The following is a 42,203-nucleotide window of genomic DNA, read 5'->3' as shown; positions in this document are numbered from 1 at the left end:
ACCCTCCCGGTGTCCGCGATCAGTTTGGAATGCTGTCCGCCATCAGCGTGGAACGGTGTCCGCCATCACGGCGGAATGCTGTCCGCCATCAGAGCGGAACGGTGTCCGCGATCGCGTGGAATACGCAGGAAGATCATGCGCGAGTGGCTGAGCACCATGACGAAGGCCATCAGCGGGCGCCGTGCGCGGCCGATCTGCAGATGGCCGAGGTGAGCCCAATCGACCTGCGCCTGCTCACCCGGCAGCGTTCGCAGGCGCAGGTAGGCCTCGGCCACGGGACGTGGGCGCAGCCCGGCGACGAGGGCTCGGAAGTGCGAGGTGCTGCCCACGTAGCCGCGCTCGCTGACCATGGCGTGCAGGCGCGCCGCGGTGAGCGTGGGGAACTTGGTCAGCGTGGACAGGAGGAAGGGCCGGTACGCATCGATGCGGCTGGGACGCAGCGCAGAGGTGTGCACCGGCGCGCAGTTGCCCGCGAGCACGCGGCGCACGACGTCGCGGTGCACATGCAGTTGCCGGGCGATGGTGCCCACGCGCCACTTCTCCACGGCATGCAGTCGCAGGATCTGTGCGACCAGGTCAGGGGCTACGGTCATGGCGCCACCCTGAACGCACTGGGCGCGGACCACGACGAAGGCAGTCCTGGCGCACCCAGGCGAGCTGCGGCCTGCCGCAGCGTCGGCACAGCCAGGGCGTGGTGGCGTTGGTCGTCGCGGCGTTCGGGACGGCGTTCGGGATGATGGCCGCCGTGTCCGCAGGCACCGGCGCCGAGGTGGTGGTGTGTGTCCATACGGCCAGTGGAGCCGTAACCACCTCGGGCGGGCAACCCTGGTGCGTCACGTTCTGCTGGAGGCCACCACCACCATCGCCACCATCATTGCGCTCACGGCACCGCTCGCGCCAGCGCCGCGACCGCTCGGCGTGGGCAAGCCGGCCGCGCCGAGACCGTTGGTATCGGCTCGCGCTCTCGCGCCGGGCTGCGTCGCGCGCCAGCCGCCGGCACTGCCGGCCACAATAGCGGTTGCCACGATCGCAGTGGCTGCACAGCACGACCTGCACGCGGCAACGCGCGCACAGGAACAGCCGCCCAGGAGCATCCATACACACCCCGGTCTCGAACCGAAGTCGCAGTGCTGGACGGATGCGTCCCAGCGGTGCCACACTGAGGCGGCACCACCTTCATCGGCACGGTGTAGGGCGCGGTACGGTTGTCAGGCTTCCCGGCGAGATTGGCCGTTGCCGCGCCCACCTTCTTCGGCATGAGCGCTGTTGTATCCCGAGCGCCGCCTCGTACCGCGCGGGTGCACCGCCGAAGTCAGAACCTCCCCCTTGATCCGCGACGACCGCGTTGGCATTGCGCCCACGCCATCGGCTGCGCCTGCCCGGCCGCCCTGCAGGGCGGCCGGGCAGGCGCAATCCCTCCAACTCATCGGTCGATCAGCTCCAGATCAAATCCGACACCTCACCAGCGAATAAGCGCGGTTCCTGACCAGCGTTCACACGCCGGTTCACGGGGTGAACGTCGGCACGATGTGCGTTACGAAAACGCACTTCCGAACAGCCTGTTTTTGCAGGATCGGATGCGCAGTTGCGTATTCCACGCGATCCCGGACACCGTTCCGCTGTGATGGCGGACAGCATTCCGCCGTGATGGCGGACACCGTTCCACGCTGATGGCGGACATCGAGGGGCCAGCGTGGGGTTGAGCAAGCACCTCTTCCAACCTCGCGGCGACCCATGCCCACCGAGTTGAGCCGTCATGCACGAAGTCGAGGTCACAGTCCTCGAAGAACTCGGTGAGGTAGCTACTCGACCGGTAGCGAAAGTAGGAGACCTCGTTCGGCTCGGCATCACCGCAGATGATGTGAGCGAGGGCTCGAAGGTTCCTGTTCTTCCACTTCATGCCGGTTTGACCTATCTGGTTGCCGGCAAGGTGGGAACGGCCACGACAGCATCGGGAGCAGCGCTTCTCGCGACGCCCAAACCTTCCCAACAGATCGTTGGCGGAAGCGGTGAGATTCGAACTCACGGAGGGGGATTAGCCCTCGGTGCTTTTCAAGAGCACTGCCTTAAACCGCTCGGCCACGCTTCCAACTTGTCCGCTTCCTCGTTGGGTTGCGGAAACGATTCCCGCAACTTGCGGAAATCGCTCGAAAAAATCATTCTAAATCAATGCCCTAGCAGGCAGTGCAACGGCTTTCAAGACCGTTGGATTAAACCACTCTCCCACGCCTCCCAGGCGCCGCATTCTAAGGGCGACGGGCTCAGCGTCCGGGCGTCTGCGCTTGCTCGCAGTCGATCTGGATGATTTCGCGCCGCGGGCCGTCGATGCGCGCGGCGCTCAGGCGGCCGCCCCAGACGCAGCCGGTGTCCAGCCCCAACAGCGTCGGGCGGTCGAGCAGGCCAAGCGTGGACCAGTGGCCGAAGGCGATGGGTGTGTCGGCCGTGCGCCGGTTGGGCGCGTCGAACCAGGGCAGGTAGCCCTTGGGCGCAGCACCGGCGCCGTCCTTGGTCTTGAAGTCCATCTCGCCGTCGGGCGTGCAGAAGCGCAGCCGGGTCAGCGCGTTCACGGTGAAGCGCAGGCGCGGCGTGCCGGTCAGCTCGGGCGACCAGCGGGCCGGTTCGTTGCCGTACATGGTGTGCAGGAAGTCGGGCAGGGCGGGGCCGCGCAGCACGTCCTCGACCTCGGCAGCCAGAGCCAGCGTGTCGTCCCGGCTCCAGGCCGGGATGACGCCGGCGTGCACCATCAGCCAGCCGGCGTCGTAGACGGCCATGCGTTGGTGGCGCAGCCAGTGCAGCAGTGCCGCGCGGTCGGGGGCGTCGAGCAGCGCGGTCAGCGTGTCGCTGCGGTGGGGCGGGCGCACGCCGTGGGCTACGGCCAGCAGGTGCAGGTCGTGGTTGCCCAGCAGGCAGGTGGCCGCGCCGTCCAGTGCCTGCAGCTTGCGCAGCGTGGCCAGCGAGGCCGGGCCGCGGTTGACGAGATCGCCCAGCAGCCACAGGCGGTCGCGCGACGGCGAGAAGTCGATGCGGGCCAGCAGGCGCTCGAAGGCGTCGCAGCAGCCCTGGAGGTCGCCGATCAGGTAGTTCATGGGGCGGCATGCTACGCGGGCCGCCGGGCGCGGCCGGCGCGGCTCCGGGAATGCGCGGTGGGCGCTGTCACGGCCATCTGCTAGTCTCCCAGCCTTGATTTTTGCCCTGCGCCAGCCCTGGCTTTCGATGTCTGGCGCCTTCAATGGATACTGCACTCGTTCTCTTCCTGATCCTGCTCAACGGCCTGTTCGCCATGTCGGAGATGGCGCTGACCGCCAGCCGCAAGGCCAGGCTCCAAGTGATGGTGGAAAGCGGTGAGGGCGGGGCGCAGGCCGCGATGGACCTGCATGACAACCCCACCAAGTTCCTGTCGACCGTGCAGATCGGCATCACCGGCATCGGTGTGTTGAATGGCATCGTGGGCGATGCGGCGTTCTCCGGCCCGTTGTCGCTGTGGCTGACCGAGACCTTCCGGCTGAACCCGGAAGCGACGCAGATCGCCGCGACGGCGCTGGTCGTCGTCATCATCACACTGCTGACCATCGTGTTCGGCGAGCTGGTGCCCAAGCGTGTCGGCCAGATCTATCCGGAGACGGTGGCACGCCTGGTCGCGCCGCCGATGAACATGATCTCGACGGCCACGCGGCCGCTGGTGAAGCTGCTGAGCTTCACGACCGAGGCGACGCTGGGCCTGCTGGGCCTGCGCAACAAGGGCCAGCGCGGTGTGACGGAAGAGGAGATCGCCGCCAGCCTGGAGGAGGGCCTTGACGCCGGCGTCATCGAGGAGCACGAGCACCAGATGGTGCGCAACGTGTTCCGGCTGGACGAGCGCCAGATCGGCTCCATGATGATTCCGCGCGCCGAGATCGCTTGGCTGGAGGTCGACGCGACGCCGGCCGAGGTGCTGGCCGTGCTGCGCGAGCATGGCTTCAGCCGCTATCCCGTGTGCCGGGGCGGCCTCAGCGAGGTGCTGGGCATTGCCCACGCGCCGACGCTGCTGGCGCGTGCACTGGAAGGCCAGGCGCTGGACCTGGCCACCGGGCTGGAGGCGCCGCTGTATGTGCCCGAGACGCTGTCGGGCATGGAGCTGCTGGAACATTTCCGCGTCTCGGACGCGCCGCTGGTCTTCGTCGTCGATGAGTACGGCGAGGTGCAGGGCGTAATCGCCGTGCGCGACGTGCTGGAAGCCATCGCCGGGGAGTTCAATGCTCCCAGCGATGGCGACGCCTGGGCGGTGCAGCGCGAGGATGGGAGCTGGCTGATCGACGGCCTGATCCCGGTCCCCGAGCTGAAGGACCGCCTGGTGCTGAAGGAACTGCCCGAGGAGGACCGTGGGCGCTACAACACCCTGGCCGGCATGATCATGCTGCTGCTGGGGCGCTTGCCGCGCACGACCGATGTGGTGGAGTGGGACGCGTGGAGATTCGAGGTCGTGGACCTCGACGGCAAACGTGTAGACAAGGTGCTGGTCAGCCGACTGGCTGTGGAAACTGAAGAAAGAAGCTCATGAGCAACCCCCCGATGTATGGCGAACTGGCGCCGCTGGACCGTGAGGCCCACAAGAACCTGAAGCTGGACACGGCCAAGCCCGTCGTCAGCCGCGTGGCCGACCAGAACTCGGTCTTCCTGGCCGCCGTGGAGTTCGGTGATGCCTGCAAGGAGTTCCCCATCGTCTTCGTGCGCGCGGGTGAGCCCGGCGCCGACGGCAAGCCGCCCGTGGCCCCGCTGGCTGTGCTGGGCCTGAAGGCCGGCTCCAACCTGTTCGTCGACGGCGACAAGTGGAACGCCAACTACGTGCCGGCTTATGTGCGCCGCTACCCGTTCGCGATGGCCCGCCTGGACGGCAACGCCAACAACCTGGCCGTCTGCTTCGACAGCAAGTGGGAAGGCTTCGGTGAGACCACCGGCGAGGCGCTGTTCAACAACGGCGAGCCCACCGAGTTCCTGCTGAACGCCCGCAGCTTCCTCGAGAACTTCGAGCAGGAAGCCGAGCGCACCCGCCTGATCTGCAACCTGCTGGTCGAGATGGACCTGCTGCAGGACATGCGCTTCGAGGCCACGCTGCCCAACGGCGAGAAACTGGATGTCGAAGGCTTCCTGGCGCTGGACGAGAAGAAGTACAGCGAGCTGCCGGACGACAAGGTGCTGCAACTGCACCGCAACGGCCTGATCGGCCTGATCGAGCTGCACCGCCTGTCCATGGGCAACATGAACCGTCTGGCGGCCCGCTACGCGGCCTGAGCGCGCCGGCGCACGAGGTGAGGCGGGTTTCCGCCCACTGTCGAGGCCACGCTTGCGTGGCCTTTTTCGTGCCCTCGCCGCCTCTGCAGCGCGATGCATCCCACATTCGCACCCCCCAAGTTCTAGGGGAAATCACATGTTTCCATGTGTGAGGTGCTGGGAAAAGTCACGTTTCCGTCCCTAGACTCCAACGCTCCGCCTTCGGGCGACCTTTCCTGGATGCCGTTGATGATTTCCCTTTTTCAAGAAAGCCGGCGTGCGCCTCTCAACCCCTTCGGCGGCCCGCCCCTGGAGTTGAACAGCGACTTCGGCTCTTTAGACGGCGAAGCCCTGGGTCTGGTCGAGCGTCGCTACGGCGACCGTGGGCTGGCGGTCAGCCGGGAGCGCTTCAGCAGCCGCAACGAGGATGGTGACGTCGTCTGCACGGCGCGGGACGGCGACAAGATCGTCGGCACGCTGAGCGTGCGCTTCGATGGCGTGGGCGGTCTCAAGGCCGACCTGCTGTTCGCCGAGGAGCTGGCCGAGTGGCGGGCCGCCGGCATCAAGCTCTGCGAGTTCGGCGCGCTGGCGGTGGACAAGCATTCGCACGACCCCAAGCGCTTGCTGGCGCAGGTCTTCCACCTGGGCTACCTGCACGCCCACCGGCGCGCGCGTTTCGAGCGCCTCATCATCGAGGTGAACCCGCGCCATGTGGCGTTCTACCGCCGTTGGCTGGGCTTCATGCCCTACACCTCGGCGCGCCACAACCCGCGCGTGGACGCGCCGGCCGTGTTGATGAGCATGGAGCTGTCCCATGCGCGCGAGCAAATCTCGCTGCTGGGCGGCCAACCCGAGAAGATGGCCACCTCTCGCAGCCTCTACCCGTTGTTCTGGGACGCGGCCACCGAGGCCGCGATGCTGGCCAAGATCAGCTGAGCCTTCGCTGCCCGTTCAGGCCGCGCCGCCCAGGCGGCGTGACAGCCCGGCAGCCGCTTCTCGCAAGGCCTGCACGGGTGCGCCGTCCAGCGTGGTGTCGAAGCCGGGGCTGGCGCCGATGGCGGTCAGCGTCAGCACCAGACGCCCTGAGGCCTCGAACACCGGCGCGGCCGCCGCGCTGACGCCTGCCACCACGCTGTCGCGCGACGTGGCACAACCCTGGGCCCGGATCTCGGCCAGCGACTCGGCCGCCGGCAGTGGCTGGCGCAGGGCTGCGGCCTCTGCCGCGCGCCAGGCGGCGAACAGCCGGCCCGACGCCGTGCCCCCCACGCTCATCACCGTGCCGTGACGCATGCTGATGTGCACCGGCGTCGGCCCCTCTGCCACCCGCACGATGGTGGGCCCCTGCGTGCCCCACACCGCGATGGCCACCGTGTGGCCCAGCCGCAGCGCCAGCTCCTCGATGACCGGCGTGGCCAGCCGCACCGGGTCGTACTGCTGCAGGCTGATCAGGCCCAGCTGCATGGCCAGCGGGCCCAGGCCATAGAGCCCGGCCCGGCCACTGCCGCCGTCCTGTTCCACCAGGCCCAGCTTGATGAAACTCACCAGATAGGGGTGGGCCTTGGCCGGCGTCATGCCAGCCTCGCGCGCCAGGTCCTTCAGCGCCATGGGCCGGCCGTGGTGGGCCAGAGCCAGCAGCAACTGGCCGCCAACCTCGATGCTCTGAATGCCGCGCGGGCTCTTGCTGTCATCCATGTGGAAAATTCTATATTGATGAATTGATTTGCAATAGGATAAATTTCGAACCTTGCAGGAGACCGCCCCATGACCGCCAAAGCCTTTGCCTCACAAGCCGACCTGGAAGAAAAGCAGGTCACCTTCGAGCGCCTGTCCGAGCACGCCTGGGCGTACACCGCCGAGGGCGATCCGAACACCGGCATCGTCATCGGCCGCGACGCGGCGATGGTGATCGACACCCAGGCCACGCCCGTCATGGCGGCCGACGTGATCCGCCGCATCCGCGAGGTCAGCGCGGTGCCCATCAAGTACGTGCTGCTGAGCCATTACCACGCGGTGCGCGTGCTCGGCGCGTCGGCGTTCAAGGCCGAGGGCTTGGAGCAGGTGATTGCCAGCGACGCGACGCTGGCCCTCATTCAGGAGCGCGGTGAGCAGGACAAGGCCAGCGAGATCGGCCGCTTCCCGCGGCTGTTCCGCAACGTCGAATCGGTGCCCGCGGGGTTGACCTGGCCGACGCTGACGTTCAGCGGCCGGCTCACGCTGGACCTGGGTGGTGTGAAGGTCGAGATGTTCTCCCCGGGCCGCGGCCACACGGCAGGCGACACGGTGGCCTGGCTGCCGGGCGAGCGCGTGCTGTTCAGCGGCGACCTCGTGGAGTTCGACGCCACGCCGTACTGCGGCGACGCCCACTTTGCCGACTGGCCGGCCACGCTGGATGCCATCGCCAAGCTGGATGCCGCCGCGCTGGTGCCCGGCCGCGGCCCGGCGCTGAAGGGCGCCGAGCAGGTGGCCGCGGGGCTGGCCGGCACACGCGCCTTCGTCAGCGAGCTGTACGCGGCCGTGCAGGTCGGCGTGCAGGCGGGGGAGGAGTTGAAGGCCGTCTACCAGCGCACGATGGCGGCGCTGCGGCCGACCTACGGCCACTGGGTCATCTTCGACCACTGCATGCCGTTCGACGTGACCCGCGCCTACGACGAGGCCGGCGGCACGGTGCATCCGCGCATCTGGACGGCCGAGCGCGACATCGAGATGTGGAAGGCCCTCGAAGGCGCCTGACCGCGATGGACCTGCCACGCTACCCCTACCACCAGAGCCTGGAGCAGCGCGCCGGCCAGTCGCAGCGCCGGCCGGTCGTCATCGTCGGCGCCGGCCCGGTGGGGCTGACGCTGGCGCTGGACCTGGCGAAGCGCGACGTGCCCGTCGTCGTCATCGACGACAGCGACCACATCGGCAGCGGCTCGCGCGCCGTCTGCTGGGCCAAGAAGACGCTGGAGGTGTTCGACCGCCTCGGCGTGGGCGAGGTTGTCGCCCGCGAGGGCGTGCGCTGGCAGCGTGGCCGCGTATTCCATGGCGAGCGCGAGGCCTATCACTTCGACTTGCTGCCGGAAGACGGCCACAAGATGCCTGCAATGGTCAACCTGCAGCAGGACCAGGTGGAGGCCCGCCTCGTGCGCGCCGTGCAGCTGGAGCAACGCATCGAATTGCGTGGCCGGCACGAACTGATCGGCCTGGAGCAGGACGACGACGGCGTGACGCTCAAGGTTCGCACGCCCGATGGCCTGTTCGACATGCGCGCCGACTGGGTAGTGGCCTGCGACGGCGCGCGCAGCCCCACGCGAACGCTGTTGGGCGTGGGCTTCACGGGCCAGGTGTTCGAGGACCGCTTCCTGATCGCCGACGTGCGCCTGGCGCCCGGCGCGCGGCCGCGTGGTCTGGACCCGGCCACGCCCGAGCGCTGGTTCTGGTTCGACCCGCCGTTCCATCCTGAGCATTCCGTGCTGTTGCACGCCCAGGCCGGCGGTTTGTGGCGCATCGACTTCCAGCTGGGGCGCGATGCCGACGTGGAGGCCGAGCGCCAGCCCGAGCGCATCCAGCGCCGCGTTGCCGCCATGCTGGGCGGCGCGTCGTTCGAGCTGGCCTGGTCGTCCATCTACCAGTTCGCGTGCCGGCGCGCCGAGCGCTTTCGCGTGGGCCGTGTGCTGCTGGCTGGCGATGCAGCGCACCAGGTCTCGCCCTTCGGTGCGCGTGGCGCCAACAGCGGCGTGCAGGACGCCGACAACCTCGGTTGGAAGCTCGCGGCGGTGGTGAGGGGGGAGGGCGGCGAGGGCCTGCTCGACGCCTACGAGTTCGAGCGCATGGAGGCGGCCGACGACAACATTGGCCACTCGACCCGCGCCACCGATTTCATCAGCCCCAAGACCGCGCTCAGCCGCCGCCTGCGCAAGGCCGCGCTGGACCTCGCCGCGCATGCCGACTTCGCCAAGCCGCTGGTCAACAGCGGCCGGCTGTCGCTGCCCACCGAGCACCTGGAATCGCCGCTCAGCACGCCCGACGACGCCCACTGGGCCGCCGGCCCCGCGCCCGGCTGGCCCGCGCCCGACGCACCGCTGGACGACGGAGGATGGCTGCTCGAGTGCCTGGCTGGCGGCTTTGCGCTGCTGGCCTTTGGCTGGGCGGTTGAACTGGCAGGGCTGCGCGTCCTCACGCTGCCGGCCGATGGCGTTGCTGCGCGTCGCTACGGCGCAGCAGCTGGCAGCGTCTATCTGGTGCGGCCCGACGCCATCATCGCCGCGCGCTGGCGCCGCTTCGACGCTGACGCCGTGCGGCCGGCGCTCGCCCGCGCCCTCGGGAGGCCCCATGTCTAAATTGACGCTGACCTCACATTTCGGTGCAGAGGCGGACGACTTCTACGCCGAGCTCATCGCTGCGCAGGCCGACCTGTCCGATGAGGCCGCGGCCGACTGGCTGGCGCGGCTGACCCTCATCCTGTGCAACCACATCGGCGACCGCGAGGTGCTTCGGCAAGCCTTCGCCCTCGCTCACCATGCCCCAGCACCCCATGACTGACCCGACCTACCTCGCCGGCTTCGGCAACCAGCACCAGAGCGAGGCCCGCACCGGTGCGCTGCCCGTGGGCCGCAACAGCCCGCAGCGCTGCGCCCACGGGTTGTATGCCGAACTGCTGTCCGGCAGCGCCTTCACCGCGCCGCGCGCCGACAACCAGCGCACGTGGCTCTACCGCCGCCAGCCCTCGGTGGTGGTGGGCGGCTACCGGCCGCTGCCGCACGCGACGTGGAAGAGCGGTGCCGCGCAGGGCGAGGCCGCGCCGCCTGATCCGTTGCGCTGGGGGCCCTCGCAATTGGACGTCAGTGACGGCGATTTCGTCGACGGCCTGCGCAGCTATGCCGTCAACGGCGAGCCTGGCGTGGGCGGCATGACGGCGCTGGCCTTCGTCGCCACCCGCCCTATGGGCCGTCGCGCGTTGGTCAACGCCGATGGCGAGATGCTCGTCGTGCCGCAGCAGGGCCGGCTGCTCATCACCACCGAGCTGGGCCGCCTGGAGGTGGCGCCCGGCTTCATCGCGCTGCTGCCACGCGGCATGGCCTTCAAGGTGGACCCGCTGGACGTGCCCGCGCGCGGCTACGTCTGCGAGAACCTGGGCGCCGCGTTCCGTCTGCCGGAGCTGGGGCCCATCGGCTCCAACGGCCTGGCCAACGCGCGTGACTTCGAGGCGCCGGTGGCCTGGTACGAAGATGAGGCCCCCACGTCGGCGGGTGCCTACGAGATCGTCAAGCGCCATGGCGGCCAGCTGTGGCGGGCGACGCAGCCGCACAGCCCGTTCAACGTCGTCGCCTGGCACGGCAACCTCGCACCGTACCGCTACGACCTGTCGCGCTTCATGACGATCAACACCGTCAGCTTCGACCACCCGGACCCCAGCATCTTCACGGTGCTCACCAGCCCCAGCGACACGCCCGGCTGGGCCAACGTCGACTTCGTCATTTTCCCGCCGCGCTGGATGGTGGCCGAGGACACCTTCCGCCCGCCCTGGTACCACCGCAACGTGATGAGCGAGTTCATGGGCTTGGTGCTGGGCCAGTACGACGCCAAGCCCGAAGGCTTCAAGCCCGGCGGCGCCAGCCTGCACAACAGCTACGTGCCGCACGGCCCCGACGCCGAGGCCTTCGACAAGGCCAGCGGCGCCGAGCTCAAGCCCCACAAGCTGGACGCCACGCTGGCCTTCATGTTCGAGACCCGCTGGCCGCTCAAGCCCACGGCCTGGGCGTTGAACGACGCGCCGCTGGAGACGACCTACGCCGACTGCTGGCGCGACCTGAAAGACAACTTCCATGCTTGATCCCCAACTCGACCATACGCACGACGCCGCCGTCCTCTCCTGGGTTGCGTCCGCCAACGACCCCGCCACCGACTTCCCGCTGCAGAACCTGCCGTTCTGCTCGTTCCGCCGCGCCGGCACGCTGGAGCCCTTGCGCGTCGGCGTCGGCATCGGCGACCAGATCCTGGACCTGAGCGCCTGGGGCATTGCCGATCTCAACGCCGTGATGGCCCGCCCCAGCGCCGAGCGCCGGGCCCTGCGCCATCGCCTCTTCGACACGCTCAAGGCCGGTGCGCCCGAGGTGGCGCTGGTGCCCCAGGCCCAGGCCGAGTTCGCGCTGCCCTGCCGCATCGGCGACTACACCGACTTCTACACCGGCATCCACCACGCCCGCGCCGTCGGCCGCCTGTTCCGCCCGGACAACCCGCTGCTGCCCAACTACCAGTGGGTGCCCATCGGCTACCACGGCCGCAGCAGCTCCATCGTCGTCAGCGGCACGCCGCTGCGCCGGCCCAGGGGCCAGGTCAAGCCGCCCGATGCCGACGTGCCCGTCTTCAAGCCCAGTGCCCGCGTCGACTGCGAACTGGAGCTGGGCCTGTTCGTCGGCCCCGGCAATGCGCTGGGCGAGCCGTTCTCCATCGACGAGGCCGACGAACACGCGTTCGGCCTGACGCTGTTGAACGACTGGTCGGCCCGCGACATCCAGCCCTGGGAGTACCAGCCGCTGGGCCCATTCCTGGCGAAGAACTTCGGCACGACGATCTCGCCGTGGATCGTCACGATGGAAGCGCTGGCGCCGTTCCGCATCCCGTTCACGCGGCCGGCCGAAGACCCGCAGCCGTTGCCCTACCTCGACTCGCCGGCGCACCGTGCGAACGCGGCGTTCGACATCGAGCTGGAGGTCTGGTTCAAGACGCCCGCGATGAGCGAGCCCACGCGGCTGTCGCGCTCCAACCTGCGCCACGCCTACTGGTCGCTCGCGCAGATGCTGACCCATCACGCCAGCAACGGCTGCAACCTGCAGCCCGGTGACCTGCTGGGCACCGGCACCCTCAGCGGCCCGGCGCCCGAGGAGGCCGGCTCGCTGCTGGAGTTGACCGGCGGCGGCAAGCAAGCCTTCACCCTGCCGAACGGTGAACAGCGCAGCTTCGTGCTCGATGGTGACCAACTCGGCCTGCGCGCGTTTGCAGTGAAGCCAGGATTCCGACGCATCGGCTTCGGTGCCTGCGACGGCACCATCACGGCCTGTTTGTCGGCCTAGGGTCTACCCGCAAGCCACAAATCGGGGCGCCTTCGTCCCGTTTTTGTGCGGCTCGCAAATGCTGCGGTACACAAGCGGTGCGGATGGCACGCTGGAGGTGCTTGACCATCCCATAACCGTGCAAGCCCAGGGTGGGTCACCGATGTGACGAAGTGCACGAAGCTGGCACGGGCCTTGCGCTCAGTGCTCTTCGGCTACCTCGATCCCTCACACATCCAACTTGGAGGCTTACCCGATGCTTCGCCGTTCTGCACTTGCCCTGGCCGCTGCCGCCAGCCTGTTTGCCACCCCCGCCGCCTTTGCCGCCGACACCATCAAGGTGGGCGTGCTCCATTCCCTGTCCGGCACCATGGCCATCTCCGAAACGGTGTTGAAGGACACCGTGCTGATGGCCATCGACGAGATCAACGCCAAGGGCGGTCTGCTCGGCAAGAAGCTGGAGCCGGTCGTCGTGGACCCGGCCTCCAACTGGCCGCTGTTCGCCGAGAAGGCCAAGCAGCTGATCTCGCAGGACAAGGTCGCCGTCGTGTTCGGCTGCTGGACCTCGGTGAGCCGCAAGTCGGTCTTGCCGGTCTTCGAGCAGACCAACTCGCTGCTGTTCTACCCTGTGCAGTACGAGGGTGAAGAGCTCAGCAAGAACGTGTTCTACACGGGGGCCGCGCCCAACCAGCAGGCCATCCCCGCCGTCGAATACCTGATGAGCAAGGACGGTGGCGGCGCCAAGCGTTTCGTGCTGCTGGGCACCGACTACGTGTACCCGCGCACCACGAACAAGATCCTGCGCGCCTTCCTGAAGAGCAAGGGCGTTGCCGATGCCGACATCATGGAGGACTACACCCCCTTCGGCCATGCGGACTACCAATCCATCATCGCCAAGATCAAGAAGTTCGCGTCCGAAGGCAAAAAGACCGCCGTCGTGTCCACCATCAACGGCGACTCCAACGTGCCCTTCTACAAGGAACTGGGCAACCAGGGTCTGAAGGCGACGGACGTGCCGGTGGTGGCCTTCTCCGTGGGTGAGGAAGAACTGCGCGGCGTGGACACCAAGCCGCTGCAGGGCCACCTGGCCGCTTGGAACTATTTCATGTCCATCAAGGCGCCAGCCAACGACGCCTTCACGAAGAAGTGGGCTGCCTATGCCAAGGCCAAGAACATTGCCGGCCACAAGGACAAGCCGCTGACCAACGACCCGATGGAGGCCACCTACATCGGCATCAACATGTGGGCGCAGGCGGTGACCAAGGCCAAGAGCACCGACACCGACAAGGTCATCGCCGCCATGGCCGGCCAGACCTTCACGGCGCCTTCGGGCATCACGTCCAAGATGGACGAGAAGAACCACCACCTGCACAAGTCGGTCTTCATCGGCGAGGTGAAGGCGGACGGCCAGTTCAACGTGGTGTGGAAGACGCCCGGCCCCGTCAAGGCCCAGCCGTGGAGCCCGCACATCCCCGAGAACAAGGGCAAGAAGGACGAGCCCACGAAATAAGGCTCACCCCCTACCGCAGCAAAGCTGCGGCCCCCTTCGAGGGGGCGCCGCTGGTGGACTGGCAGAGCCAGATCCACGGCGGCCGCTGGAGGGACGTGCGCGCTGCGCGCGTCACTTGTTTGCCTTCGCGTAGGTCTTCATGATCAAACGACTTTTACTGGGATGCCTGCTGGCGCTGAGCGGGTGGTCGGCGTGGGCTCTGCAGCCCGAGCTGGCCAACCGCATTGCAGCGGGTGAGAGTGACGACCGCGTGGCGGCGCTGCAGCAGGCCTTGGCCGCGGGCGACGCCTCGCTCGGGCCTTTCCTACGTGCGCTGCAGGACGGCCGTGTGCGCGTCAAGGCGGGGCAGGCCGTCGTCGTCGCCGAGGGTGCGGAGCCGCCGGCCGATGCCGAAGAGCCGCTGCTCAACAACCGCATGCGTCGCGAGATCGACGCGGCGCTGGCCGGGCTGGACCTGTTCTCTCCCGACCGCGACACCCGCGCCAAGGCTCTGGCCACGCTGCGCGAGGACGCCGATGCGTCCAAGCTGCCGCTGTTCGAGAAGGCACTGGATGCCGAGAGTGACGGCGGACTGCGCGCGCAGCTGAATGCGCTGCAGGCCGGCGCCAGGCTGTCGTCCACCGACGCCGCGCAGCGCAAGGCGGCGGCGCTCGAACTGGCCGGCAGCGCCGACCCCGCCACGCGCGCACTGCTGCTTGAAAAGCTGGCCGCCGAGACCGACCCGGCCGCCAAGTCCGTCATGCAGAAGGCCGCCGCCGACATTGCCGACCGCCTCGCTTGGGGCGAGCGCGCGCAACTGCTGTTCTCGGGCTTGAGCCTGGGCTCGGTGCTTCTGCTGGTGGCGCTGGGCTTGGCCATCACCTACGGCCTGATGGGCGTCATCAACATGGCCCACGGCGAGCTGCTGATGGTGGGCGCCTATGCGACCTACATGGTGCAGCAAGGTTTCCGTGCCTGGGCGCCCGCGGCCTTCGACTACTACCTGTGGCTGGCGCTGCCCGCCAGCTTCCTCGTCGCGGCGCTGGTGGGCGCCGCGATGGAGCGCAGCGTCATCCGCTGGCTCTACGGCAGGCCGCTGGAAACGCTGCTGGCCACCTGGGGCATCTCCCTCGTGCTGATGCAGGCCGTGCGCACGCTGTTCGGCGCGCAGAACGTGGCGGTGGAAAACCCCGCGTGGCTCTCCGGCGGCTGGGCGCTGCTGCCCAACCTCACGCTGCCCTACAACCGCTTGGCCATCCTCGTGTTCGCCGCGCTGGTGCTCGTCGGCATGGGCGCCTTGCTCGCCAAGACGCGCCTGGGCCTGATGGTGCGCGGCGTCACGCAGAACCGCCGCATGGCCGCCTGTGTGGGCGTCAACACCGCGCGGGTCGACACGATGGCGTTTGCGCTGGGCTCCGGCATCGCCGGCCTGGCGGGCTGCGCGCTGAGCCAGATCGGCAACGTCGGCCCGGACCTAGGCCAGAGCTACATCGTTGACGCCTTCATGGTGGTCGTGCTGGGCGGCGTGGGCCAGCTGGCCGGCACCGTCTACGCGGGCCTGGGCCTGGGCGTGCTGTCCAAGCTGCTGGAAGGCTGGCAGGGGGCGGTGCTCGCCAAGATCGCGCTGCTGCTGCTGCTCGTGCTCGTCATCCAGAAAAAGCCGCAAGGCCTGTTCGCCCTCAAGGGCCGGAGCGTCGAATGAAGAAGACGCTGTTCATCGCCGTCGCAGCCCTCACGCTGCTTGTGCCCTTCCTGCACCTCGCCTTCCCGGCGGGCCACCCGCTGCACCTCAGCGAGTTCTACGTAGGCCTGCTGGGCAAGTTCCTTTGCTTTGCCATTTGTGCCCTGGCCTTGGACCTCATCTGGGGTTTCGGCGGCATCTTGTCGCTGGGCCATGGGCTCTTCTTTGCCCTTGGGGGCTATGGCATGGGCATGTACCTAATGCGCCAGATCGGCCGTGACGGGCAATACCAGTCGGACCTGCCGGACTTCATGGTCTTCCTGAACTGGAAGGAGCTGCCCTGGCACTGGGGCTTGAGCGACTCGCTGGTCGGCCAGGTCTTCCTGGCGCTGGCGGTGCCGGGCCTGCTGGCCGCCGTGTTCGGCTACTTCGCCTTCCGCTCGCGCATCCAGGGCGTGTACTTCTCCATCATCACGCAGGCGCTGACGGTGGCGGCCATGCTGCTGTTCTTCCGCAATGAGACCGGCTTCGGCGGCAACAACGGCTTCACCGACTTCAAGCGCATTGCCGGCATCGCGATCAACACGCCGGGCATGAAGGTGGCGCTGTGCGTGGCCAGCGGCGTGGCGCTCATCGGCTGCTACCTGGTGGCGCGCTGGCTCACGAACAGCCGCTGGGGCCGCATCCTGCAGGCCATCCGCGATGCCGAGGGCCGCGTGCGCTTCCTGGGCTACGACCCGGTCGCGTTCAAGCTCAGCGCCTACGTGATCTCCGCGCTGATGTGTGCGCTGGCCGGCGTCCTCTACGTGCCGCAGGTCGGCATCATCAACCCCAGCGAGATGAGCCCGGCGGCCAGCATCGAGATGGCCATCTGGGCGGCTGTCGGCGGCCGCGGTACGCTGATCGGGCCGGTGCTGGGCGCCTTCTTTGTTAACGGCACCAAGTCGGTGTTCACGGTCTGGTGGCCGGAGGGCTGGCTGTATGTGCTGGGTGCCTTGTTCATTGCCGTGACGTTGTTCCTGCCGACCGGCCTGGCGGGCCTCGCCAAGAGGTTCAAGCGATGACCCCAGAACTGCTCGAAGCCGGCGCCGAGACACGCTCGCGCGCCATCACCCGCATCGCCACTGCCGGCGAGCCCATCTTCAACCAGGGTGTGGCGTTGTACGTCGAAGACCTCAAGGTCGCGTTCGACGGCTTCCAGGCGCTGGGCGGCCTGAGCTTCACTATCGGTGTGGGCGAGCTGCGCTGCGTCATCGGCCCCAACGGCGCTGGCAAGACGACGACGATGGACTGCATCACCGGCAAGACCAAGCCCGACAGCGGCCGCGTCTTCTTCGGCAGCAACCTCGACCTGCGGCAGATGAACGAGCAGCAGATCGCCCGTGCGGGCATCGGCCGCAAGTTCCAGAAGCCCACCGTCTTCGAGGCGCTGAGCGTCACCGAGAACCTGGAGCTGGCCCTGGCCGGCGACCGCCGCGCAAGGGTCGCGATGCGGGCCAGGCTCAGCGGCGCGCAGCGTGACCGGCTGGATGAGCTGCTGAAGACCGTGCATCTGATCGAGGATCGTGAACGCGTTGCCGGCATGCTGAGCCACGGCCAGAAGCAGTGGCTGGAGATCGGCATGTTGCTGGCCCAGGACCCCAAGCTGCTTCTGCTGGACGAACCCGTCGCGGGCATGACGGACGAGGAGACCGAGCGCACGGCCGAGCTCTTCCTGAGCCTGGAAGGCAAGCACTCGCTGGTCGTCGTCGAGCACGACATGAGCTTCGTTGCGACGCTGGCCGGCGCGCACCGCACGGTGACCGTGCTGCATGAAGGCAAGACGCTGGCGGAAGGCACGATGGCGACGGTGCAGTCCGATGAGAAAGTGATCGAGGTGTACCTTGGCCGATGACCTGTTGAAGGTGCAGGACCTGCACAAGCACTACGGCGGCTCGCACATCCTGCGCGGCCTGGGCTTTGACCTGAAGCCGGGCGAGATCACCGTCGTCATGGGCCGCAACGGGGTCGGCAAGACGACGCTGCTGAAAAGCCTGATGGGCGTCGTGCCGGTCACGTCCGGCAGCATCACGCTGGCCGGCGAGGCCATCGACAAGCTCAAGACCCACCAGCGCGTGCGCGCCGGCCTGGGCTACGTGCCGCAGGGCCGCGAGATCTTCGGCCGGCTCACGGTGCTGGAGAACCTGCAGATGGGCCTGGCCAGCCAGCCCGCCGGCACGCCGCTGCGCGACGAGCTGTTCCAGCTTTTCCCGGTGCTCGCGCAGATGCGCAACCGCCGTGGCGGCGACCTCTCGGGCGGCCAGCAACAGCAGCTCGCGATCGCCCGTGCGCTCGCGCCGGGCCCGAAGGTGCTGCTGCTGGACGAACCCACCGAAGGCATCCAGCCCAATGTCATTCAGGACATCGGCCGAGTCATCAAGCACCTAGCCCACGACAAGGGCCTGTGCGTGGTGCTCGTGGAGCAGTACTACGACTTCTGCGAGGAACTGGCCGACCAGTACCTGCTGATGCAGCGCGGCGAAATCGTCATGCGCGGGCGGGGGGGGGGCACCATGAAGGCGGACGGCGTGCGGGAGCGCCTGGCGATCTGAGCGCGTGGATCAAAGAGCCTGGGATTCCAGCCACAACACCGCAAACCACCGGTTCGGATCCGTCCACACCTTGCCCGGCGTGAACCCAGCGCGCTGCGCCACCGCCTGGAAGGCCGTCACCGTGTACTTGTGCGAATGCTCCGTGTGCAGCGTCTCGCCCTCGTGGAACACGTAGACCTCCCCGCCCAGTTGCAGCGTCAGTGCCCGCGCGGCGCGCAGGTGCATCTCGATGCGCCGGTAGGCCGGGTTGTAAAAGGCCAGGTGCTCGAAGCCGTCGGCCGGGAACTCGGCGCCCAACTCTTTGCGAGCGCGATCCAACACATTGAGGTTGAACGCTGCGGTCACGCCGGCCGCGTCGTTGTAGGCGGCGTGCAGGACGCCGTGGTCCTTCACGAGGTCGATGCCGATCAGCAGGCCGCCGCCGGCCAGCTCGGCGGCCGCCAGGCGCAAGAAGGCATCGGCCTCGGCCGGCGTGAAGTTGCCGATGCTGGAGCCCGGGAAGAAGCCCACGCGGCGCGTGCCGTCAGGGCAGGGCGGCAGCGTGTGCGGCCGCGTGAAGTCGGCCACCAGCGGCTGGATGGTGAGGCCAGGGTAGTCGGCAGCCAGGCCGTCGCACGCCGCCAGCAGGTGCGTACCGGAGATGTCCACCGGCACGAACTGCACACTGTCGTATGGCATCGCGTCCAGCAGCAGGCGCACCTTGTGCAGCGCGCCGGCGCCGTACTCCACCAACTGCACCTGCGGGCCGAACTGTGTGGTCATGTCGACGGCATGCGTGTGCAGCAGCGCGAGTTCCGTGCGGGTCGGGTAGTACTCGGGTAGTTCGCAGATCTGCTCGAACAGCCGGGAACCCGCCTCGTCGTAGAAATACTTGGGCGAGATGGCCTTGGGCGTGCGGCCGAGCGCCGCATGCAGATCGGCAGCAAACGGGCTGCTCTCGGACGGGGCGCCGGTGGTGTGCCCATCGAGTTCTGGTTTCATCGTGCGAGCCTCACGCCACTGAACTGCCAGCGCGCCGCCGGCGGGAAGAAATTGCGGTAGCTCGGGCGCGCATGGCCGAGCGGTGTCGCGAGGCTGCCGCCGCGCAGTACCTGCTGGCCCACCATGAACTTGCCGTTGTATTCGCCGACGGCGCCGGCGGCTGGCTTGAAGCCGGGGTAGGGTGCGTAGCTGGAGCGCATCCACTGCCAGGCCCGATCAGCGGCCTGGGCAAAGCCTGGCAAGCCGCTGGCGGCTTCCCACTCGAACTCGGTGGGCAGCCGCGCGCCGGCCCATTCGGCGAAGGCGCAGGCCTCGTAAAAGCTGAGCTGCGTGACGGGCGCCTGGGCGTCCATCGCCTGCGCGCCGTGCAGCCCGAACACGCGGCCGTCCTCCAGCCAGTAAAGCGGGCGCTGCCAGCCCTGGGCCTGCACGGCAGCCCAGCCGTCGGACAGCCACAGCAGCGGCTCCTGGTAGCCGCCGGCCTCGACGAAGTCGGCGTACTCGCCGCAGGTGACGAGGCGGTTGCTGATCTCAAACGGCGTCAACAGCGCGGCATGGCGCGGGCCTTCGTTGTCGAACGCGAAGCCGTTGCCGGCATGGCCGATGTCAACGATGCCGCCGGGGTGCTGCAGCCATCCCTGGTCGGGGGGCTCAACCGCCGCCGGAGCGCCCGTGGCGTAAGCGGGCAGCAGCGGGTTGCACGAGAACGCGTGCAGGATGTCCGTCAGCAACAGCTCCTGGTGCTGTTGCTCGTGGTGACAGCCCAGCTCGACGAGCGCGTCGACCGCCGGTGGCGCGACGGGCAGCAGGGTGGCCAGCGCCGCGTCGACATGCTGGCGATAGGCCTTGACCTCTGCCAGTGAGGGCCGGCTCAGCAGGCCGCGCTGCGGGCGCGCGTGGCGCGGGCCCAGGCTCTCGTAGTAGCTGTTGAACAGGCGCGGCCAGCGCTCGTCGAAGACGCGGTAGCCCGGCAGGTGCGGCGCCAATACCAGCGTCTCGAAGAACCACGTCGTGTGCGCCAGGTGCCATTTGGCCGGGCTGGCATCGGGCATGGACTGCAGCTGCGCGTCCTCATCGGACAGCGACGCCGCCAGGGCCAGCGAGTGGGCGCGGGTGCGGTGCAGCAGCGAGGACAGGGCATCGGGCGTCATGCGCTGACGCTAGCGCAGCCTGCTGCCAGCGTGATGTCAGTGCGACGACGGCATCCCCAGGATGACGGCGGCTTGTCGGCGGGCCAGCCAGCCCAACGGCCACGCGGCCAGCAGCCCCAGCGCGATGCCGATGCTGTCGGCCAGCAGGTCCGCCCAGTCGGCCTGGCGCTGCGTCGTGAAGCTTTGTGCGATCTCGATGAAGCCGCCGTAGGCCAGCAGGGCTGGCGCCAGCCACAGCAGCCATTGGCGCGGCCGGGGCCACAGCGCCCAGACGGCGCTGAAGGCCAGCGCCGCGAAGGCCAGCGCGTGGTTGGCCTTGTCCCAGCCGGTGTGGACTTTTGGGGGGTCCGGCGACAGCGCCAGCCAGGTGATGGTGGCCAGCAGGGCCAGCAGCAGGGCCCGCCACAGCGGGCGCCGCGCGGGCGCGAAAAACAGGAGCAGCAGACGGGACATGGCGGGCAGCATTGTGGCCCGCCCTCATGTCCGCTGCGTGGCCACTCAGGGCGTGGCGGCCTTCATCTGCGTCAGCCAGCCCTTGGCCTGGCGCAGGTGGGCGTTGAGCTGGGCCTGGGCCGGGCCAACGGCCGAGTCGTTGACCGACAGCTTCTCCAGCAGCGCGGCGTCGATGAAGCGGCGCGAGTCGGCGTTCAACATCCAGTTCATGGACGGCGGCCGCTGGCCCTGCACGGCGGGCAGGCGCAGCTCGGCCACCTGGCCACAGCCGCCGACGCGTTTGATGAGCTCCACCGTGCTATCGCGGCCGCGGGCGTCGTTGGCGTTCAGGATGCCCAGTGGCGGGCCGGCCAGCTCGTGCAGCGCGATGTCGCGCGCGCGATAGCGGCGGCTGTCCAGCGGCTGCGCGTCGGCGGACTGCGGGGCGTCCCTGCACAGCCAGTCCTCGACCTCGGACGGACTGTTGACCAGCAGCAGCAGCCGCAGCCGCGAGCGGTCCAGGATGCCGTTGGCCGCACAGTCGTCCTCGGGCTTGCAGGCCTTCAGCCGGCCGCCGGCTTCCAGCTCGCGCAGCAGGTCGGCCAGCGCCAGCGTCGCGCTGGCTTCCACATAGCCCCCGTCGCCGAGGCGGTCCCACACGCGGCCCTTGTCGCTCGCGTCGTCGGTGTTGCCGTTCTCGCCGCCCTTGTGGGCCTGCTTGAATGGCACGGCCGCACTCGGGCTGATGTAGGGGAAGCGGGCGCTGTTGTGCACGGCCTGGGCCAGGGTCAGGCGGTCCACGTCCAGCCCCAGCGTCGGGTCCAGCAAGTCCAGGCCGTCGCCGCCGCTCAGCAGGTAGTCACTTTGGTAGACGCGCTGGCCGCGCGCCAGCGCGGCGCTATTCAGCGCCAGCAGCGGCAGCCACTCGGCGGGCGTGGCGCGGCCGTGCAGCGCCGTCATGGCGTCGTCCCAGGGGTTGGGGTGGGCGGCGGCGCGGGCCGGGCAGTGGCGAGCCAGACTGCGAGGCCAGTCGCGCGCCCACACCTGCTCCAGCATCAGCGAACGGTCGGCCCCAGGGAAGGCAACCGGCAGGAAGCGCTGCATCAGGTCGGCATACAGCAGGCCGCCCACTGGCGCGGCGAGGTGGTCCTGGCCGGTGAAGTCACGCACCAGCTTCCAGGGCGTGCAGGCGGTGGTGTCCTGGGCTTGGCGGCGCGCGTCCAGCGCGGCGACGAAGCTGGCCGCGCCGAGCGCGCCGCCGGAGGTGCCGCTGATGGTGAAAACGGCGTCGGCGAAGTTGACGCCGTCCTGCTCGCCCAGATCCTGCAGCCGCGCCAGCGCCGCGCTGCTCCAGTAGGCAGCGCGCGATGCGCCGCCGGCGGCGGCCACGATGACCAGCGGGCGCTTGCCGTCGGCGCCCACGGTGCGCAGCCAGCCCTGCAGCCAGGCCTCGGCGGGCTGGCGGTTGAGGTTGGGGCGGGAGGCGCTGCGCTCGGGGTCAGCCACGCGGTGGTTGTCGTTCAGCGGCGCGAACAGCGCGAACAGCAGCAGCGGCAGCGCCGTCAGCGGATAGCCGAACAGCGCCTTGGGCACATAGGTCAGCAGGATGCCGCCGAACACGATCCAGCTGCCCAGTGCCAGCAGCACCAGAGCCGGGGCGCCGAAGGCGCGCGCCGTGGCCTCGGGCCAGGCCAGCAGCGCGGCGAACACGGCCCATTGCAGCACCAGCATCGCTGCGACCAACGCGCGCGACGGCGTGCTCATGCGGTCCTCGCGGGCGAAACTGGCGATGGCGTCGCGGCGCCAGCTCAGCGCGAGCCAGCGGGCAAGGCGCGAGCCCTCGCCGAGCTTGAGCAGCCAGGCGCGGCGCTTGTGCACGAACAGCGTCAGCGCGGCCGTGACGGCCAGCAGCGCCACGCCGATGAGCCGCTCGCGCGGCTGCAGCAGGAAGAAGGCCGCGAGAGGCAGGCCACCGATCGTGATGAGTACGCGCGGCAGCCAGCTCCTGAGCGCCAGCGCGAAGCGTGGGTGGGTGCATTCGCCCAGCGAGTCGGGCGTGAAGCGGCGGTCCAGCAGCAGCCGGCTGGTGTACCAGGCCAGCAGCAGCCACAGCCCGAAGGTGGCGACGAGCAGCGCGGTCTGCACGCTGCCCACTTCCAGCGCCAGCAGCGTCTCGCGAGCCTGGTCCAGTCCCAGCAGCACAGCCACGCCGGCTAGCACGATGCCCACCGGGAAGGCGCACAGCCACAGCACGCGCAGCAGATAGAGCAGGCGCGGCACGTCGCCCTCGGGGCGCGGCGCGGGCGGTTCACCGCCGGCCGGCGGCGGTGGGGGTGGGGGCGGCGTGATCTCGTCCGGCCGCTGGGGCGGTGGCGGGGGCGTGAAGACCTTGGGCGGCGACGCGTCGGGCGGGGGGTAGACGACCGGGATGAGCATGGCGGGATTGTCGGTGGGCGCGGGCCAGGCCCGGCGCGATGGCCGCGCACTCTAGGCGGCCCGCCGGGCGAGGGCAATGCGGGCTTGTCACGCCAGGGACAAGACCAGCCGAAGCGGGCTGCCTAGAATCGAACGATCGTTCTATTTCCTTCCCTCTTCGACTCCGAGGTCGTGCCCATGACAGCTCATTACGAAGTCCGCGGCAGCGTCGCCGTGATCACGCTCGACAACCCGCCGGTCAACGGCCTGGGTTTCGCCACCCGCGCGGCCTGCGCCGCCGGCGTGGAACGCGCCGAGGCCGACCCGGCCGTCACGGCGGTGGTCATCACCGGCGCCGGCAAGGCGTTCTCCGGCGGTGCCGACATCAAGGAGTTCGGCAGCCCCAAGGCGCTGGCCGAGCCCAACCTGCTGAGCCTGATCGGCGTCGTCGAGAACTGCAGCAAGCCGGTGGTCGCGGCCATCCACAGCGTCTGCATGGGCGGCGGCCTGGAGTTGAGCCTGGGCTGCCACTACCGGGTCGCGCAGACCGGCACCAAGGTCGCGCTGCCGGAAGTGAAGCTGGGCCTGCTGCCGGGTGCCGGTGGCACGCAGCGCCTGCCGCGCGCTTTAGGCGTGGAGCCCGCGCTGAACATGATTGTCAGCGGCGAGCCGGTGGAGGCGCAGATGCTGGCCATGGTCCCGGGCCAGAAGCTGTTCGACAAGATCGTCGATGCTGACGTGGTGGCCGCAGCGGTGGCCTTTGCCGCTGACGTGGCCGACAAGCGCCCGTTGCCCAAGGTGCGCGACCTGAAGGCTCGCCACCCGAACGCCGAGGCCTACTTCCAGTTCGCCCGCAACATGGTGGGCGGCATGAGCAAGAACTTCCCGGCGCCGCTGCGCTGCCTGGAGGCTGTGGCCGGCGCCGTCAAGCTGAAGTTCGACGACGGCATGCGCGCGGAGCGCGAGGGCTTCGCGGCGCTGATGCTGACGCCGGAATCGAAGGCGCTGCGCCACCTGTTCTTCGCTGAGCGGGTGGCCAGCAAGATTGCCGACGTGCCCGAAGACACACCGCTGCGCACCGTCGCCAAGGTGGGCGTCATCGGCGCCGGCACGATGGGTGGCGGCATCTCGATGAACTTCCTGAACGCCGGCCTGCCGGTCACCATCCTGGAGACCAAGCAGGAAGCGCTGGACCGTGGTGTGGCCACGATCAAGAAGAACTACGAAGCCCAGGTGAAGAAGGGCAAGCTGAAGGAGGACAAGTACGCCGCTCGCATGGCGCTGCTGTCGACCACGCTGAGCTACGACGACCTGAAGGACTGCGACCTCATCATCGAGGCCGTGTTCGAGGAAATCGGCGTTAAGGAGGCTGTGTTCAAGCAGCTGGATGCGGTCGCCAAGCCCGGCGCCATCCTGGCCTCTAACACCTCCACGCTGGACGTCGACAAGATCGCGTCGTTCACCAAGCGTTCGCAGGACGTGGTGGGCATGCACTTCTTCAGCCCGGCCAACGTGATGAAGCTGCTGGAAGTGGTGCGCGGCAAGGAAACCGCCAAGGACGTGCTGGGCACGGTCATGGCCATCGGCAAGAAGATCAAGAAGACGGCTGTCGTGTCCGGCGTCTGTGATGGCTTCATCGGCAACCGCATGATCGAGCAGTACAGCCGCCAGGCCGGCTTCCTGCTTGATGAGGGCTGCAGCCCGCAGCAGGTGGACAAGGCTGTCGAGAAGTTCGGTTTCGCGATGGGCCCGTTCCGCATGGGCGATCTGGCTGGCAACGACATCGGCTGGGCTATTCGCAAGCGCCGCGCAGTGGAGCGCGCGACGATGAAGTACTCTGCCAGCGCCGACCGTCTGTGCGAGCTGGGCCGCTTTGGCCAGAAGACCGGCGCTGGCTGGTACGACTACCTGCCGGGCAAGCGCGACGCGATCCCGTCTGCGGTCGTCGACGAAATGCTGGCCAAGCACCGCGAGGCCATCGGCGCCAAGAAGCGCGACATCAGCGACGAGGAGATCGTGCACCGTCTGGTGTTCTCGCTCGTCAACGAGGCCGCCCACCTGCTGGAAGAGGGCATCGCCCAGCGCGCGTCCGACGTGGACATGGTCTACCTGACCGGCTACGGCTTCCCCATCTTCCGCGGTGGCCCGATGTGCTACGCCGACACGCTGGGCCTGTTCAACGTCGTGCAGGCGATGAACCGCTTTGCGAAGAACCCGATGGACGACGGCGAGTTCTGGAAGCCGGCGCCGCTGCTGGCCCGACTGGTCGCTGAAGGCAAGTCCTTCACTTGAAGCTTCTGACCTTGCGTGCCAGACCGATCGAGCGAAGCGAGTAGCTCTGGCACCAACTGACTAGGACTAAAAGACATGAGCAACGCACTGATCGTCTCCACCGCCCGCACCCCGCTGACCAAGAGCTGGAAGGGCGCATTCAACATGACCCATGGCGCCACGCTGGGCGGCTGGGCCGTGGCGGCCGCCGTCGAGCGCGCGGGCATCGAAGCCGGCGCCATCGAAGACGTGCTGATGGGCTGCGCCAACCCCGAGGGCGCCACCGGCGCCAACATCGCCCGCCAGATCGCGCTGAAGGCCGGTCTGCCCGTCACGGTGAGCGGTGTCACCATCAACCGCTTCTGCTCCAGCGGCCTGCAGACCATCGCGATGGCTGCGCAGCGCATCATCGCGGGCGAGGGTGACGTCTACATCGCCGGCGGCGTGGAAAGCATCTCCTGCGTGCAGCAGGAAATGAACAAGCACATGCTGGCCGACCCGGCGCTGGCCAAGATCAAGCCCGAGATCTACTGGAACATGCTGCAGACCGCCGAGAACGTGGCCAAGCGCTACAACATCTCGCGTGAGCGTATGGACCAGTACGGCGCCGCCAGCCAGCAAAAGGCCTGCGCCGCCCAGGCCGCCGGCAAGTTCGCTGACGAACTCATCGCGGTGACCACGACGATGGGCGTGGCCGACAAGGTCATGGGCCTGATGAGCAAAGAAGTGACCGTGAGTGCTGACGAAGGCCTGCGCGAAGGCACGACCTACGAAGGCATCAAGGACCTGCGCTCGGCCGTGCCCGGCGGCCTGGTGACGGCCGGCAACGCCAGCCAGTTCAGCGACGGCGCGGGCGCCTGCGCGCTGGTCAGCGAACAGTACGCCTCGGCCCACAACCTCAAGCCGCTGGGCCGCTTCCTCGGCTTCGCCGTGGCCGGCTGCGAGCCCGACGAGATGGGTATCGGTCCCGTCTTCGCGGTGCCCAAGGTGCTGAAGAAGCTGGGCCTGACGGTCGCTGACATCGACCTGTGGGAGTTGAACGAAGCCTTCGCCGTGCAGGTGCTGTACTGCGCCGACACGCTGGGCATTCCGATGGACAAGCTCAACGTCAACGGCGGCGCCATCGCCGTCGGTCACCCCTACGGCGTGTCGGGCCAGCGCCTGACGGGCCACGCCCTGCTCGAAGGCAAGCGCCGCGGCGCCAAGCGCGTCTGCGTGACGATGTGCATCGGCGGCGGCATGGGCGCGGCGGGCGTGTTCGAGGTGCTCTGACACCTGCTCCGGCCGAAGGGCGGCAGCTGCGATGCAGCGCCGCTCTTTTTTCATCGAGGAGGGCCCATGCGCCAGACCCTGGATTTCCTGCTGTTCGACTGGCTCAATGCCGGTGAGCTGACCTCACGCGAACGCTTCGCCGAGCACTCGGCCGAAACCTTCTCGGCGGTGCTGGACACCTGCGAAAAGATCGCGCGCGAGAAGTTCGCGCCGTTCAACCGCCTGGCTGACACGCAGGAGCCGCATTTCGACGGCGAGCGCGTGCACCTGCCCCAGGCCACGCACGATGCGACGCGGGCCTATGCCGAGTCCGGCATGCTGGCCGCGGCGCAGGACTATGACGTGGGCGGCATGCAGCTGCCCTGCGTCATCGAGATGGCCGGCAACGCCTTCTTCAGCAAGGCCAGCGTGGCTATGGGCGGCTACGCGATGCTGACCTCGGGCAATGCCAGCCTGCTGATGGCCCACGGCACGCCGTTGCAGCGCGAAGTCTTTGCGAAAAACGAATTTGCCGGCCGCTGGTTCGGCACCATGTGCCTCTCAGAGCCGCAGGCGGGGTCGTCGCTGTCCGACATTGCCACCCGCGCCGAGCTGGAGGACGAGGCCGACGCACTTGGCCCGCGCTACCGGCTGACCGGCAACAAGATGTGGATCTCTGGTGGCGAGCACGAGATCACCGAGAACATCGTTCACCTGGTGCTGGCCAAGGTGCCGGGGCCGGATGGCAAGCTGATCCCGGGTACCAAAGGCATCTCGCTGTTCATCGTGCCCAAGAAGCTGGTGAATGAGCGGGCCGAGCTGACCGGCGAGCGCAACGACGTGAGCCTGGCCGGGCTCAACCACAAGCTGGGCTACCGCGGCACCACCAACTGCCTGTTGAACTTCGGCGAGGGCCGCTTCACGCCCGGCGGCCGCAAGGGCGCCATCGGCTACCTCGTCGGCAAGCCCGGCGAGGGCCTGCGCGCGATGTTCCACATGATGAACGAGGCACGGATCGGCGTGGGTCTGGGCGCCGTGATGCTGGGCTATGCCGGCTACGAAGCCAGCCTGGACTACGCCAAGCAGCGCCCGCAGGGTCGGCCGATGACGGCGCAAGCGAGCGCCGGGCCGTCCCAAGCTCGCTTGACCCCCTCGGGGGGCGACGGCCGCTCAGCGGACGGCTCGGGGGCCAACAAGTTCGGCAAGGACGCAGCCAGCCCGCAGCGGCCCATCATCGAGCACGCCGATGTGCGCCGCATGCTGCTCGCACAGAAGAGTTATGTCGAAGGTGGTCTGGCGCTGGAGCTGTTCTGCGCGCGCCTCGTCGACGAACTCGCGACGGGCGAGGACAAGGCCGGCGCGCAGGCGCTGCTGGACGTGCTCATCCCCATCGCCAAGAGCTGGCCCAGCGAGTGGTGCCTGGAGTCCAACTCACTGGCCATCCAGGTGCTGGGCGGCTACGGCTACACGCGTGACTTCCCCGTCGAGCAGTACTGGCGCGACCAGCGCCTGAACATGATCCACGAGGGCACGCACGGCATCCAGGCGCTGGACCTGCTAGGCCGCAAGGTGGTGCAGCAGGGCGGAGCGTCGCTGGCGGCACTGGCGACGCGCGTGCAGCAGACGATCGAGCGCGCCATCCAGACCGACTGGGCGCCGCAGGCCAATCAGCTCGCTGCGGCGCTCGCGCAGGTGGGCAGCGCGACGAAGAAGGCCTGGAGCACCGGCCAGCCCGAGGACGCGCTGGCCAATGCCGTGCCCTATCTGCAGGCCTTCGGCCACACGGTGCTGGCCTGGCTGTGGCTGGACGTGGCCTTGGCCGTGGGCGACGACAGCGACTTCGCCCAGGGCAAGCGCGCCGCGGCCCGCTACTTCTTCGCCTACGAGTTGCCCAAGATTGCCGCGTGGCTGGACGTCGTTGCCCGCCGCGATCCGCTGTGCCGTGACATCAAACCCGAGTACTTCTAAGGAATCGAGATGACCACCAAAGTCCAAGACCTCTTCGACCTTACCGGCCAGGTGGCCCTCGTCACCGGCGGCTCGCGCGGCCTCGGGCTGCAGATTGCCGAGGCGCTGGGGGAGGCCGGCGCCAAGATCATGCTGACCTCACGCAAGGCGGCCGACCTGGAGGAGGCCACGGCCCATCTGCAGGCGCGCGGTATCGATGCGCGCTGGATTGCGGCCGATGCGGCCCGGCCCGAGGATGCCCACCGCGTGGTGGCCGAGACGATGGAGCGCCTCGGCCAGATCGACATCCTCGTCAATAACGCCGGCGCCACCTGGGGCGCGCCGGCCGAAGACCATCCGCTGGAGGCCTGGGACAAGGTCATGGACCTGAATATCCGCAGCCTGTTCGTCTTCGCCCAGGCCGTGGCCAAGGCCAGCATGATCCCGCGCAAGTCGGGCCGCATCATCAACGTGGCTTCTATCGCCGGCCTGTCGGGCAACCTGGGTGCGATGAAGACCATTGCCTACAACACCAGCAAGGGCGCTGCCGTGAACTTCACGCGCGCGCTGGCTGGCGAGTGGGGCCAGCATGGCATCACCGTTAACGCGCTGGCGCCGGGCTTCTTCCCGAGCAAGATGACCAAGGGGCTGCTCGCCGCCGTCGGCGAGGAGAAGATGGCCGCGCATGCGCCGCTGAACCGCATCGGCGATGACGACGACCTCAAGGGCGCGGCGCTGCTGTTCGCCTCGCGCGCCGGCAAGCACATCACCGGCCAGATTCTGGCGGTGGACGGCGGCGTCAGCGCCGTCCACGGCGGCTGACCCGTCGACAATGCGCCCATGACCCGCCGCGCCCCTCCGCTCAGCTTTCCTGTCCACATCCCCTTCGTGCAGCAATTGGGGCTGGAGTTGCACAGCCTGGGCGACGGCGAGGCGGAGATCCGCGTCGACCTGCAGCAAGGCCACCTCAACTCCTGGGAGGTGGCGCATGGCGGCGTGCTGATGACGCTGCTGGATGTGGCCATGGCCCACGCAGCACGCAGCATCCACCGCCACCAGCCCGGCATGGGGCCAGGCGTCGTGACCATCGAGATGAAGACCAGCTTCATGCGCCCCGGCGAGGGGGAGCTGCGCTGCCACGCCAGGCTGCTGCACCGCACTGCCACCATGGCTTTCTGCGAGGGCTCGGTGTTCGGCGGCGACGGCCAGCTCTGCGCGCACGCCACCGGCACCTTCAAGTACTTGAAGGCGCTGCCCACGCAGGGCCGGCGACTCAACACGCTGACGCCGGTAGAGGCTGGCGGCACAACCGGGCCGGCCTGACCCCGCGCCGCCCTCGGGATTGGCGGCTTTCTGAAACGACGTTCCAATAACGGGCACAATAGCGTCGCGCCAGCACCTCGCCGATGAGGTGCGCGGCGGGCCAGGTGGGCACCCGGACCATGCCGTCCGCCCCTGTGGGGACCAACCCCTGGCCCGACGGTCTGCGCTTGCGGCCCCTCTGGCCCGAGCCGAACCGGCTTTGCCCCCACCCGATTCGCCTCAGAAAGCCCCCGCCATGAAGATCGCCCTCATCATCGAGAACAGCCAGGCCGCCAAGTCCGAGATCGTCCACAACGCGCTCAAGACCGTCGCTGAGCCGCTGGGCCACCAAGTCCACCACTACGGCATGTACACGCCGGAAGACAAGGCCTCGCTGACCTACGTCATGAACGGCCTGCTGGCCGGCATCCTGCTGAACAGCAAGGCCGCCGACTTCGTCATCACCGGCTGCGGCACGGGCATGGGTTCCATGCTGGCCTGCAACAGCATGCCCGGCGTGTTCTGCGGCCTGGTCATCGACCCGACCGACGCCTTCCTGTTCGGCCAGATCAACGACGGCAACGCCATGTCCATGCCCTACGCCAAGGGCTTCGGCTGGGCCGCCGAGCTGAACCTGCAGGACTGCTACCGTAAGCTGCTCGAGAACGAGCGCGGCGCCGGCTACCCCAAGGAACGCGCAGCCATCATGGCCAAGAACCGCGGCATCCTGAAGGATCTGAAGGCCGCTTCGTGCAAGGACATGCTGACCGTCCTGAAGACCGTCGACCAGGACCTGCTGAAGGCGGCCGTGTCGGGCGAGAAGTTCCAGGAGCTGTTCTTCACGAACTGCCAGGACGACGCCATCGCCGCCCATATCAAGGGCGTGCTGGCGAGCTGATTGAGACAGCTGCGGCTGGGCTGGCTGCAGTCCCGTGCCTGAGAAGGGCGAGCGGCCGGGAGCGGCAGCTCGCCCTTCGTGCTTGTTGGCTGCCGGCAGCCAGAATGGGTCATGAACAAGCAAATCAGACAGTGGCTCGTTGCTGCGGTCGGTGTGGCTGTGGTGATCGGTCTGGTGCTCACGAGTGTTGGCACGGCGCCCGACCTGGATGCTGCTCGGCAGCCCACAGCGTCAGCCACTGATCCGCCGTCGAGGGCCGCCACCCGTGCAGCCCTGCCTCAGCCTGACGCGTCGTCTCCAGTGATGCTGGCTGCCGCGCCGGAGTCCGTGGTGGGCAGCGTGGCTTCTGCTGGTGGGCTGCGTGTCTCGGTGCCCGTTGATTGGGGTCGTTATCCCGGCACCTTGCAGACGCAGATCCAGCAGGCCTTGCAGACACCCGATGGCGTCATGGCCGCAGATCTGGCGCGCAAGCTGCGGGAGTGCGAACTCACGACCCGGCTGATGCAGCCGCAAGCGATCGCGAGGGTCGTTGCGGCGGGCAGCGACCCTGCGCTCGTAGCGGCCCGTGATGCCCAGTTCCAGACATACCAGCGCATCTTTGCGAATTGCCAGACGGTGGTGGGTGACCCTGTTCAACTGCAGCTGGCACTGCTGGACGTCGCCGTAGCACATGGCGTGGTTGGCGCTGCGGTGGAAAGCTTCAATCTCGGGCAGCGGAAGCCGGAGGTGCTGCAAGGTGTTAAGCGCGACGCGGTCGCCGGGCATGTGTTCTCACTGATTCCTGTGACGTCACACAAATCGTCACTGTTCGGTATCTCGCTGGAGCAGCAACGCAGCCTGCGCTTGGCCTTCGAGATTGCCGCGAACGATCCGGAGGTTGGCACGCTGATCCGGCCGTACGTGAGCGTGGCGGAATCGCTCGCGGGTTTCTCTGCAGGCAAGCTGGGGTTCCGGTTCAACCAGGACGCCTTGACGGACGCGATGCGCCACCGGGCTCAGCTCATGGCGCAGCAGATTGTCGAGCGCGTCAAGGTGCCCAAGCCAGACGTGGCGGTGGCTCGCTGACTGCGCCGGGCTGCGGCCCTGCGAGACTGTCGCGATGTTTGTTGTTCCACCCCACCTCACGCTGCGCACGCTGACGCGCGGCGATGGCCTGTTGGGCCTGCGTCCGCGTGGCCCACTGGGCCCGCGGGGCGAACAGGTGACTGTGGCGACGCTGGCGCGGCGGGATGCCGACGCCGAGCAAATCCTCATCAAACAGGGCCTCATCACCCTCGACCCCGCGCTGCTGCAGTGGCGCGGATCGCCGCTGCCGCTAGGCGGCGAGTCGCTCTGGACCACGCCGCAGGAAGAGTTCTTCGGGGACTTCCACGCCGAGGCCGTGCCCGAGTTGCAGGCCCAGGGCTGGCAGGTCACGACCGAGCCGGGTTTTGCCCACCACAGCCAGTTCGTCAGCGGCTGGCAGCTGGGGCTGACGGAAGACACCGAACAGGAGGCGCCCAAGCCCAGTCGCCGCGTCGAAGGCCTGGCGCTGGAGCGCCGCACGGGCGCCTGGCTGGTGAGCCTGGGCATGGAGGTCGACGGCAAAACGCTGGATCTTGCGCCGCTGATTGCCAACTTGCTGCGCCGAGACAAGCGCTGGTTGGACGCCGTGGCCATCGCCGCCGTCGAGGATGACGCCATCGTGTCGCTGCGCGCGCCGGGCGGGCGGCGCTATCACGCCGTCGCCGCGCCGCTGAAGGCTATGATGTTGGCGCTGCTGGACCTGCTCAAACCCGCCGAGCTGGAGAAGGGCAAGCCGCTCAAGCTGAACGAATGGGACGCGGATCGCATCCGTGTCATCGAGGACGAATCGCGCGGCCGCTGGCAGATCCATGGCGACGCGGGCCTGAAGGCGCTGGGCCGGCGGCTGCTGGCGGCAGGTGCCCCGACTGCGTTCAAGCAGCCACCCGGGCTGGGCCTGCAACTGAGGCCCTACCAACTCCATGGGCTGGCCTGGCTGCAATACCTGCGTGCACAGAACCTCGCCGGCATCCTGGCCGACGACATGGGCCTGGGCAAGACGGCGCAGGCGCTGGCCCACGTCTGGACCGAAAAGCAGGCCGGCCGGCTGGACCGCCCGGCGCTGGTCGTCGTGCCCACGTCGCTGCTGTTCAACTGGCAGCAGGAGGCCGCGCGCATCGCGCCGGGGCTGGGGGTCAAGACCTGGCACGGCGCGAACCGCGCGGCGCTCGACCTCAGTGGCGCCGATCTCGTTCTGACGACCTACAACCTCGTCTGGCGCGACCTGCGCGCGCTGTCGGTCCGGCCCTGGCACCTGCTCATCCTGGACGAAGCCCAGTCGGTGAAGAACGCGCAGGCCCGTGCGGCGCGCGCGCTGCGCCGCCTGGACTCGCGGCACCTGCTGGCGCTGACCGGCACGCCGCTGGAGAACCACTTGGGCGAGCTGTGGTCATTGTTCGACCTGCTGATGCCCGGCTTCCTGGGCGACTCGCGCACGTTCGGGCGCCACTGGCGCAAGCCCATCGAGGTCAACCGCGACGGCCCGCGCGCGCGGCTGCTGGCGGCGCGCGTGCGGCCTTTCATCCTGCGCCGGCTCAAGACCGAGGTGGCCACCGAGCTGCCGCCGCTGACCGAACTGGTGAAGCGCGTGCCGCTCGTCGGCCAGCAGAAGCAGCTGTACGAGAGCGTGCGTGTCGCGGCCGATCACATGGTGCGCCGCATCCTGCAGCGCGACGGCTTCACGCCCAACAGCCTCATCAGCGTTCTGGATGCGATGCTCAAGCTGCGCCAGGTCTGCTGCGACCCGCGCCTTGTCAAGGGCGTGGAGATGGCGCCGCACACCGAGCGCGCCAAACTGGAATGGCTGCGCGAGCACCTGCCCGACCTCGTCGTGCAAGGCCGGCGCGTACTGGTGTTCTCGCAGTTCACGGAGATGCTGGACCTGATCGCGGCCGAGGTGCCCGTGCCGCACCTGCGGCTGACGGGAGACACGCCTGCGTCACAGCGTGGCGACATCGTGCGGCGCTTTCAGGCGCGCGAGGTGCCGGTGCTGCTGGCCAGTCTCAAGGCCGGTGGCGTGGGGCTGAACCTAACGGCCGCCGACACCGTCATCCACGTCGACCCCTGGTGGAACCCGGCCGTGCAGGCCCAGGCCAGCGCGCGTGCGCACCGCATCGGGCAAGACCAGCCGGTGTTTGCCTACCAGCTGGTGGCCCAGGGCAGCATCGAGGAGCGCATGCTGGAGCTGCAGGCGCGCAAGAAGGCGCTGGCCGATGGCCTGCTGGGCAGCGACGACGGCTCGCTGCTGACCAAGTTCAGCGCGCCCGAGTTGAACCTGCTGCTGGCGCCGCTGGAAGAGGACTGACGACCGTCAGCCCGCCAGCCCGTCGAACGTCGTGCCGTTCACCCACTCGATGATCTGCGCGTGGGTGTACTGCCCCGAGTCCTTCAGCAGCGCGACGACCGGGTCGCAGGCACGTGCGAACAGTGTGTAGAGCACCAGCTCCGCCGGCACATCGGCCTTGAGCTGGCCGCCGGTCTGAGCCTCGGCGATCCAGATGCTCAGGCGGTTGCTCAGCGAGATCAGCCGGTCCATGTAGGCGTCGTTGGCCTGCAGCGCTGCGCTGAGGCTGGAGTTCTGCGCCGGGAGCGAGGGCATCTCGCCCTCCAACTGCGTCTGCATGGCCCAGCCGGTCACGGCCTTGAGCTGGTCCAGCGGCGTCACGCCCCCGGCCTCGGCGCGGGCGCGCAGCTCGTCAACGAAGGCCAACGCCCGGTCCAGCACGCCCACCATGGCCGCACCCGCCAGCTCTTCCTTTGACGTGAACAGCTTGTACAGGCTGGCCTTGGCCAGGCCGGCCTCGGCGGCCACCTCGTCCACCGTCATCGCGTCATAGCCCTTGCGGGCCAGCAGGCGGTTCACGGCGGTGACGATGGCGTCCTCTCGGACGCGCTGCATCTGCTCTCGGATCGAAGGACGGGCTCCCATGGCGCGATTCTAGGTGTTTCGATGGGCCTTAAAACTTCTTGGTGCAATTTTTGAACTCATGAGTTATTGTGTGAACTCATCAGTTCACGTTTTGATCTGAAAAGTTCAATAAAGGCGTCGCATGCAGCGCATCGCAGTCATCGGATCCGGGATTTCAGGGTTGGCCGCCGCCCGGCGCCTCACGTTGGCGTCGGGCCGGCACCACGTCACGCTGTTCGAGGCAGGCGCGCATTTCGGCGGCCACGCCAACACGGTGGACCTGTGCCTGGACGGCGTCAGCCACGGCGTGGACACCGGCTTCCTCGTCTACAACGAGCGCACCTACCCGCTGCTGACCCGGCTGTTCGCCGAGCTGGACGTGGACGTGGCCGACGCCGACATGTCCTTCTCGGTGCAGTTGCCGCGTGCCGATGGCCCCGGGCTGGAGTGGAGTGGCAGCTCGCTGCGCACGGTGTTCGCGCAGAAGCGCAACCTGCTGCGCCCGCGCTTCCTGCGCATGCTGCGCGAGATCCTGCGCTTCAACCAGCTCACCACGGCCATGGCGGGCGGCGAGCTGGGCCTGCAGGAGCAGGGCAGCGTGGCCGAGTTCCTGGCGCGCCACGGTTTCGGCGACGCCTTCCGCGACGACTACCTGCTGCCCATGATCGGCTGCATCTGGTCCTGCCCCACCGAGCAGATGCTGGCCTTCCCGATGGCCACGCTGATCCGCTTTTGCCACAACCACGGCCTCATCCAAGTGACCGACCGGCCACAGTGGCGCACCGTGCGCGGCGGTTCGCGGCAGTACGTGCGGCGCATCCTGACGGGCCTGGCCGACGCGCGGCTCAACACGCCGGTGCTGGGCCTCAAGCGACTGCCGGGCCAGGTGCTGGTGCGTACGGCCGGCGGCACCGAGAGCTTCGACGCTATCGTGCTGGCCTGCCACAGCGACCAGGCGCTGGCCTTGCTGGGCGACCAGGCCAGCGCCGATGAGCGCGCCGTGCTGGGCGCCATCCGGTACCAGCCCAATGTGGCCGTGCTGCACACCGACGAAGGCGTGCTGCCCACGCGGCGCCTGGCCTGGGCGGCCTGGAACTACGAACGTGCCGCCGACAGCCAGCGCGAGCAGGCCCAGGTCTGCCTGCATTACCTGCTCAACCGGCTGCAGCCGCTGCCGTGGACACAACCCGTCGTGGTGTCGCTGAACCCGGTGCGGCCCATCGACGAATCGCGCGTGCACCAGCGCATCGAGTACGCCCACCCGGTGTTCGATCTCGCCGCGCTACAGGCCCAGGGCCGCGTGGGCGAGCTGCAGGGGCAGGCCCGCACCTGGTACTGCGGCGCCTGGTGCGGTTACGGCTTCCACGAGGACGGCCTGCGCTCCGGCCTGGCCGCGGCTGACGGTGTGCTCGCGGCGCTGGACATCTGGGCGAGCACCGAGCGGGGCGCCGCATGAGCACTGCCGTGCCGCTGATCGGCTTCGGTCCGGTCTGGCACCGCCGGCTGCGCCCGGTCGCGCACGAGTTCCGCTACGGCGGCTGCTTTCTGCTGCTGCCCATGCGCCGGCTGCGAGAGCAGGGCTGCGCCGCGTTGAACCGCAACGGCCGCGGCTGGCTGAGCTTCCAGGACCGAGATCATGGCGACGGCAGCGATGACGCACTGGCCTGGTTCGACGACCTGCTGGCCCGCGAAGGCATCACCGGTGCCGATGGCGAGGTCTGGCTGCACACCTTCCCGCGCATGCTGGGCTTTGCCTTCAAGCCGGTGAGCTTCTGGTACGCGCACCGTGCCGACGGATCGCTGGCGGCGGCGCTGGCCGAGGTCAACAACACCTTCGGCGAGCGCCATGCCTACCTGCTGGCCGGGCCAGAGCTTGCCTTCGGTGCCGAGCAGCGCGCCACCAAGGTCTTCCACGTGTCGCCCTTCTGCAGCACCGAGGGGCAGTACCGCTTCCGCTTCGAGCGCAGCGCCGAGCGCACGCTGGTGCGCGTGGACCTGCACGACGCGCACGGCCCGTTGCTGCAGACCAGCGTGGGCGGCGTACTGCGGCCGCTCACCGCGGCCAGCGCGCGCCTGGCCGTGCTGCGCATGCCCTTCATGACGCTGGGCGTCGTCGCGCGCATCCACTGGCAGGCGCTGCGCCTGTGGATCAAGCGCGTGCCCTTCTTCAGCAAGCCCCAGGCCCCCGATCACCTCGTGAGTCGATGACATGACCCAAGCCTCCACCCTCACCCGTGCCCCGACCCTGCCTCAGGCCGCCCCCGCCGCCGCACACCGGCTGCTGCGCTTGCTGGAGCGCCTGCCGCACGGCCGGCTGGACCTGCAGCTGCCCGACGGCCGCCAGTTGAGCCTCGGCAGCGGCGACGGCGAGCGCGCCGCGCTGCGCGTGCAGCGCTGGTCACTGTTCGAGCGCGTGCTCAAGTCCGGCGACATCGGCCTGGCCGAGAGCTACATCGCTGGCGAGTGGGATACGCCCGACCTCGCCGGCCTGTTGCGCCTGGCGCTGGCCAACCGTGAGCACATCGACGGCCTGATCTACGGCCGCTGGTGGGGGCGTCTGGCTTACCGCTTGCGCCACCTGCTGCGCCGCAACTCGCGTAGCGGCAGCGCCAAGAACATCCACGCGCACTACGACCTGGGCAATGACTTCTACCGCCTGTGGCTGGACCCCGGCATGAGCTACAGCTCCGCCTGGTTTGAGGGCCGCGACCCGCGCGACGTGGGCCTGGTCGAGGCGCAGGACGCCAAGGTGCGCCGCGCGCTGCGCGAGGCCGGCGTCAAGCCGGGCGACCGCGTGCTGGAGATCGGCTGCGGCTGGGGGGGCCTTGCCGAGATGGCGGCGCGCGAGTTCGGCGCCTGCGTGAAGGGCGTGACGCTGTCCCGCGAGCAGCTGCAGTGGGGCCAGGCGCGCATGCGCAACGCCGGTCTGCAGGAGGCGGTCGAGCTGCTGTACCAGGACTACCGCGACCTGCCCAAGCAGCATGCCGAGCAGCCGTTTGACGCCATCGTCTCCATCGAGATGTTCGAGGCCGTGGGCCACGAGTACTGGCGCGGCTACTTCGAGACGCTGAACGCCTGCCTCAAGCCCGGCGGCCGCGCCTGCATCCAGAGCATCACCATCCGTGACGACCTGTTCGAGCGCTACGTGCGCTCCACCGACTTCATTCAGCAGTACATCTTCCCCGGTGGCCTGCTGCCCAGCCCAAGCGCCTTCGAGGCCGAGGCGCGCCGCGCCGGCTTCGTCGTCGAGCATAAGCTGGCCTTCGGTCGCGACTACGCCGAGACGCTGCGCCGCTGGCGCGACGCCTTCCTGAAGGACATCGACGCCGTGCAGCGCCAGGGCTTCGACCTGCGCTTCCAGCGCATATGGACCTTCTATCTCGCCTACTGCGAGGCCGCGTTCGATGCCGGCAGCACCGATGTCATGCAGTTCACGCTGCGCAAGCCGGCAGCCTGAGCACCATGGCCACCCCGCGCCGCGCGGCCCTTGTCACCCTTGCCGCATTTGCCTTGCCTGCCATGACCACCACCCACGCCCAACCCATCGCGCCTGCCGCGCCCGCCGAACTCCAGCCCGTGGTGCCCCAGGCCCAGTTGCGCGGCAGCGGCGTGCTGCGTTTTTTCGGGCTGCGCGTGTACGAGGCGCGGCTGTGGGTCAAGCCCGGCTTTGAGCCGGCCGACTACGCGCGCCAGCCGCTGGGCCTGGAGCTCAGCTACGACCGCAAGCTCGAAGGCGCCGCCATCGCCGAGCGCTCGGTGGCCGAGATGCGCCGTGTCGGCAAGTTCGAGGACGCCCAGGCCGCGCGTTGGCTGGCGCTGATGAAGCAGGCCTTCCCCGACGTCGCGCCCGGCGACCGGCTGCTGGGCCTGCACGACGGCGAGGGCAGCGTGCGCTTCTTCCACAACGGCCGCCAGACGGCCGCCGTGAGTGACGCTGAGTACGCGCGGCTGTTCTTCGGCATCTGGCTGGCGCCGCAGACCTCGGCACCCGCGCTGCGCGAGTCGCTGCTGGGCGTGCCGCGCTGAGGCACCGGCTGAACACCATGCCGCCTGTTGCGACCGCGCCCGCTGCACTGCCCGGCCTGCCCTGGCCGCGCGGCCTCGCCTATGCGGGCCTGGCCGTGCCGCTGGCCTTCGTGTCGCTACCGCTGTACGTGAACCTGCCCTATCACTACGCCACTGCGTTCGGCATGCCGCTGGCGGCGCTGGGGGGCGTGGTGCTGGCCGTGCGCGCGCTGGACGCCGTCATCGACCCCGCGCTTGGCCGCCTGGCTGACGGCCTGTTCAACCGGGGCCGGGCCTGGGCGGCGGCGGCGCTCGGCGCGCTGCTGATGGCGTTGGCGTTTGCCGCGCTGTGGTGGCCGCCGCAGGGCGGGCCGGCCGTCGTGCTGCCCTGGCTGGCAGGCGCGCTGCTGCTGTGCACGCTGGCCTACAGCGGCGTCAGCATCCTGCACCAGAGCTGGGGCACGCGCTGGGGCGGTGGGCCCGAGCTGCGCGCCCGCGTGGCCGGCTGGCGCGAGGCCGGCACGCTGGCCGGCGTGTTGTTCGCGAGCGCCTTGCCCGCCCTGGCCGGCTGGAGCGTGACCAGCGCCGTGCTGGCCGGGTTGCTGCTGCTCGGCCTGCTGGGCTTGCGCCGCGTGCCGGCGCCGCAGCCAGCCGCCGAGGACGGTGCGGTCGCCGCCACGCCCTGGCGCCAGCCGGCCTTCCGGCGGCTGGCTGTCGTCTTCATGCTCAACGGCATCGCCACGGCCATCCCGGCCACGCTGCTGCCCTTCTTCATCGCCGACCGCCTGCAGGCGCCCGACCTGCAGCCCGTGCTGCTGCTGGCCTACTTCGGCGCGGCTGTGCTGGGCCTGCCGCTTTGGGTCAAGGCCGGCGCGCGCTGGGGCCTGGCGCCGGCATGGCGGGCGGGCATGCTCGCTGCCGTGGCGGCCTTCGCCGTCACGCCGCTGCTGGGCGCGGGCGACGCCTGGGCCTTCGGCTTCGTCTGCGCGGCCAGCGGCCTGATGCTGGGCGCCGACCTGGCCCTGCCCGGCGCGCTGCTGACCGGCGTCATCCAGGCGGCCGGCGACGGCCAGCGAGGCGAGGGCCGCTACCTGGGCTGGTGGGCCTGCATGACCAAGCTCAACCTCGCGCTGGCCGCCGGCCTGGCGCTGCCGCTGCTGGCACTCGCCGGCTACACCCCGGGCCGGCAGGACGACGCCGGCCTGCAGGCCCTGACCTGGGCTTACGGCGGGCTGCCCTGCCTGCTGAAGATCGCCGCTGCCACCTGGCTGTGGCGCGCCGAGCGCTGGCACACCGACTGGAAGGACCGCGAATGAACCGCCGACGCTTCACCACCACCCTGCTTGCCGCCGGCACGGCGCTCACGCTGACCGGCTGCGCCGGCCCGCAGGTGCAGGACTACGCCCGCGAAACTCCGGTACTCAACCTGCGCGACTACCTCAGCGGCCCGCTGACGGCGCACGGCATGTTCACCGACCGCTCGGGCCGCGTCGTCAAGCGCTTCACCGTCACCATGACCGGCACCTGGCAGGGCGATAGTGGCGTGCTGGACGAGCACTTCATCTACAGCGACGGCACCAAGGAGCGCCGCGTCTGGCGCCTGAAGGACCTCGGCAACGGCCGCTACAGCGGCAGGGCCGACGACGTCATCGGCGAGGCGCTGGGCGAGACCTCGGGCAATGCCTTCCGCTGGCGCTACACGCTGGCGCTGCCGGTGGACGGTCGCGTGTGGCATGTGGCGATGGACGACTGGATGTACATGGTCGACGCGCGCACCGTGCTCAACCGCACGGCAATGAGCAAGTTCGGCATCCACCTCGGCGACGTGACACTCGCCTTCACCAAGGACTGAACCGTGCCGCTGAACCCACCGCTCACCGACTGGCAAGGCCGCTGGGTCTGGATCGTCGGCGCCTCCACGGGCATCGGCCGCGCGGTCGCGTCCGCGCTGCACGGGCAGGGCGCGCGCGTGGTTGTGTCGGCGCGCGACGCTGATGCGCTGGGCCGTTTCGTCGCCATGCACCCGGGCAGCCACGCGCTGCCGCTGGATGTGACTCAGGCCGCCGCCGTGGCGCAGGCCGCGCAGGCCGTGCAGGCGCTGGCTGGGCGCGCGCCGGCGCTGGTGCTGTACTGCGCCGGCCACTACCGCGCGCAGCGCGCCACCGCGTTTGACCTGGCCGAGATGCAGCGCCACCTGGCCGTCAACTACCAGGGCGTGCTGCACCTGCTGCAGGCCGTGTTGCCGCAGCTGCTGGCGGCGGGCGAGGGGCACCTCAGCCTGGTGGGCAGCGTGGCGGGCTACCGCGGCCTGCCGATGTCGCTGGCCTACGGGCCCACCAAGGCCGCGATGAACAACCTCGCCGAGAACCTCTACCTGGACCTGCGCCCGCACGGCCTGGGCGTGTCCATCGTCAACCCCGGCTTTGTGGACACGCCGCTGACGGCGCAGAACGGCTTCAAGATGCCGGCGCTCATCACGCCCGAGGAGGCCGCGCGCCACATGCTGCGCGGCTGGGCCAGTGGGCGTTTTGAGATGAACTTCCCGCGCCGCTTCACGGCCTGGCTGCGCCTCTTGCGCTGCCTGCCCGACCGCTGGTACTTCGCCGCCGTGCGGCGCATGACGGGACACTGACGCCGTGACACCTTCGCCCACCGCCTCCACCGATCCCCGCGTCGCCGGGCTGGCCGCCGCCTACGAAGGCCTCACGCCCGCGTCATTGCCCGCGCTGCTGGCGCTGTATGCCGAAACGGCCCGCTTCAAGGACCCGTTCAACGAAGTGCACGGCCGCGCCGCCATCGCCCGCGTGTTCGAGCACATGTTCGAGACGCTGCACGAGGCGCGCTTCGTCGTCACGGTGGCGGTGTGCCAGGTCGACCACGCCTTCCTGACCTGGGACTTCCACTGCCGCCGCCAGCCCACGGTCGAGGCACTGGTGATTCGCGGCGCCAGTCATCTGGTGTTCGACGGTGACGGCCGCGTGGCAGTGCACCGCGACTACTGGGACGCCGCCGAGGAGCTGTACGCAAAGCTGCCCGTGCTGGGCGCGCTCGCGCGCTGGGCGCAACGCCGGCTGCGGGCACCTGGCGGCTGAGATGCTGCGGGTGGCGCCGGGCGGCAACGGCGTGGCGATGCTCGCCGGGGTGTTGTCGTTGGGGTAGCTGTCCAGATCAGAGGCGGCGCCAATTTCTCCCTGATAGCCAAGCGCTACAGCCGGCAGCTCGCCTCACCTTGAACAATCTTCGAAGTTCTCTTGTCTACGCCCAGAAATCTGTGCCAGAATAGAGGGCTTCGCTGCTCGCGGCTTCTCTTTGGGGTTGTTGTGGTGCGAAGGTGGGGCGAGAGTCCTGAAGCTGGTTCGGCTGATTAAGTGCTTAAGAAATTTTTCGAAAGTGCTTGACGAAGTTGAAAAAGCGGATCAAAATCTCGCCTCTTTGCTGCTGACGAAGCCAAGTGTTTTGAAGGCGGCAAGCGAGCTGAAAGATGTTGAGAAAAGAATTTTCAAAAACATTTGACGGCGAAGCAAAAAGCAGATTAGAATCT

37 protein-coding genes and 1 tRNA gene are annotated in these 42,203 nt (G+C 68.8%); 29 read left to right on the top strand and 9 right to left on the bottom strand.

Features of this window, described 5'->3' with window-relative positions:
• Positions 1–65: 65 nt before the first annotated feature.
• From ACG0Z3_RS21930 to ACG0Z3_RS21920, 3 genes are all read right to left on the bottom strand, one after another.
• Positions 66–593, bottom strand: coding sequence for a hypothetical protein (locus ACG0Z3_RS21930; protein WP_419964729.1), 528 nt, complete (start codon positions 591–593; stop codon positions 66–68).
• A gap of 1,405 nt (positions 594–1,998) precedes the next feature.
• A tRNA-Ser gene (locus tag ACG0Z3_RS21925) sits at positions 1,999–2,089 on the bottom strand.
• A gap of 172 nt (positions 2,090–2,261) precedes the next feature.
• Positions 2,262–3,086, bottom strand: a complete 825-nt coding sequence (locus ACG0Z3_RS21920; RefSeq protein WP_394401861.1) for a symmetrical bis(5'-nucleosyl)-tetraphosphatase — start codon at positions 3,084–3,086, stop codon at positions 2,262–2,264.
• Positions 3,087–3,229: 143 nt separating this feature from the next.
• Between ACG0Z3_RS21920 and ACG0Z3_RS21915 the strand changes: the two genes are divergently transcribed.
• The 3 genes from ACG0Z3_RS21915 (at position 3,230) to ACG0Z3_RS21905 (ending at position 6,183) form a co-directional block, all read left to right on the top strand.
• A complete protein-coding gene (locus ACG0Z3_RS21915; protein WP_394401858.1) occupies positions 3,230–4,537 on the top strand; it encodes a hemolysin family protein in 1,308 nt (435 codons plus the stop codon).
• Positions 4,534–5,268: a SapC family protein gene (locus tag ACG0Z3_RS21910; RefSeq protein WP_394401856.1), complete on the top strand. Its 735-nt coding sequence runs from the start codon at positions 4,534–4,536 to the stop codon at positions 5,266–5,268. Before ACG0Z3_RS21915 ends, ACG0Z3_RS21910 begins: the two co-directional genes overlap by 4 nt.
• 228 nt (positions 5,269–5,496) lie before the next feature.
• On the top strand, positions 5,497–6,183 hold the full coding sequence (locus tag ACG0Z3_RS21905) for an N-acyl amino acid synthase FeeM domain-containing protein (RefSeq protein WP_394401854.1): 687 nt from the start codon (positions 5,497–5,499) through the stop codon (positions 6,181–6,183).
• 15 nt (positions 6,184–6,198) lie between these two features.
• Here ACG0Z3_RS21905 and ACG0Z3_RS21900 read toward each other — a convergent pair whose 3' ends face one another.
• Positions 6,199–6,939, bottom strand: a complete 741-nt coding sequence (locus tag ACG0Z3_RS21900; RefSeq protein WP_394401852.1) for an IclR family transcriptional regulator — start codon at positions 6,937–6,939, stop codon at positions 6,199–6,201.
• A 69-nt stretch (positions 6,940–7,008) separates the two neighbouring features.
• Here ACG0Z3_RS21900 and ACG0Z3_RS21895 point away from each other — a divergent pair, with 69 nt between their 5' ends.
• The 10 genes from ACG0Z3_RS21895 (at position 7,009) to urtE (ending at position 18,039) form a co-directional block, all read left to right on the top strand.
• On the top strand, positions 7,009–7,977 hold the full coding sequence (locus ACG0Z3_RS21895) for an MBL fold metallo-hydrolase (protein WP_394401850.1): 969 nt from the start codon (positions 7,009–7,011) through the stop codon (positions 7,975–7,977).
• Between the two features lie 5 nt (positions 7,978–7,982).
• Positions 7,983–9,566, top strand: a complete 1,584-nt coding sequence (locus tag ACG0Z3_RS21890; protein WP_394401846.1) for an FAD-dependent oxidoreductase — start codon at positions 7,983–7,985, stop codon at positions 9,564–9,566.
• Positions 9,559–9,768, top strand: a complete 210-nt coding sequence (locus ACG0Z3_RS21885) for a DUF2783 domain-containing protein (RefSeq protein ID WP_394401844.1) — start codon at positions 9,559–9,561, stop codon at positions 9,766–9,768. The genes ACG0Z3_RS21890 and ACG0Z3_RS21885 overlap by 8 nt, the downstream gene beginning before the upstream one ends.
• Entirely contained in the window at positions 9,761–11,059 is a 1,299-nt protein-coding gene (hmgA, locus tag ACG0Z3_RS21880; RefSeq protein ID WP_394401842.1) for a homogentisate 1,2-dioxygenase, read from the top strand. Before ACG0Z3_RS21885 ends, hmgA begins: the two co-directional genes overlap by 8 nt.
• Positions 11,052–12,299, top strand: a complete 1,248-nt coding sequence (fahA, locus tag ACG0Z3_RS21875; RefSeq protein WP_394401840.1) for a fumarylacetoacetase — start codon at positions 11,052–11,054, stop codon at positions 12,297–12,299. The genes hmgA and fahA overlap by 8 nt, the downstream gene beginning before the upstream one ends.
• 235 nt (positions 12,300–12,534) lie before the next feature.
• On the top strand, positions 12,535–13,788 hold the full coding sequence (gene urtA / locus ACG0Z3_RS21870; RefSeq protein WP_394401838.1) for an urea ABC transporter substrate-binding protein: 1,254 nt from the start codon (positions 12,535–12,537) through the stop codon (positions 13,786–13,788).
• A gap of 139 nt (positions 13,789–13,927) precedes the next feature.
• A complete protein-coding gene (gene urtB / locus ACG0Z3_RS21865; RefSeq protein WP_394401835.1) occupies positions 13,928–15,469 on the top strand; it encodes an urea ABC transporter permease subunit UrtB in 1,542 nt (513 codons plus the stop codon).
• Positions 15,466–16,512: an urea ABC transporter permease subunit UrtC gene (gene urtC, locus ACG0Z3_RS21860; RefSeq protein ID WP_394401832.1), complete on the top strand. Its 1,047-nt coding sequence runs from the start codon at positions 15,466–15,468 to the stop codon at positions 16,510–16,512. Before urtB ends, urtC begins: the two co-directional genes overlap by 4 nt.
• Positions 16,509–17,342, top strand: coding sequence for an urea ABC transporter ATP-binding protein UrtD (gene urtD, locus ACG0Z3_RS21855; RefSeq protein ID WP_394401829.1), 834 nt, complete (start codon positions 16,509–16,511; stop codon positions 17,340–17,342). Before urtC ends, urtD begins: the two co-directional genes overlap by 4 nt.
• 1 nt (position 17,343) lies before the next feature.
• Entirely contained in the window at positions 17,344–18,039 is a 696-nt protein-coding gene (gene urtE / locus ACG0Z3_RS21850) for an urea ABC transporter ATP-binding subunit UrtE (RefSeq protein WP_394401864.1), read from the top strand.
• Positions 18,040–18,048: 9 nt separating this feature from the next.
• Here the strand turns inward: urtE and egtD are convergent, their stop codons facing one another.
• The 4 genes from egtD to ACG0Z3_RS21830 are packed head-to-tail and all read right to left on the bottom strand — an operon-like array spanning position 18,049 to position 23,039.
• On the bottom strand, positions 18,049–19,020 hold the full coding sequence (gene egtD, locus ACG0Z3_RS21845) for an L-histidine N(alpha)-methyltransferase (protein WP_394401826.1): 972 nt from the start codon (positions 19,018–19,020) through the stop codon (positions 18,049–18,051).
• Positions 19,017–20,171, bottom strand: a complete 1,155-nt coding sequence (gene egtB, locus ACG0Z3_RS21840) for an ergothioneine biosynthesis protein EgtB (protein WP_394401823.1) — start codon at positions 20,169–20,171, stop codon at positions 19,017–19,019. Before egtB ends, egtD begins: the two co-directional genes overlap by 4 nt.
• Positions 20,172–20,207: 36 nt before the next feature.
• Entirely contained in the window at positions 20,208–20,624 is a 417-nt protein-coding gene (locus ACG0Z3_RS21835) for a VanZ family protein (RefSeq protein WP_394401820.1), read from the bottom strand.
• A gap of 45 nt (positions 20,625–20,669) precedes the next feature.
• Entirely contained in the window at positions 20,670–23,039 is a 2,370-nt protein-coding gene (locus tag ACG0Z3_RS21830; protein WP_394401817.1) for a hypothetical protein, read from the bottom strand.
• A gap of 177 nt (positions 23,040–23,216) precedes the next feature.
• Here ACG0Z3_RS21830 and ACG0Z3_RS21825 point away from each other — a divergent pair, with 177 nt between their 5' ends.
• From ACG0Z3_RS21825 to ACG0Z3_RS21790, 8 genes are all read left to right on the top strand, one after another.
• Positions 23,217–25,310, top strand: coding sequence for a 3-hydroxyacyl-CoA dehydrogenase NAD-binding domain-containing protein (locus ACG0Z3_RS21825; protein ID WP_394401814.1), 2,094 nt, complete (start codon positions 23,217–23,219; stop codon positions 25,308–25,310).
• A gap of 75 nt (positions 25,311–25,385) precedes the next feature.
• Positions 25,386–26,561 (top strand): acetyl-CoA C-acyltransferase, encoded by a 1,176-nt coding sequence (locus ACG0Z3_RS21820; protein ID WP_394401811.1) that lies wholly within the window; start codon positions 25,386–25,388, stop codon positions 26,559–26,561.
• 66 nt (positions 26,562–26,627) lie between these two features.
• The gene (locus tag ACG0Z3_RS21815) at positions 26,628–28,508 is read left to right on the top strand and encodes an acyl-CoA dehydrogenase (RefSeq protein WP_394401808.1); all 1,881 of its coding nucleotides are present in this window, start codon (positions 26,628–26,630) and stop codon (positions 28,506–28,508) included.
• 9 nt (positions 28,509–28,517) lie between these two features.
• Positions 28,518–29,309, top strand: a complete 792-nt coding sequence (locus ACG0Z3_RS21810; protein WP_394401805.1) for an SDR family oxidoreductase — start codon at positions 28,518–28,520, stop codon at positions 29,307–29,309.
• Between the two features lie 18 nt (positions 29,310–29,327).
• Positions 29,328–29,810, top strand: a complete 483-nt coding sequence (locus ACG0Z3_RS21805) for a PaaI family thioesterase (RefSeq protein WP_394401802.1) — start codon at positions 29,328–29,330, stop codon at positions 29,808–29,810.
• Between the two features lie 235 nt (positions 29,811–30,045).
• Positions 30,046–30,687 (top strand): RpiB/LacA/LacB family sugar-phosphate isomerase, encoded by a 642-nt coding sequence (locus ACG0Z3_RS21800; RefSeq protein WP_394401799.1) that lies wholly within the window; start codon positions 30,046–30,048, stop codon positions 30,685–30,687.
• A gap of 111 nt (positions 30,688–30,798) precedes the next feature.
• Positions 30,799–31,752: a hypothetical protein gene (locus ACG0Z3_RS21795; protein ID WP_394401796.1), complete on the top strand. Its 954-nt coding sequence runs from the start codon at positions 30,799–30,801 to the stop codon at positions 31,750–31,752.
• A gap of 34 nt (positions 31,753–31,786) precedes the next feature.
• A complete protein-coding gene (locus tag ACG0Z3_RS21790) occupies positions 31,787–34,054 on the top strand; it encodes a DEAD/DEAH box helicase (RefSeq protein WP_394401793.1) in 2,268 nt (755 codons plus the stop codon).
• Positions 34,055–34,060: 6 nt separating this feature from the next.
• Here ACG0Z3_RS21790 and ACG0Z3_RS21785 read toward each other — a convergent pair whose 3' ends face one another.
• Entirely contained in the window at positions 34,061–34,678 is a 618-nt protein-coding gene (locus tag ACG0Z3_RS21785; protein ID WP_394401790.1) for a TetR/AcrR family transcriptional regulator, read from the bottom strand.
• Positions 34,679–34,799: 121 nt separating this feature from the next.
• Between ACG0Z3_RS21785 and ACG0Z3_RS21780 the strand changes: the two genes are divergently transcribed.
• Genes ACG0Z3_RS21780 through ACG0Z3_RS21745 form a run of 8 tightly spaced genes read left to right on the top strand, consistent with a single transcriptional unit; the run spans position 34,800 to position 41,754 of the window.
• Positions 34,800–36,113, top strand: a complete 1,314-nt coding sequence (locus ACG0Z3_RS21780; protein ID WP_394401787.1) for an NAD(P)/FAD-dependent oxidoreductase — start codon at positions 34,800–34,802, stop codon at positions 36,111–36,113.
• Positions 36,110–36,865: a DUF1365 domain-containing protein gene (locus ACG0Z3_RS21775; RefSeq protein WP_394401784.1), complete on the top strand. Its 756-nt coding sequence runs from the start codon at positions 36,110–36,112 to the stop codon at positions 36,863–36,865. The genes ACG0Z3_RS21780 and ACG0Z3_RS21775 overlap by 4 nt, the downstream gene beginning before the upstream one ends.
• A gap of 1 nt (position 36,866) precedes the next feature.
• Positions 36,867–38,114: a class I SAM-dependent methyltransferase gene (locus ACG0Z3_RS21770; protein WP_394401781.1), complete on the top strand. Its 1,248-nt coding sequence runs from the start codon at positions 36,867–36,869 to the stop codon at positions 38,112–38,114.
• A gap of 5 nt (positions 38,115–38,119) precedes the next feature.
• Positions 38,120–38,683 carry a chalcone isomerase family protein gene (locus tag ACG0Z3_RS21765; protein WP_394401778.1) on the top strand — a complete coding sequence of 188 codons (564 nt, stop codon included), beginning with the start codon at positions 38,120–38,122 and terminating at the stop codon, positions 38,681–38,683.
• A gap of 17 nt (positions 38,684–38,700) precedes the next feature.
• A complete protein-coding gene (locus ACG0Z3_RS21760; protein WP_394401775.1) occupies positions 38,701–39,978 on the top strand; it encodes an MFS transporter in 1,278 nt (425 codons plus the stop codon).
• Positions 39,975–40,514: a DUF3833 domain-containing protein gene (locus tag ACG0Z3_RS21755; protein WP_394401773.1), complete on the top strand. Its 540-nt coding sequence runs from the start codon at positions 39,975–39,977 to the stop codon at positions 40,512–40,514. Before ACG0Z3_RS21760 ends, ACG0Z3_RS21755 begins: the two co-directional genes overlap by 4 nt.
• A gap of 3 nt (positions 40,515–40,517) precedes the next feature.
• Positions 40,518–41,294, top strand: a complete 777-nt coding sequence (locus tag ACG0Z3_RS21750; protein ID WP_394401770.1) for an SDR family NAD(P)-dependent oxidoreductase — start codon at positions 40,518–40,520, stop codon at positions 41,292–41,294.
• Between the two features lie 4 nt (positions 41,295–41,298).
• Positions 41,299–41,754, top strand: coding sequence for a nuclear transport factor 2 family protein (locus ACG0Z3_RS21745; RefSeq protein ID WP_394401767.1), 456 nt, complete (start codon positions 41,299–41,301; stop codon positions 41,752–41,754).
• The last annotated feature ends 449 nt before the right edge of the window (positions 41,755–42,203 follow it).

The sequence above is a fragment of the Pelomonas margarita genome, from assembly GCF_043555875.1.
GTDB lineage: Bacteria > Pseudomonadota > Gammaproteobacteria > Burkholderiales > Burkholderiaceae_C > Pelomonas > Pelomonas margarita.
Note: the sequence above shows the minus strand (reverse complement) of the source record. Positions and strands in the feature narration are given on the sequence as shown.

Bases quoted from the DNA above. Each gene is read 5' to 3' on its own strand.
- ACG0Z3_RS21930 (WP_419964729.1), bottom strand. From the start codon at position 593: ATGACCGTAGCCCCTGACCTGGTCGCACAGATCCTGCGACTGCATGCC.
- ACG0Z3_RS21920 (WP_394401861.1), bottom strand. From the start codon at position 3,086: ATGAACTACCTGATCGGCGACCTCCAGGGCTGCTGCGACGCCTTCGAG.
- ACG0Z3_RS21915 (WP_394401858.1), top strand. From the start codon at position 3,230: ATGGATACTGCACTCGTTCTCTTCCTGATCCTGCTCAACGGCCTGTTC.
- ACG0Z3_RS21910 (WP_394401856.1), top strand. From the start codon at position 4,534: ATGAGCAACCCCCCGATGTATGGCGAACTGGCGCCGCTGGACCGTGAG.
- ACG0Z3_RS21905 (WP_394401854.1), top strand. From the start codon at position 5,497: ATGATTTCCCTTTTTCAAGAAAGCCGGCGTGCGCCTCTCAACCCCTTC.
- ACG0Z3_RS21900 (WP_394401852.1), bottom strand. From the start codon at position 6,939: ATGGATGACAGCAAGAGCCCGCGCGGCATTCAGAGCATCGAGGTTGGC.
- ACG0Z3_RS21895 (WP_394401850.1), top strand. From the start codon at position 7,009: ATGACCGCCAAAGCCTTTGCCTCACAAGCCGACCTGGAAGAAAAGCAG.
- ACG0Z3_RS21890 (WP_394401846.1), top strand. From the start codon at position 7,983: ATGGACCTGCCACGCTACCCCTACCACCAGAGCCTGGAGCAGCGCGCC.
- ACG0Z3_RS21885 (WP_394401844.1), top strand. From the start codon at position 9,559: ATGTCTAAATTGACGCTGACCTCACATTTCGGTGCAGAGGCGGACGAC.
- hmgA (WP_394401842.1), top strand. From the start codon at position 9,761: ATGACTGACCCGACCTACCTCGCCGGCTTCGGCAACCAGCACCAGAGC.
- fahA (WP_394401840.1), top strand. From the start codon at position 11,052: ATGCTTGATCCCCAACTCGACCATACGCACGACGCCGCCGTCCTCTCC.
- urtA (WP_394401838.1), top strand. From the start codon at position 12,535: ATGCTTCGCCGTTCTGCACTTGCCCTGGCCGCTGCCGCCAGCCTGTTT.
- urtB (WP_394401835.1), top strand. From the start codon at position 13,928: ATGATCAAACGACTTTTACTGGGATGCCTGCTGGCGCTGAGCGGGTGG.
- urtC (WP_394401832.1), top strand. From the start codon at position 15,466: ATGAAGAAGACGCTGTTCATCGCCGTCGCAGCCCTCACGCTGCTTGTG.
- urtD (WP_394401829.1), top strand. From the start codon at position 16,509: ATGACCCCAGAACTGCTCGAAGCCGGCGCCGAGACACGCTCGCGCGCC.
- egtD (WP_394401826.1), bottom strand. From the start codon at position 19,020: ATGAAACCAGAACTCGATGGGCACACCACCGGCGCCCCGTCCGAGAGC.
- egtB (WP_394401823.1), bottom strand. From the start codon at position 20,171: ATGACGCCCGATGCCCTGTCCTCGCTGCTGCACCGCACCCGCGCCCAC.
- ACG0Z3_RS21835 (WP_394401820.1), bottom strand. From the start codon at position 20,624: ATGTCCCGTCTGCTGCTCCTGTTTTTCGCGCCCGCGCGGCGCCCGCTG.
- ACG0Z3_RS21830 (WP_394401817.1), bottom strand. From the start codon at position 23,039: ATGCTCATCCCGGTCGTCTACCCCCCGCCCGACGCGTCGCCGCCCAAG.
- ACG0Z3_RS21825 (WP_394401814.1), top strand. From the start codon at position 23,217: ATGACAGCTCATTACGAAGTCCGCGGCAGCGTCGCCGTGATCACGCTC.
- ACG0Z3_RS21820 (WP_394401811.1), top strand. From the start codon at position 25,386: ATGAGCAACGCACTGATCGTCTCCACCGCCCGCACCCCGCTGACCAAG.
- ACG0Z3_RS21815 (WP_394401808.1), top strand. From the start codon at position 26,628: ATGCGCCAGACCCTGGATTTCCTGCTGTTCGACTGGCTCAATGCCGGT.
- ACG0Z3_RS21810 (WP_394401805.1), top strand. From the start codon at position 28,518: ATGACCACCAAAGTCCAAGACCTCTTCGACCTTACCGGCCAGGTGGCC.
- ACG0Z3_RS21805 (WP_394401802.1), top strand. From the start codon at position 29,328: ATGACCCGCCGCGCCCCTCCGCTCAGCTTTCCTGTCCACATCCCCTTC.
- ACG0Z3_RS21800 (WP_394401799.1), top strand. From the start codon at position 30,046: ATGAAGATCGCCCTCATCATCGAGAACAGCCAGGCCGCCAAGTCCGAG.
- ACG0Z3_RS21795 (WP_394401796.1), top strand. From the start codon at position 30,799: ATGAACAAGCAAATCAGACAGTGGCTCGTTGCTGCGGTCGGTGTGGCT.
- ACG0Z3_RS21790 (WP_394401793.1), top strand. From the start codon at position 31,787: ATGTTTGTTGTTCCACCCCACCTCACGCTGCGCACGCTGACGCGCGGC.
- ACG0Z3_RS21785 (WP_394401790.1), bottom strand. From the start codon at position 34,678: ATGGGAGCCCGTCCTTCGATCCGAGAGCAGATGCAGCGCGTCCGAGAG.
- ACG0Z3_RS21780 (WP_394401787.1), top strand. From the start codon at position 34,800: ATGCAGCGCATCGCAGTCATCGGATCCGGGATTTCAGGGTTGGCCGCC.
- ACG0Z3_RS21775 (WP_394401784.1), top strand. From the start codon at position 36,110: ATGAGCACTGCCGTGCCGCTGATCGGCTTCGGTCCGGTCTGGCACCGC.
- ACG0Z3_RS21770 (WP_394401781.1), top strand. From the start codon at position 36,867: ATGACCCAAGCCTCCACCCTCACCCGTGCCCCGACCCTGCCTCAGGCC.
- ACG0Z3_RS21765 (WP_394401778.1), top strand. From the start codon at position 38,120: ATGGCCACCCCGCGCCGCGCGGCCCTTGTCACCCTTGCCGCATTTGCC.
- ACG0Z3_RS21760 (WP_394401775.1), top strand. From the start codon at position 38,701: ATGCCGCCTGTTGCGACCGCGCCCGCTGCACTGCCCGGCCTGCCCTGG.
- ACG0Z3_RS21755 (WP_394401773.1), top strand. From the start codon at position 39,975: ATGAACCGCCGACGCTTCACCACCACCCTGCTTGCCGCCGGCACGGCG.